This window comes from Nocardia sp. NPDC023852, assembly GCF_040639505.1.
GTDB lineage: Bacteria > Actinomycetota > Actinomycetes > Mycobacteriales > Mycobacteriaceae > Nocardia.
The window spans coordinates 803,707-857,262 of sequence record NZ_JBFAAB010000002.1; the positions used below are offsets into that span (position 1 = coordinate 803,707).

The following is a 53,556-nucleotide window of genomic DNA, read 5'->3' on the forward strand; positions in this document are numbered from 1 at the left end:
CTGATAGCCGACCAGGATGCCGTCGCGCACCAGATCCCAGCGTTGCCCGGCGACACCCTCGTCGTCGTAGCCGACGCTGGCCAGCCCGTGCGCTTCGGTGCGGTCGCCGGTGACGTGCATGATCGGGGTACCGTAGCGCAGCGTGCCCAGCTGGTCGGGCGTCGCGAACGAGGTGCCGGCGTAGGCGGATTCGTAGCCGATTGCGCGGTCGTATTCGGTGGCGTGGCCGATGGATTCGTGAATGGTCAGCCACAGGTTGGTCGGATCGATGACAAGATCGGTCGGACCAGGCCGCACGCTGGGTGCCTTCACCTTCTCGGCCAGCCATTCCGGGATGTGGGCGAGTTCGCCGTCCCAGTCCCAGGTTCCGTCCGCGCCGGTGACGTACTCCCAGCCGCGGCCCACCGGCGCGGCCAGCGTGCGCATCGTCTCGAACACTCCCGCCGCCGTGTCCACCGTGATCGCCTCGAGACTCGGATGCAGCCGCACCCGTTGCTGGGTGATCGAGGATCCCGCGGTATCGGCGTAGAAGGTCTGCTCCTTGACCTGCAGCACGCTCGCGGTGACGTGATCGACTCCGTCGGCATGCGACAGACGTTCGGAATAGTCCTGGAGCAGAGCGACCTTCTCTCCGGTCGGCACGCCGAATGGGTCGAGGTCGTAAGCAGATACCCAGCGCACGTCGTTATAACGCGGCTCGGCGGCGAGTTCGACGCGTTCGCGGTTGAGCGCGCGCATCGTGGTCGCGACGGTAACCGCGGTGCGGGCCACCTCGGCGGCGGTGCCCGGGTCGAGCGCGGCGTGGGAGGCGAAACCCCAAGTGCCGTCGACGATCACGCGTACGGCGAACCCGAGCTCGGTGCTGTCGGTGACGGCCTCGACACGACCGTCGCGCAACCGGATCGACTGCGTGACCAACCGGTGCACACGCAGGTCGGCGTGCTCGGCGCCGGCCGCTGTCGCCGCGGTGAGGGCGGCGTCGGCGAGCGTGGTCAGTGGCAGGCCGAGGAACTCGGCGTCCACATCCTTGGAAGTCGCGATGCTCACCCACACCAACCTAGTCGTTGCCGCTCCGAGCGCGGGTGTCGGTGGCGGGAAGACATGCGTGCGATCTTGCCTCGCGTGCCGGGCACATGGATCAGCCAGTGGCGCACTACGAACGGCACGCGCGACACCGTGGCTACCGCGTGTTGCTTACCGGATGCCGTACTGTGCCCGCGTGCCGCCATCCGCCCTCCGTGACCGCAAACGCGACCGTACCCGCCGAGCTCTCCTCGAGGCCGCAGCCGAGCTGTTCGAGACGAGAGGCTACGAGGAGACCACGGTGGCGGACATCGCCGCCGCGGCGGACGTCGGCACGCGCAACCGTGGCTCGCTTCCCACCGCGTCGAGCCGGTCGGCTGATCAACCGAACTGCTGCCACCCCAAACGGATCACCATCCCCACGACCACCACCAGCAACACGATGCGCACGAACTCGGCACCCTTGCGCAGCGCCATGTGCGAGCCGACGACGGCACCGAGCACGTTGCCTACTGCCATCGTCGCGCCGAGCACCCAGAGGATGTGGCCGGTCACACCGAAGAAGATCAGTGCGCCGATGTTCGAGCCGCAGTTGATCACCTTCGCCATGGCGGCGGCTCGCACGAACTCGGTGCCGAGCAGGGTGGCGAATGTGATGATCAGAAACGTTCCCGTGCCGGGGCCGAGCAGGCCGTCGTAGAACCCGATCAACCCGGCCGCCAGCGCCACTGTGAGGACGACCTTGCGGCGCGTCGGCGGATGCGTGGCCAACGTCATACCGATCGACGGACGCATCGTGACGAACACGGCGACACCGACGAGCACCACCATCACGATCGGAATGAACAGATCGCGGTCGATCAGCGAGACCGCGGCGGCGCCGATCCCGGCTGTTACCGCGGCGATCACCGCGGCGGGAAGCAGGACCCGCCAGCGCATCGGCACCTTGCGCGCGAAGGTCGCGACCGAGGCGCTCGTTCCCGCGACCGCAGCGAGCTTGTTGGTGCCCAGCGCGGTCTGCGGGGCAATGCCGGGCGCCACCAGGAACAGCATCGGCAGGATGATCAACCCGCCGCCGCCCACCACCGCGTCCACCCATCCAGCCGCCGTCGCCGCCGTCAACAGAACTGCCCAGTCACCGATCTCCACCGCGCCAGACAACCAGACCGCCGGTCCGTGCGCTTCGCCCGCGTCGGCGGGACGGCAGACGATGCCACCCGGGAGTCGCGGCCCTGCGCGCTCTCGCCGCACCTGATAAGCCGCGACGATGTTCCCGCGCGGTAGAGGTTCCAGGCCCTGAGCCGGGCGCACCTAGGCTGAGCTCGTGCGTCGGTTCAGTCTGTGGCTTCGCGGCAAACCCATCATCGCCGATTCGGTGCTGGCCGCGATGCTCCTGCTGCTCGAGATCCTCGGTGTGGGCAACGCGCACAACAAGATCGCCTATCTCGCCATCGGCGTGCTGCTTCCGCTGCCGGTGGCGTTGCGCCGGGTGTACCCGAGATCCATGGCGGTCTGCACGCTCGCGCTGTCGATGACCACATCACTGGTCGGCTTCCTTTCCGCCGACCATCCCGACCACATCGCGCTGTTGTCGCAGGGCATCATGCTCTACACGCTGGTCGCCTACGTCGGGCGGCGCGAGGGGCTGTGGTACGGGCTCGGACTGGTGGTGAACATCACGCTGTCGATCACGGCGATCGCCGAATCCGCCGGGTCCGACATCATCTTCACGGTCATGTTCTTCGCGCTGTGCTGGACGCTCGCGGAATTCATCGGTGCGCGGCACGCCTACGACACCGAGGTCGCCGCCCGGCTGGCGGTCGCCGACTACGACAAGGAGCGCCGCGCGCACGACGCCGTCTCGGCTGAACGCACCCGCATCGCTCGCGAACTGCACGACGTGATCGCGCACGCGGTGAGTGTGATCATCGTGCAGGCCGACGGCGCGAAATACGCGCTGCGCTCAGACCCGGACGCCGCGGAACAGGCGCTGACCGCCATCGCGAGCACCGGCCGCGAGGCGCTGCGGGAGCTACGCAGGACGGTGGCGCTGCTGCGCACGGAGCACGCGCCCGACCAGCTGCCTCAGCACGGCACCGCGGGGATCGCCAAGGTCGTGGAGATGATGCGCGGCACCGGCTTGGCCGTGGAGCTCGAGCTCACCGGCGAACTCGACGACATCGCGCCCGAGGTGAGCCTCGGCGTGCATCGCATTGTGCAGGAATCGCTGACCAACACGCTGCGGCACGCGGGCCCGCACCCCAAGGCGTGGGTTCGCGTCCGCCGCACCGACTCCGACGTTCTGATCGACGTCACCGACACCGGCGGGCTGCCACTGCGGGAACCGGCTGACCGGATCAAGGGCAGTGGGCTCGGGCTGGTCGGTATGCGCGAACGCGTCGCCGTGCTCGGCGGCGACCTGGACGCGGGCCGCCATTCCGATGGCGCCTGGCGGGTGCGCGCGAGTATCCCGCTGCAGGCCGGCCCGACGGAATGATTCGCGGCGCGTCCTCGGGGGATACGGTGGCTTGCAGAACCATTGCCCCCATGCGGAGTCGGCTATGGCAACACATCGGTTCGGGCATGTGGGCCGGTTCGAAGCGCCGCAGGGCGAGGGGGACGCGGACGCGGCCCGTTAGATTGGGGTCGTGCCGATCACCGTTCTCGTTGTCGATGACCAGGAACTGATGCGTATGGGGCTGAAAATGGTGCTCGGCGCACACCCGGACATCGAGGTGATCGGCGAGGCGGCCAACGGTGCCGCTGCCGTCATCAAGGCGGCGGAACTGCGGCCGGATGTCGTGCTGATGGATGTGCGGATGCCCGTCGTCGACGGGGTCGCCGCCACCATGCGCATCATGGAGGCCGGGCACGGTAGCCGGGTGCTCGTGATGACGACCTTCGACCTGGATGAGCACGCGCTCGGTGCGCTGCGGGCGGGGGCGAGCGGATTTCTCCTGAAAGACACGCCGCCGGAGGACCTGATCTCGGCTATCCGCAGCGTCGCCGCCGGTGACGCGGTGGTCTCGCCCAAGGTCACCAAGCGTCTGCTGGGACGGCTCATCGCCGAGGATCCGGCGCGGATGCGTGACCCCGGCGTGCTGGAGGTCCTCACCGCCCGTGAGCGCGAAGTGCTCGAGCAGATCGCGGCCGGGCGTTCCAACGCCGAGATCGCCGAGCAGCTGTATTTGTCGGAGGCCACGGTCAAGACGCACGTGGGCCGTGTGCTCACCAAACTCGGTCTACGCGACCGGGTTCAGGCGGTCGTCCTGGCTTATGAGACCGGGTTGGTGCGTCCCGGCGGCTGATGTGCGGCCGGATCTCAGCCTCCTATCAGGCTGATTCGGGAGAAAAACGCGGCCGTTGGGCGTTGACAGGGGTAGATCGTCCGAAAGGATCGCCATGGCTGCCTTGCTGTTCGTGCTGTATGTCATCGTCGAGATCGCCGCGCTGGTCGCGGTCGGTCAGTTGCTCGGTGTCGTACCGACTATCCTGTTGCTGATCGCTGGGTCCGCCGCGGGCATGCTGCTGGTCGGCTCGCAGGGGCGGCGCGTGTTCGAGCAGTTCCGGCGGGCCGGTCGCGGCGAGATCGCGCCGGGCACCGCTGTCGCCGATGGCGCGCTTGTCGCGGCCGGCGGTTTCATGATGTTCCTTCCCGGCTTGGTCACCTCGCTGTTCGGCCTGCTCCTGCTATTGCCTCCGACGCGTTTCCTGGTGCGTCCGCTGGTCACGGCGTTCGCCGCGCGACGCTTCGGCAGCCTCGCCGCCGCAGCGCCCTACCGCGGTGTCGTCATCGACGGCGACGAGGTGATCGACGGCGCCGTGGTGCAACAGTGGTACGACGACGGGCAGGGCAACGCCCGGCGCGCGCTCACCCGACCGTGAGCTGTGAAGTCCGCGACCACCGGTTCCGCGTTGCCGCCCGAAGGGCTATCGTGTCGCGATGGCCACCGAGCAACTCACCGTCACGGTGAGCGAGGAGCTGGCCGCCGCGGTACGACAAGCGGCGGCCGCTGCGGGACAGTCGATTTCCGGTTTCACGGCCGCAGCGTTGCGGCTGGAGCTGATCGCCGTGGATGCGGGCTGCGCCTCCGCGGTGCCGAGCGGAGCAGGCGAGGCGCCGCCGAAGTACGCGGAGGTGATGGCGGTGCTGGCCCAGCCGGAGGATCTGTCGCCGCCGCTGCACTGAACGGCTGACCGGAACCTCGGAGTCGGACATACGGCAGACTGGTGCCTCGTGAGTACCCAGTTGCTGATCGGCGGTCGTTTCTACAGTGCGAGTTCACCTGACGCGACCGCGATGGCGGTGACCGACGGGACCGTGGTGTGGCTGGGCGCCGAACAACCGGGACGTGCGCTGCATCCGGACGCGGAGATCATCGACCTCGACGGTGCCTTCGTCACTCCCGCGTTCGTCGATCCGCACGTGCACGTCACCGCGCTGGGCTTGAAGCTGACCGGCCTCGACCTTGCGGGTGCCCGTTCGCTGGAGCACTGTCTACGACTGCTGCGCGAGTTCGCCACCGCCCGGCCCGAGGGAGCCGTCCTGGGGGACGGCTGGGACGAGACCATGTGGCCGGAGGGCCGGCCGCCCACGACCGACGAGATCGACGAGGCGGTGGGTGCCGGTCGGCACGTTTACCTCTCGCGCGTGGACGCGCACTCCGCCGTGGCGTCCTCGGCGTTGCTGGATACCCACCCTGAGCTGGCCTCGACCGACGGGTTCACCCGCGGCGAGCCCTTGCGCGCCGCGGCCCACCATCTGGTGCGCACCGCCGCACTCGCGAGTCTGTCGGCGGCGCAACGGGATCGGGCGCGTGCGGCGGCGCTGGACCACGCGGCGGCGCATGGCGTGGTCGCGGTGCACGAGTGTGCGGGCCCGGAGATCTCGGGTCGGAACGACGTTCGTGGACTGCTCGAGTTCGACCACGGCGTCGAGGTCCGGGCGTACTGGGGCGAGGCGGTGCGCAGTGCCGAGCAGGCGCGCGCCCTGGTCGATGATCTCGGCGTGCAGGCGCTGGGCGGCGATCTCTTCGTAGACGGCTCCTTCGGCTCGCACACTGCGTGGCTGCGGGAACCGTACGCCGACGAGTCCGGTTCCGGCCGGAGCTATCTCGATGCCGGGGCCATCGCAGACCATGTCCGCGCCTGCACGACGGCGGGCATCCAGGCAGGCTTCCACGCGATAGGCGACGCCGCCATGGATGCGATCGTCACCGGTTTCGGCCGGGTAGCCGCTGAACTCGGCGGTCCCGCTGTCGCCGCCCTCGGACACCGGGTCGAACATGCCGAGCTGATCGACGCCGAGCACATCGCGAAACTCGCTGCCTGGGGCGTGATCGCCAGCGTGCAACCGGGATTCGACGCGGCATGGGGAGGTCGGGACGGCATGTACGCCGCGCGTCTGGGCGCCGACCGCGCCGCGACGCTGAACCCCTTCGCCGCCATGGCTTCCGCCGGTGTCGCCCTGGCGATCGGCTCCGATGCCCCGGTCACCGCGCTCGACCCGTGGTCGGCGGTGCGCGCCGCGGCCACCCACCGCACATCGGGGCACAGCCTCTCCCCGCGTGCCGCCTTCGCTGCGGCTACCCGCGGTGCCTGGCGTGCGGGCGGTGTCCGGGACGGTGTGGCAGGCACCCTCGTCCCCGGCGCTCCCGCGTCCTACGCAGTCTGGGATGCCACCGAGTTGGTCGTCGCCGCAGCCGCGGATTCGGTCCAGCGCTGGTCCACCGATCCGCGGTCGCGCGTCCCGGGATTGCCGCCGCTGAATTCGGATTCACCGCTGCCGACCTGTCTGCGCACCGTGCACCGAGGAGCGACGATTTATGCCGGGTGAACGATGGCGCGCGGGGCCGCGTGAGCGAGCGGCAGGGCTATGGCGGTCGGTGTCCATCGCGGTGTGCCGGTATCCGGTGCTGTCGCGGTCGGCTGCGGCGATCCTCGCTGGGCTGCTGCTGTTCGGGAGCTTCCCGCCTCGGCCGTGGTGGTTCCTCGCACCCTTGGGCATCGCGGTGCTCACCCTTACCGTGCGCGGGAACGGACGTCTACGCGCGGGCTTCGGTTACGGGTTTCTCACTGGGCTGGGCTTTTTCGTTCCGCTACTGCCATGGACCGGAATCTATGTCGGGCCGCTGCCGTGGCTGGCGCTGTCCGCCGTCTGCGCGGTGTACCTGGGCGTATTCGGCCTGGTAGCCCGGCTCGTCGGCGCACTGCCGGGCTGGCCGCTGTGGGTCGCGCTGGCCTGGACGACGGCGGAGTGGGCGAGGTCCAGCTTTCCCTTCGGTGGTTTTCCCTGGGGCCGTGTGGCATTCGGCCAAGCCGACGGATGGTTTCTGCCGCTCGCAGCGGTCGGCGGCGCGCCGCTGGTGGGATTCGCTGTAGCGCTCACCGGAACCGGGGCCGCCGCGTTGGCGCGACAAGTGTGGTCGGGCCGGACGTCCGGTGGTGTGCGCCGAACGAACGCCGCCGTCGACGCCACGACAAGGGTGTCGGGCGGGGTCGCCCACCATGCACCGGCTGTGGTCACACGGCTCGGTTCGGCCGCCGCGGCAATTGCTTTGGTCATCATGCCCGCCGCCGGACTGCTGCTTCGTTCTGCGCTGCCTGGTCCGGAAGAAGGCGAACGGACGATCACGGTCGCCGCGATCCAGGGCAGTGTGCCGCGGCTGGGGCTGGACTTCAACGAGCAGCGGCGCGCCGTGTTGGACAACCATGTCCGGCGCACCGAGGAGCTGGCAAGGGACGTCACGGCGGGCCGTGTGCCGAAACCCGACGTGGTCATCTGGCCGGAGAACTCCTCGGACATCGATCCGCTCCGCAACGCTGATGCCGCCGCCCTGATCACTTCGGCCTCCGAGCAGATCGGAGCACCGATCTTGGTCGGTGCGGTGCTGGTGAACTCCGACCGGACCACGACCAATTCCGTGATCGTGTGGAGCGGCGCGGCGGGCCCGGGTGAGCGGCACGACAAGAAGATCATCCAGCCGTTCGGTGAGTACCTCCCGATGCGCGGCTTCTTCCGGCTGTTCTCGGAGTACGCCGACCGAGCAGGATACTTCGTGCCGGGCGACGGTGACGGCGTGGTGCATGCGGCCGGCGTCGACATCGGCGTCGCCACCTGCTATGAGGTCGCCTTCGACCGCTCGTTCGAGGACGCGATGCGCGCGGGCGCCCAACTGCTCACGGTGCCGACGAACAACGCGACATTCGGTGCCAGCGAGATGACCTACCAGCAGCTGGCCATGTCGCGCATCCGTGCCGTCGAGCACGGCAGGGCGCTGGTCGTGGCCGCCACCTCGGGGGTCAGCGCCATTATCGCCGCCGACGGCAGCGTGCGGCAGGAAACCCCGTTGTTCGTGCCTGCCGCCTTGGTCTCGGAGCTCCCACTGCGTACTAGCAACACGCTGGCGACACGGATTGGTCCCGCGCCGGAGCGAGTGTTCGCTATTCTTACCGCTGCCGCCGTGCTGGTTGCTGTCATCCGGCGGAGATCTATGCGCGACGCTGATCCGACCGACGAGATCGTCATCGGTCGATCGGCTGCCGGACCCACACAACGCTAACCGAACATCGGGTATGTTCTAGCCCCTGCCGGCCCGAAAAAGGGCGCGGCACGGTGTTGCGCGTCGTTCGCCAGAAGGCTGGGTGCGCTGGCTGATCTGACGAAACGCTACGGTCAGACCTGGTTTTTCTTCCGCTCCATGCGCGGAAATCGCGAAGTTTGCAGAAATGTAACCAACCAAAGTGGCCTTCTGCCAAGGGCGTTGGATGTGAAACAAATCCAAAACGCTGGCAATCCAGCCGATGTGAGGCTCCGAATCATAGGGCGTGGATACGTCCCTGCGGTGGCGCGAGCGCGCTTGCTGTGGTGGTGCTCGGGGATTGCGTCAATAGCGGCAGAACGGAGTGATTGATGAGTTCATTGGCCACTGATCGCGTCGACCAATGTTCATCTGGCGAATTTTCGGCACAACCATTTGCTCTGTCACCCGCACAGACGGCCCTCTGGTACGCGCAGCGCATCCGCCCCGACGTACCGCTGACCATCGCCCAGTACGTCGAGATCCACGGTGATCTCGATGTCGGGCGTCTGCTGTACGCGATCGAGCGGTTCGGCGCCGAGACCCAGGTGGGCCAGGTTCGGGTGGTAGAGATCGACGGCATTCCGTATCAGCTGGTCGATCCGGTCCACCGGCCGGGATGGGGCCGCATCGACCTCCGCTCCGAGGCCGACCCGCACGCGGCGGCGCTGCGCTGGATGAACGAGCACGCGAGTTCGCCGATCGATCTGGACCGCGACCCGCTCACCACGAACATAGTGCTGCGGATCGGCGATGCCGACTACATCTGGTATGCCCGCGGCCACCACATCGTCATCGACGGCTACGGCGCGATGAACGCGCTGACCCGAACGGCCGAGATCTACAGCGCACTGGAGAACCAGACCGAGCCGGTCGCCTCGCGCGCGACTCCGCTGGCGGAGATCTATGCCGATGAGGTGCGCTACCGCGACTCCAGCCGGTTCAGCAGTGATCGCGAGTACTGGCTCGCGCAGCTGGAAGGTGTCGGCGAGCCGATGAGCCTGGGCGGCATCACGGTCACCGCGGCCACCCACGACGCGGGCCGCAGGCTGGCGACCGCCGTGCTCGACGACACGTGCGCGGCCGCGGTGGACGGGGCGACCAGCGCATACGGTACGTCCGATTCGGCGCTGTTCGTCGCGGCGCTGGGCGCCTACGTCCGGTCGGTGACGGGAAACCCGGACGTGGTCCTGAGCCTGCCGGTCTCGGCGCGCACCACGGTGTCGCTGCGCCGCTCGGCGGGTGTGGTGTCCAACGTTGTGCCGATTCGGCTGAAGTTCGACGACGAGACCACGGTCGGCGACTTGGTGAAGGCGGTAGAGCTGCAGATCACCGGCGCACTGCGGCATCAGCGCTACCGGCACGACGATATTCGCCGCGACTGCGGCTACTCCCGCGACGCACGCGGATTCTTCGGGCCGATGGTCAACATCATGCTGTTCCACGACGAGTTGCGGTTCGGCAGTCTGGTCGGCTCGCTCAACGTGTTGTCCACCGGTCCGGTCGAGGATCTGTCGATCAACCTCTACAACGGGGCGGGCGGTCGCATCCACGTCGACTTCGAGGCCAACCCGCAGCTGTACGGCGAGAACGAGGTCAGCGTGCACCACGCGCGTTACCTCGACTTCCTGGGCCGCTTCTTGGGCGTGGATCCGGAAACGCCCGCGGAGTCGATGGTCGCGATCACCGACGCCGAGCGCGAACGCGTGCTTCGCGAGTGGAACGCCACCGCGGCACCGAAGCAGGAGGGCACGCTCGCGAGCCTGTTCGCCGAGCGCGCCGCCGCCGATCCTGACGCGGTCGCGCTCGAGTTCGGCGACGAGGTACTCACCTATGCCGAGTTCGACGAGCGCGCCAACCGCCTGGCTCGACTGCTCATCGCGCGCGGCGCCGGGCCGGAGACGACGGTGGGCCTGTGCCTGCGCCGCAGCGTCGACCTCGTCGTCGGCATGTACGCGATCGTCAAGGCGGGTGCGGCCTACCTGCCGCTCGACCCCGAGCACCCCGCCGATCGGATCGGGCGGATCGTGCGCCACGCCGAGCCGCTGTGTGTGCTCACCGCGGACCGGGACGAGCTCGAGCTGCCCGCGGTCGCCACCCAGCTGACCATCGACACGCTGGATCTGTCCCGATTCGACGGCGCGCCGATCACCGACGCCGACCGGATCAGCGCGCTGCGTCCCGACCACCTCGCATACGTGATCTTCACCTCCGGATCGACCGGCAAACCCAAGGGCGTCGGCGTGGCGCACGCCGCGATCGTCAACCGCTTGCGCTGGATGCAGCACGAGTATCCGATCGACCGGACCGATGCGGTGCTGCAGAAGACGCCGGCCACCTTCGACGTCTCGGTGTGGGAGTTCTTCTGGCCGCTGCAGCTCGGCGCGCGGTTGGTGATCGCCGCGCCGGACGGGCACCGCGACCCGGCGTATCTCGCCCGGATAATTGCCGAAAAGGGCATCACCACAGCTCATTTCGTGCCATCCATGCTCTCGGTGTTCGTCACCGACACCGATGTGCGCGACTGCACCGGCCTGCGCCGGGTGTTCTGCAGCGGTGAGGCGCTGCCCGCCGCGACCGTCCGGGACTTCCACGCGGTGCTCGGCGGAACGGAGCTACACAACCTGTACGGCCCGACCGAGGCTGCTGTCGACGTCACCTACTGGCCGTGCCCGGACGACCCGAGCAGTGTCCCGATCGGCTCGCCGGTGTGGAACACCCAGACTTACGTGCTGGATTCGCGGCTGAGGCCGGTCCCCCCCGGCGCTGTCGGCGAGCTGTGTCTCGCGGGCGTCCAACTGGCCCGCGGCTATGTGGGCCAGCCGCGGCTGACGGCGGACCGGTTCGTGGCAAACCCGTTCACGCCGGGCACGCGGATGTACCGCACCGGCGACCTGGCGCGCTGGCAGCTCGGCCGCTCCGGCGCCGAGCCTGGCGTGCTGGAATATTTGGGCCGCAGCGACTTCCAGGTCAAGATCCGCGGTCTGCGCATCGAGCTCGGTGAAGTCGAGGCCGCGCTTCTCGACGACGAGCGGGTCGCGCGCGCGGTCTGCGTCGCGCACACCGGGCGGACCGGCGACGAGCTGATCGCCTACGTGGTCGCGGCCAAGCACGGTGCGGGCGAGACGTGCCTGGACACGGCCGCGCTGCTGACCGCCCTGCGCCGCAGGCTGCCCGGGTACATGATCCCGTCCGCGCTGATGGAGCTCGACGAGCTACCGCTGAGCGCCAACGGCAAGATCGATCGCAAGGCGCTGCCGTCGCCGGTCGGCGGCTCGCGTCCGCTCCGGCCGATCGTCGAGCCGCGCACCGAGGTGGAGCGGGTCCTCGTGGGAATCTTCGCGGAGGTCCTCGACGCCGACGAAGTCGGCGTCGAGGACAGCTTCTTCGACTTCGGCGGCAACTCGCTGGTCGCCGCACGCGCGGTGGCCAGGATCAACACCGCTCTGGGTACCGGGCTGACCATCCGCGACCTGTTCGAGGCCTCGACGATCGCGGCCCTCACCCACCGCTTCGCCATGCATACCCTCGATGCGTCCTCGCCGCGGTTGGTGCCCGCCGGGCGGCCGGAACGGATTCCGCTGTCGCAGGCCCAGCAGCGGCTGTGGATCCTCAATCGGTTCGCCGAGCACGACGCCGCGTACAACATGCCGCTGGCCGTTCGGGTCGACGGTCCGTTGGACGTGTCGGCACTGCGCGCCGGCCTGTTCGACGTGATCGAACGGCACGAGAGCCTGCGCACCACCTTCCCGGAGTCGCCGGAGGGGCCTTACCAACTGATCCATCCGGTCGATGAGATTCCGCTGACCCTCGACCCCATCGAGGTCACCGGTGCCGACGTGGCCGCGCTGGCAACCGACTACGCCGGACACGGTTTCGACCTACGCAGCCAGGCCCCGATCCGGGTCGCGCTGTACCGCACCGGGCCGGAAGAGCACGTGTTCCTCGTCGTGCTACACCACATCTGCAGTGACGGTTGGTCCATCGCGCCGCTGGCCAGGGACCTGATGACGGCGGTGGCCGCCCGCGCGAACGGCACGGCGCCGCGGTGGACGCCGCTGCCGGTGCAGTATGCCGACTTCGCGCTCTGGCAGCGCGAGCTGCTCGGTGAGGAGTCCGATCCGGGAAGCGCGCTCAGCCGGCAGCTGGCCTACTGGCGTTCGGCACTGTCCGGCCTGCCCGACCAGCTCGACCTTCCGCTCGACCGCCCGCGTCCGCTGCGCAGGTCCACCGTCGGCGGTCGGGTCGAGTTCACCATCGCCCCTGAGATCCGCCGTGCTGCAAGTGAACTCGCGGCCACACGCGGCGTGAGCATGTTCATGGTGCTGCACGCGGCGCTGGCCACCTTGCTGTCTCGACTGTGCGCAGGCACCGACATCGCGATCGGCACCCCGATCGCGGGCCGCTCCGACCCGGCGTTGGACGACCTGGTCGGCATGTTCGTCAACACGCTCGTGTTGCGCACCGAGGTCGACCCGGCCGCCGGCTTCGATCGCATGCTCGACATGGTTCGCGAGACCGATCTCAATGCGTTCGCCAATGCCGACGTGCCGTTCGAGCGCCTGGTCGAGGTGGTCAACCCGGAGCGCACCGCGGCCCGCCACCCCTTGTTCCAGGTGATGCTGTCCTACGATCGCGCGCCGGACCTGCGCATCGACCTGCCCGGTGTGCGCGCCGAGGTGCTGCCGATCTCCTCGGACATCGCCAAGTTCGACCTGCAGCTGGTCGTGCACGATGATGCCACCGATGGCCCATTGTCAGCTGAATTCGGCTATGCCACAGACGTTTTCGATCAGCGCACGGTTGAGTCGTTCGCGCGCAGGTTCGTCGCGGTGCTGAACGGCGGCGTGGCCGCACCGGGTATGCCGGTCGGTGACCTTGCCATCCTGGACCGCAGGGAAACCGCGAACCTGGTGCCGATCGCCGGCGGGCCCGCCGAGGCGCCGATCACCTTGGCCAAGCTGCTCACCGACACGGCCGTCCGGCTGCCGGACGCGGTGGCGGTGCGCTACCGCGGCACCGACACCACGTATCGTGAGCTCGACGAGCGGTCGAGCAAGCTGGCGCGTGCCCTCATCGAGCACGGTGCCGGCCCCGAAATGGTCGTCGCGATCGCGTTGCCGCGCGGACTCGACGCCATCACCGCCGTGTGGGCGGTAGCGAAAACCGGCGCGGCCTATGTGCCCATCGATCCGAGCTACCCCGGTGCGCGGATCGAACATATGATCGATGATTCCGGCGCAATGCTCGGCCTGACCGACGCCGACGGCCTGGCCGCCATGCCCGCCTGGCCGGCGCCGCAGGGCAAGCACCGCAAGACCTGCGTCGACTGGCTGGTGCTCGGCTCAGACGAACTGGCCGACGAACTCACGAACTACTCGACGGATGCGATCACCGACACCGAGCGGCACCACCCGATGCGGGTGAATCACCCGGCCTACTACATCTACACCTCAGGCTCGACCGGTACGCCGAAAGCAGTCGTCGTCACACACGCGGGCATTGCTTCGCTGGCCAGCGAGCAGACCCACCTGTTCGGCGTCTCCGATTCGGCGCGGACGCTGCACTTCTCCTCACCCAGCTTCGACGCGTCGGTGCTGGAGATGCTGCTCGGCTTCGCGACGGGCGCCACGATGGTGATCGCACCGGCGGGGATGTACGGCGGCACCGAGCTGGCCACTTTCCTGCGTGAGGAGCGCGTGACCCATGCCTTCGTCACGCCCGCCGCCCTGGCCACTGTGCCGAACGCGGGACTCGACGACCTCCAGTCGGTCATCGTCGGTGGTGACGCCTGCTCCGAGAAGCTGGTCGAGACCTGGACCGACGGGCACCGTATGCACAACATGTACGGACCATCCGAGGCCACCGTCGCGGCGACCGCGACCGGCCCGATGGCACCGGGCCGTCCGGTGCCGCTCGGCATGCCGGTGCGCGGCATGCGGCTGTTCGTGCTGGACAACCGTTTGCATCCGGTGCCGCCTGGCACGCCGGGCGAGCTGTACCTGTCAGGTTCCGGCTTGGCCCGCGGCTACCACGGCCGTTTCGGCCTGACCGCGCAACGGTTCCTGGCCAACCCGCATGGCAGGCGCGGCGAGCGCATGTACCGCACCGGCGACCTGGTGGTGGTCGAGCCGACGGGGCAGTTGCGTTTCCTCGGCCGCGCTGACGACCAGATCAAGATCCGTGGGTTCCGTATCGAGCTGCGCGAGGTCGACCACGTGCTGCGCGGGCACCCCGGCGTCACGTTCGCGATGACCATGGTGCACACCGACGAGCACGGCCAGCCGCGGCTCGCGTCATACGTCACGGCCGACCGGACGGTGGAGTCCACGGCGATAGTAGAGACCGCGCGTCGTCGGCTGCCTGGCTACATGGTTCCGGCGTCGGTCACTGTGCTGGACGAGGTCCCGATTACGCCTTCGGGCAAGCTGGATCGAAAGGCATTGCCCGAGCCGGTGTTCGCCGTTGTCGGGAAGTCTCGCGCGCCGAGGACCGAGGCGGAGTTGCGCGTCGCCGGTGTGTTCGGCGGCGTCCTCGGCCGTCCGGTCACCGGTGCGAAGGACAGCTTCTTCGACCTGGGCGGCAACTCGCTGCTGGCCACCCGGCTCGCCGCCGCGCTGTACGCGGAATTCGGCGTCGAGCTGCCAGTGCGATCGATCTTCGAGACGCCGACCGTCGCCGGGGTCGCCGAGCAGCTGGTGCAGGCGCCCTGGACGCAGCGGCCGGCGCTGGTTGTGCAGACGCCACGTCCGGGACGTATTCCATTGTCTCTGCCACAGCAGCGACTGTGGTTTCTCAATCGATATGCGCCCGAATCCAGTGCGTACAACATCGCTTTCGTGATCCGTATCTCCGGCGACTTGGACGTGCCCGCGCTGCGGGCCGCGCTTGCCGACGTGGTTGAGCGGCACGAAGTTCTGCGCACCGTGTTCCCGGAGGACGTCGATGGCGCACAGCAGGTGGTGCTGCCGGTGAAGCGGGCGATGCCGGACGTTGCTCCGGCCGACATCGACGACTCCGAGGCGAAGGCCGCTCTGCAGACGTTGGCGCACACCGGCTTCGACCTCACGAGGCAGACGCCACTGCGCATGTCGTTGCTACGCACTTCGTCCGAGCGCTACCTGCTCGGTATCGTGGTGCACCACATCGCCGCGGACGGGTGGTCGCTCGGGCCGCTGACCCGGGACCTGGCTGCCGCATATGTGGCACGGCACGAGGGAAATCCACCGTCGTGGACGCCACTTCCGGTGCAGTACGCGGACTTCGGACTGTGGCAGCGCTCTTGTCTGGGAGACGAGAGCGATCCGGACAGCGTCGCGGGCACCCAGCTGGAGTTCTGGCGGACCGCGCTGGCGGAGCTGCCCGAGGAACTGCCGCTGCCCTACGACCGGCCGCGGCCCTCCGATCCGACACAGCAGGCTGGAACTGTGCGCTTCATGGTGCCCGAACCGGTGCAGCGCGCCCTCGCCGGGTTGGCCAGGGAACAGGGCGTCAGCATGTTCATGGTGCTGCGTTCGGCGCTCGCGGTGCTGCTGCGCAGCGTCACCGGCGGTCGCGACATCGTGATCGGTACCCCGGTCGCGGGTCGCACCGACACCAAGCTCGACGAGCTGGTCGGCATGTTCGTGAACACGTTGGTGCTGCGCTCCGACGTGGACCCGGACCAGACGTTCGCCGCTCTGCTGCGCGCCGACCGGGACACCGAGCTGGCCGCGATGGCGCACTCCGACGTGCCGTTCGAACGGATCGTGGAGGAACTCGGCGGCGACGCCCGATCCTCCGGCCGTCACCCGCTGTTCCAGGTGGCGCTGAGTGTGCAGGACGTCCCGGTGCCTACGCTGGAGCTACCCGGACTCGCGCTGCGCGCCGAGGCCGTGGATATCGCGCTGGCGAAGTTCGACCTGGAGCTGCGCGTCGCGAACACCGGCTTCGACGCGGGAACCGGCGAACCGGACAATGCCTTCGAATTCGTCTATGCCACAGAGCTTTTCGATGAGATGACCATCGAGACACTGGCCGATCGGTTCCTGCGCGTGCTCGCCGCGGTTACCACCGATCCACGCATATTGGTGCGTGACATCGACGCCCGCACCGAGCACGAGCGTCGCATGTTCACCCCGGCGGTGGGTGGCCAGGCCCGCCCGCCCGTTACGCTGGCCGCCTACTTCACCGCCACCGCGCGTCGGTATCCGCAGCACACCGCTTTGTGCTCGGGCGCGACGTCACTGACCTACGCCGAGGTCGATCGGCGCTCGAACCGGGTGGCGCGTGCGCTGATCGCGCGCGGGCTCGGTCCGGGAAAGCGGGTGGCGCTGGGGCTCACTCGCTCGAATGACTCGGTCGTCACGATGATCGGCGCGGCCAAGTCGGGCGCCGCCTTCGTGCCGGTCGACCCGAAGTACCCGGTCGAGCGCATCCAGCACATGCTCACCGACTCGGGCTGCTCAGTCGGCATCACGGTCGCCGCCCACGCCGAGCGGTTGCGCGCGGCCTCGGCGTCGGGCCGGGACACCGAATGGCTGCTGTTGGACGATCCCGACGTCGTCGCCGAACTGGACGGGCACCAGGACATGCCGATCGCCGACCTCGAGCGGCCGCGCAGCATTCAACCGGCCGACCTGGCCTACCTCATCTACACCTCGGGGTCGACCGGCACGCCGAAGGGGGTCGCGGTGACCCACTGTGGTCTGTCGAACCTCGCCGACGAGATCAGGGACCGACTGGGGGTCGACGAGCATTCCCGGACACTGCACTTCGCCACGCCGAGCTTCGACGCGGCGGTTTTGGATCTGCTGATCGCATTGGGGGCCGGTGCGGCGATGGTGATCTGCCCGCCGGACTTGTATGGGGGCGATGAGCTGGCCGCCTTGATGGAACGCGAGAGGGTCAGCCACGGCTTCATGACCACGGCCGCGTTGGCGACCATCGACCACGAACGCTGGTCGCTGCCGCACGTGCGTGCGTTGATGGTCGGCGGCGAGGCACTCTCCCCAGGTCTGGTGGTGCGCTGGGCGCCGGGCCGGATGATGCTCAACGTCTACGGTCCGACCGAGACCACGGTCGTCGTCACGATGTCGGGGCCGATGCGGGTCGGCGAGCCGATCACCATCGGCAGCCTCGTGCGTGGCACCAGGGCGCTGGTGCTGGACGAGCGGTTGCGCCCGGTCCCGGTCGGCGTGCCCGGCGAGCTGTACCTCGGCGGCCAGGCAGTGGCGCGCGGCTATTTCGACCGGTTCGGCCTCACCGCGGCGCGTTTCGTGGCCGACCCGTACGGCCCGGCAGGGGCCAGGATCTACCGGACCGGCGACGTGGTGCGCTGGAACGCGGCGGGCGACATCGTCTATCTCGGCCGCGTGGACAACCAGGTGAAGATGCGCGGCTTCCGCATCGAGCTCGGCGAGATCACCGCCGTGCTCGGCGACCACCCGGACGTGCGATTCGCGCACACCGAGTTCCGCCACATCGCGGGCGCGGACCGGATCGTCGCCTACATCCAGGCCGCCGACCAGCTGACCGGAGTGGACGTCGAGGCGGTGCGCACCGCGGTTACCCGCCGCCTGCCCGCGCACATGGTGCCCGCGAGCATCACCGTGCTGGACTCCATCCCGCTCACCCCGGTCGGCAAGCTGGACACGAAGGCGCTGCCGGAACCGCGGTTCACCGCCGATGCCGAAGGTCGCGAGCCGAGTACCGCTTCCGAGCGGCTGGTTGCCGACGTGATGGGCGAGCTGGTCGGTGTGGACCGCCTGCGCGCCGAGGACAGCTTCTTCGACGTCGGTGGAAACTCGCTGCTGGCGACGCAACTCGTCGCCCGGCTCGCCGCGGCGACAAGCGTCCGACTCGAGGTACGCACGGTCTTCGCGGCGCCGACGGTTGCCGCGCTCGCCGAGCTGCTGGACGGGGGCGCCACCGGCGCCGAGGATCGCCCTGCGCTGGTGCGCCGGGCCCGTCCGGAGCGGATTCCGCTGTCTGCCGCGCAGCGACGGTTGTGGTTCCTGAATCGGTTCAACGTCGGCGCGACGGATCAGTCGGCGGGCGCGTACAACATCCCGGTCGTGCTGCGGATCACGGGCGAGCTCGACGTCGACGCACTGGTCTCCGCGCTGCACGCGGTGCAGACCAGGCACGAGACATTGCGGACGGTGTTCCCCGAGGCCGACGGTTCACCCGCCCAGGTCGTCCTCGGGCCGGCCGAGGCCGCGATCACCCTGTTCGTCGCGACGATGACGCCGGCTCAGGTCGACGACGCGATACGGAGTTTCGCCGCACCGGGATTCGACTTGGCGACAACCGTCCCGATCCGCGCCGGGTTGATCTCGGTATCGCCCGCCCGCGACGGCGGGGTGACAGAGCCTGCCGACGTATCCGACGAGCACGTCCTCGTGTTGGTGGTACACCACATCGCGATGGACGGCTGGTCGCTGGAGCCGCTGGCCGCCGACGTGGCTGTCGCCTACCGCGCGGCCCGCGCCGGCACGGCGCCCGACTGGGCCGAGCCCGAGATCCAGTACGCCGACTACACGCTGTGGCAGCAGGACCTGCTCGGCACCGAGGACGACCAGGACTCGGCGGTGAGCGGTCAACTCGACTACTGGCGGCGCACCTTGGACGGCATCCCCGAGCTGCTCACCGTGCCCGCCGACCGGCCGCGCCCCCCCACGCCGTCCTACCGGGGCGGCACTGTGGAGTGCACGATCGACGCGGTGACCCACCGGGAACTGGAGACGGTTGCCACCAGCAACAACGTCAGCATGTTCATGGTGCTGCACGCCGCACTCGCGGTGCTGCTGCACCGGCTCACCGCGACCGACGACATCGCCGTCGGCACCGCGATCGCGGGCCGCGGCCACCCGGCGCTGGACCGGATGGTCGGCATGTTCGTCAACACGCTCGTCCTGCGTACCCGGATCGATCCGGCTGCCCGGTTCGCCGACCTGCTGCATACCGTGCGCGACACCGATCTGGACGCGTTCGCCAACTCGGACGTGCCGTTCGAGCGCCTCGTCGAGGTGTTCAACCCGACCCGGTCCCAGGCGCACCACCCGATGTTCCAGGTGATGCTCTCGGTGCGCAACGAACCGGTCGGCGTGCTCGACCTGCCCGGGTTGCGGATCGAGGCGGCCGACGTGGAGATCGGCATCGCCAAGTTCGATCTCCAGTTCACGCTGACCGAATCGCGGACACCGGAACGGGATCCGGCGGGCATCTGCCTCGCGGTGAACTACGCGGCAGATCTGTTCGACGAGCCGACCGCCGAGCTGCTCGGCAAGCGGCTGTCCAGGCTACTGGCCGCGGTCGCCACGAACCCGACCACCGCGGTCGGCGACCTGGAACTGCTCGATCCCGCCGAATGGTCGGGGCTCGCCCCGGTGCGGGGTGCGGAGCCGGATCGTCCGGTCAGCTTCCCCCAGGTATTCGAGCGGGCGGTGAACGCCGACCGCACCGCCGTCGCGCTGGTCTCCGACGGTACGCAGGTGACCTACGACGCGTTGGACCGGTGGACCAACCGGCTGGCCAGGGTGCTCATCGGGCGCGGTGTCGGTCCGGAAACGCTGGTGGCGCTGGGTATTCCGCGATCGATCGAGGCGGTGGCGACGGTGCTCGGGGTGGCCAAGGCCGGTGCCGCGTTCGTGCCGGTGGACCCGCTGTACCCCGCGCAGCGCATCGCACACATGCTGTCGGATTCCGGTGCGACGCTGGGCATCACGCTGGACGAGTACCGAGACGAGCTGCCCGAGGGCGCTGAGTGGATCGTCCTGGACGATCCCGCGTTCCGCGGACTCGTGCTCGACTCGTCGGACGCGCCGATCGCCGAGTCGGAGCGGATCGCGCCGCTGCGCATCCACAATCCGGCGTACGTGATCTACACCTCCGGTTCGACCGGCACGCCGAAGGGCGTCGTGGTCACCCACGGCGGATTGTCCAACTTCGCGGCCGAGACCGCGCACCGGTTCGACATCCGGCCCGGGTGCCGTGTGCTGCACTTCGCGACGCCGAGCTTCGACGGTGCGATGCTGGATCTGCTGCTGGCCCTCGGCGGCGCGGCGACCCTGGTGATCACGCCCGCCGGCGTGGTCGGCGGCGACGAGCTCCGCCGGGTATTCATGGCGGAGCGGATCACGCACGCGTTCATCACCACCTCGGCCCTCGGCACGGTCGATCCGACCGGAGTCACCGAGTTGCGGCATGTGCTGGTCGGCGGCGAGGCGCTGCCGCCGGACCTGGTGACCAGGTGGGCGCCGAACCGCAACCTGTACAACGTGTACGGCCCTACCGAGACCACCATCGTCACGGTGATCTCGCAGCCGATGGCGCCGGGCGGGCCGATCACCATCGGAGGCCCCATCCGCGGTGTCAACGCGACCATCCTGGACGCGCGCCTGCATCCCGCCCCGGTCGGCGTGACCGGCGAGCTCCACTTGGCCGGCGGCGCGCTGGCCCGCGGCTACTTGAACCGGCCGGGGCTGACCGCACAGCGGTTCGTCGCGAATCCGTTCGGGAAGCCGGGGGACCGGATGTACCGTACCGGCGACCTGGTGCGGTGGTGGTCCGGATCGCGGAACAACGGACAGTCCGAGGGCCGCTGGGCGGATTCGGCACGGGAGATCGAGTATGTCGGCCGTACCGACCATCAGGTCAAGATCCGCGGTTTCCGTATCGAACTCGGCGAGGTCGACGCCGCGCTCGCGCGCCATGGTGGGGTGGCGTTCTCCACCACCATCGGGCACCGCACCCCGGCGGGGACGACCACGCTGGTGTCGTATGTGAAGGCGCGGGCCGATGTCACCCTCACCGTGGCCGAGCTGACCGGTCACCTCACCGGACTGGTGCCGAACTACATGGTCCCCCAGTCGATCATGTTGCTCGACGAGGTGCCGCTGACTCCGGTGGGCAAGCTGGACCGCCAGGCGCTGCCTGAGCCGGTGTTCACCGCCACCGAGGGCTATCGCGCGCCGGCCACCCCGACCGAGGCGGCGCTGTGCGCGGCCTTCGCCGCGGTGCTCGGCGTGGATTCGGTGGGTGCGGACGACGGGTTCTTCGAGCTCGGCGGCAACTCGCTGCTTGCCACGAAAGTCGTGGCGCACGTTCGGGAATCAGGTATCGAACTGCCGGTGCAGCTGATGTTCGGCGAGGCGACCCCTGCGGCCGTCGCGGCGCAGCTGGATGGCGGGGGCGCCTCCGCAGGCGCGGCGATGGCCGCCGCGCTGGAGCCGGTGCTTCCGATTCGGCCGAGCACGGCGGCAAGCCAGGCGCCGTTGTTCTGCATCCACCCGGCGATCGGTCTGGCCTGGTGTTACTCGGGGCTGCTCGCGCACCTCGCGCCGGACCAGCCGTTGTACGGGCTGCAGGCCCCGCACGTCGCGGGCGACGACGACTACGACTCGATCGCCGAGGCCGCGGGCCATTACATGGCCGATATCAAGGCGATCCAGCCGCGGGGGCCCTACCATCTGCTGGGCTGGTCGCTCGGCGGCTTGATCGCGCACGAGGTGGCGGTGCAGCTGCAGGAGGCGGGTGACGAGGTCGCGCTGCTGTCGATGATGGACAGCTACCAGCTCTCCGACGAATGGCTCGAGCATGCGATCCCGAGCGTCGCCGAGATCATCGGCGAGTTCGGCAGCGACGAGCTCGGCGGCGCGGAGATCGATCCTACGATGACCCTGCGCGACGCGGCCGAACTGCTGAGCTCGCGGTCCGGACCGTTCGCGGCACTCACCGTTGAGCATCTCGAGCGGCTCTACGCCGGATACGCCAATGGCGCCGTGCTCGCGCACGGCTTCCGGCCGCGCGTCTTCGACGGCGATCTGCTGTTCTTCACCGCAGGCGACGACGAGATCAACCGGGCCGACCCGGACCGGCGCGCAGGCTCCTGGCAACCGTTCGTCACCGGTGACATCCACGATCACGAGTTGCGCTGCAGGCACTCCGCGATGACGACGCCGGATGCGCTGGCGGTCATCGGGCCGGTGCTGCGGGCGTGGCTGGAAACGAAGGAGACGCACAGGTGAGCTTGGCGGTGGAGTTGAGGGGTCTGGTCAAGAACTACGGCCGGGTACGCGTACTGGACGAGATCGACCTGCAGATCCCCACCGGAACGGTGATGGGTCTGCTCGGCCCCAACGGCGCGGGGAAGACGACGACGGTCCGAATCGTGACGACGCTGTTGAAGCCGTGCGCCGGATCGGTGCGGGTGGCGGGCATCGATGTGCTGCGCGATCCCGCGGCGGCGCGGCGGCGGATCGGCCTGTCCGGCCAGTACGCCGCCGTCGACGCCAACCTGTCCGGATACGAGAACCTGCGTATGGTGGCCCGGTTGTACGGGATGTCGTCCCGGCAGGCAGCGGCCAGGGCGGCCGAACTGCTCGGCGTGCTCGGGCTCGACCATGCCGCGCACCGCAGGGCGGGTACGTATTCCGGCGGTATGGCGCGGCGGCTCGACCTCGCCGGTGCGCTGGTCGCCAGGCCGGCCGTGGTGGTGCTGGACGAGCCGACCACCGGTCTGGACCCGCGCGGCCGGCTCGACATGTGGCGCGTCATCGGTGAGCTGGTCGACGACGGCACCACGGTGCTGCTCACCACCCAGTACCTGGAAGAGGCCGATCTGCTCGCCGACCGGATCACGGTCATCGACCACGGCCGGGTCATCGCCCGCGGCTCGGCCGACGAGCTGAAGACCTCCATCGGTGGTGATCGGCTCACCGTCGTGCTGGCAGCAGGCCAGGACGCCGAGTCCGCGCTCGCGGTGCTGGCGCAGGTCGGTGTCGGCGAGCCTACGCAAGAGGCGGGCGCCGACGAGGTGTCGGTGGTGGTCGGCGACGGCTCACGCACCATGGTCGAGGCGCTGCGCAGGCTCGACGACGCAGGTGTCTGCGTGGTGGACGCGAGCGTGCACCGGCCCAGTCTCGACGACGTATTCCTCTCACTCACCGGCAAACCGGTCAGCGAGCCTGCCGCGGAGCCGGAAACCGACGACGTCCAAGAGGAGATCATGTCGTGAGTACGGCGGTGGTCGAGGAAGAAGCCCCGCGGGTGGGGGCGGGGTCCACAACGGACTCGGCGTTACCGGGCTCGGGTCCGCGACTGCGGATGTTCCGAGACAGCGCGATCGTCGCCCATCGCAACCTGCTGACGATCCTGCGTGTTCCTACCTTGCTGGTGACCGCGACGATCCAGCCGCTGATGTTCGTGTTCCTGTTCGCCTACATCTTCGGCGCCTCGTTGGGCGGCAGCCAGTACCGTGAGTTTCTGCTTGCCGGCATCTTCACACAGACGGTGGCGTTCAACGCGGCGTTCACCACGGTCGGCCTGGCGGGGGATCTGCAGAAGGGCATCATCGATCGGATGCGGGCGCTGCCGATGTCGCGGCTGGCTGTGCTGATGGGTCGCACGCTGTCGGATCTGGTGGTAAACATCCTCAGCCTGGCCGTCATGGTCGGGTGCGGGTACATCGTCGGCTGGCGGATCAACGGCGGTGTCGCCGACGCCGTGCTGGCGTTCGCGGTGATCCTGCTGTTCGCGTTCGCGATGTCGTGGGTCGGCGCGGTAACCGGCCTGCTGTCGCCGACCGTCGAGGTGGCGCAGAGCGCCGGACTGATCTGGCTGTTCCCGCTGACATTCATCTCGTCGGCCTTCATCTCGGCCGAGACGCTGCCGGGCCCGCTGCGCACGATCGCCGAATGGAATCCGATCACCGCGGTCTCGGCCGCGGGCCGCAAGCTGTTCGACAACGGCGCGCCGCCCACCTTCGTCCCGCCGACCGGCTGGGCGGCCGAGCACTGCATCGAATACGCGGTGGCCTGCTCGGTGGCGATCCTCGCGGTGGCCGTGCCGCTGGCTCTGCTGCGCTACCGCAAGGTCGCCAGTCACTGACCCGGCACAGGACGACGAAAAGCGAACGGCCGCCGCATCGAAAGATGCGGCGGCCGTTCGCTGTCGGCTGACCGAGTCAGGCGCGGCGGCGGGTCTTGAGCAGTTCCAGGCGCTCCTTGAGCAGCTCCTCGAGCTCATCCTTGCTGCGGCGCTCCAGCAGCATGTCCCAGTGGGTGCGGGGCGGCTTGACCTTCTTGGCCTCCTGGCTGGTGCCTTCGATCAGGACGCCCTCCTGACCGTTGCGGCACAACCATGTCGGCGGGATCTCGGCCTCGTCGGCGAACGGGACGTCGAATTCTTCACCGTTGTCGGTCCGGTATCGGGCGATCCGCCGCGGAGCCAGGTCGTGGTCGCGATCGGTCTCGTAGCTCACCGCTCCGAGCCGACTGCCCCGGAGTACGCGATCTGCCATGGTGTGCCTCTCCCTGTGTACTCGAGTCTTTGTGCGTTGCGACCGTGTCCGGATGGGTACAACGCGCTCGCTGGACCTTATGTCTAACGATCGGGCCTGCGCCGATAGTTCCCGACGCGGCCGCGGTCAACCGTTCCATTGTAGTAGCACCGGCGTGCTGGGCACGCCACACCCAGCCCCCGGCGGTTCCCCGGGGGTCACTGAGCGGATCACGGGTCGCGAGCCGCTAGTGTTCTGCGTCATGTCGCGCCGCTTGTCCTGCCTGTGGTGTGGGCGGGAGATCGTGGAGTCGGAGGCCGGCCGTCGTCGCCGGTACTGCCGCCAGTCCTGTCGCCAACGTGCCTACGAACACCGCAGCAGCTTGAAGGGAACCGGGATTCCCGATGATTCAGTGGTGCTCAGCGCCCAGGAGGCCGCATGCCTGGCCGATCGCTGGTTCGCCGCCCGCTGCGCGGCCGAGGATGTCGCCACTGCCATCGCGGAGGGCGCGACGCCGGAGGAGCTGGCGATGCTCGGTAAGACGCTGGTCGAACTCACCCGTGACGCGGAGCGCCTGCGCTGAGCGCGCCCGGCGTGGGATGGTGCTCGGCTTCGGCGTCGCGGTGGCGCAGATACACCGCGCCGAGCAACACCGCGACGGTTGCGACGAGTCCACCGAACGCCGCCCACGTGGCGCGGTCGGGATGGACCAGCGGTTGGGCACGCATCGCCTGCCAGAACACGATGGCGAGCAGACCGGTGTAACCCAGGGCCACCACGCCGACAACCGCCGCGCCGGCCCGCTCGGCGCTGAGCCAGCGGTAACGCGGCGCCAACCAGGCAAGCCCGATGGACGCCAGAAGCATCACCTGGATGGCGTGCAGCCCCACGAAGTGCGGAACGCGCAAGTCGCCGCCGACAGTGCTCCAGTGTGTGACCGGCATACCGGCGGCGCCGTCGCGTAGTGCGAGGTCGGAGGAGTCGGGCACGACCGTGTGGCCCGCGGCCAGCTCCACGACCCGGCCGTCGCTGTCCCGAACGAGCTGCTTGCCGGTGAAGCCCATCAGGTAGCCCAGCCCCATGCCGCCGACGGCCAGCAACAGCCCGGCGTGGATGGCCCGCGCCGTGGGCCGATCCAGCAGTCGCTGCCAGGACAAGATCAACACGATGCCCAGGTTGGCTGCGAACAGCCCGGGCACGCCGGAGGCGAACACCACCTGACCGATCGAATTCACCGGGTCGTCCTCGGTATTGAAGTGGCTGAAGGTGCCGCGCGCGGCCTGGAGGACGATGAAGCCGACGTCGACGAACCCGGTGACGGCGAAAACCGTGCCGAGCCACCATGTTGCGCGACTTCCCTTGTGCGGCAACGACAGGAGCCAGGCCAGAGTGAGGCTGTAGAGGAAGAACGCCAGGCCGAACTTCATCGGCTTGAGCCAGACCGATTCGCCGAGCAGCGTGCGGTCGTCGACCATCATCGCCGCGAGCGAGAAGAGCACCAGCGCGGCCATCGCGGTGACGGTCCCCAACAGCGGGCGATGCAGCTGTGCCGCCTTTCCGAGGAGCACGGCGGTCGTGCGCTGCCGTGGCGATGACGGCCGGTTCTGCGGCGTGGCGGCGAAATGTGTTGTGGACATGGACCGAAACTAGGAATCGGCACCCGGAGAAGGCGTCCCTCCGCAGCGCTATTCGAGTCTGGTACTCCGGTATCGGTGCGAGGGCCGGTAGCTACCCGTGTGCCGCACCGTCATCGATCCGAGTGGCGCCCGTGTTCGTACAGCGGCGCCGCCGGCCTTGGCGACCCGGCAGGCCGCGAACGCGCCCGTTGCGTTCGCGGCCTGATGATGGCGACGTGTGCGTCGCCGGTCTGTCGAGCACGTTCACGGGCTCCTCATCGCCTCGCGAACGCGCTCGGGTCAAGCCGGGTAGCGCAGGACGTCGACGCCGCGGGCAGCGAGCCAGGGCATCGGGTCGATCGGTTGGCTGCCGGGCAGATGCACCTCGTAGTGCAGATGCGGGCCGGTGGAGTAGCCGCGGTTGCCGACGGTCGCGATGGTGTCGCCCGCCCGTACCTGCTGGCCGACGGAAGCGAGGATGTCGTTGACGTGACCGTAGATGCCCACGGTGCCGTCGTCCTGCTGCACCCGCACCCACAGTCCGAAGCCGGAGGCGGGCCCCGCCTCGATCACGACTCCGTCGGTGACCGAGGCGATGGGTGCGCCGAGCGGGTCACCGAAGTCCAGGCCCGCGTGCATCGCGCCCCAGCGCGTGCCGAAGTTCGAAGTGAGAATGCCGCCGACAGGCCGGACGGTCCTCGGGCGGGCGGCTTCCTGTGCGATGCGGTGCTGCTTCCAGAGCGCCGGGTCCGACACGGCCGGCGGCATCTGCGCTTCGCGCTGGGTCAACGCGGTGGGCCGGAACTGGCCCGCGGCGGTGTCGAGCTCGCCCGCGGTGAGCTTGCCCGCGGCGAGGCGAGCGGAAGGGTCGGTGTTCTTGGGCTCTTCGGTTGCGGCGATGATGCCGACCGAGGCGCTGACGACCGCGGACACAGCAACCACGCGGGTGACGGCACAGTGGCGGCGGAGGCGGGGCACGCTGCGCCGGAAAGGTAACGGAACGGTCACGGGCATGAGAATGAACGTACGGGAGCCCTATGCGCATCCCGCAATCTTGTGGCAACCGTCACGTGCAGCGGAAGCCGCACTCATGTGTCGCGCGCAGATAACGACAGGGCTCGACTCGTGCGGCCGCCTGGGAAAACTCCGTGCTGGGCCGAGTTGCCCGACGGAACGCTGGGTGATCACACTATATGAGTGGCGACTAATGGAGTTCGCGCCTTTTCGGCGCTGGCGGACCCGACCCGTCGCGCGATCTTCGAAGCGCTGCCGCATGCCCCGCGCTCGGTCGGCGACCTCGCGGAGGTGGTCGGCGTGAGCAGCTCCGCGGTCTCGCAGCATCTGCGTGTGCTGCGCGAAGCCCGGCTGGTCATGATGCGGCCCGACGGCAACCGCAGGCTGTATTCCCTGGATCCGCGCGGCCTCGCTGACGCCCGTGACTATTTCGAACAATTCTGGCCGAGCGCGATCGCCGCGTATTCCGCGGCGCTGCAGACCGCCGACCAAACAGCCTGAACGTCCGATACCTGGGTCGCACAGGCAACGGGCCGCCATCCCGGATGGGATCGTGAGGACGGCGCGGTCAGCCCACGCGACGATAGGCGGCCCTGCGGCCGTCGGCGCCCGTGCTCGATAAGTTCCGCTGGTGCAGCTGCTTGTCGACCGCGTCGATCACCTCGGCAACGCCGATCCGCAGCAGACCAGGGTCGGGGGCGTCGGCGTCCGGGTCGCCGACTTGGCCGGCCCACAGCACGGCGTGCCTGCCGAGCAGATGCGGGGGTGGTCCGCTCCATCGCGGCGGGGTCGGGCCGAACAGCAGGACCGTGCGGGTGCCGAACGCGGTGGCCAGATGCGCGACGCCGGTGTCGCCGCAGATCACCAGCGCGGCCTCGGCGACGGTGGCGGCCAGCTCGATGAGGTTCTGCTCGCCGGCGAGCACCCGGCTGACGGGCAGTCCGGCGCGCGCGGCGATGCTCAGCGCCAGTTCGCGTTCGTACTCGTCTCCGGTGAGCACGACTTCGCGACCGAGCACCAGTAGATGCCGGACAACCGCGGCGAACCGGTCCGGCGGCCAGCGGCGGGCCGGGGCCCCCGCGCCGACGTGCACGACGATGCAGTCCCGGCGGCTGGTCGTCGATACCGGCGGGAGCAGACCGAGATTGCGGCGGTCGGCGACGATGCCGTCGGATTCGAGCAGATGGCACCAGCGGTCCACGTCGTGCATGTCGGTCTGCCACTCGGGGCCGGGAAGTTCGGGGAAGGCCGAGTTGTGGTAGGTGAGCACGCGTTTCGGCTGCGTTTTGGCCAGCGCGACAATGCTTTCGGCGCTCGGGCCGTGCAGGTTGACGGCGAGTTCGGGGGCGGGCTCGTGCCAGCGCAGACTGCCGAGCTCGGCGGTAGGCACCAGGGTGTCCACTGACGCGATCAAGTCCACGACCGGCTTGAGTCGCTGCGGGGCGGCCAATAGGATGCGGTCGTGCGGCTTGGCGCGGCGCAGGGCGCGTAAGGCCGGGACCGCGGTGAGTAGATCACCGAGCCCGCGTGCCTGTAGCACGAGCAGAACCGCCACCCTCTTCTCCTAGCCACCCGAGCCGCACCATCCCGACCCACCCGTTTTCACCCCCAGAGGCGCACACGACGAGAGTCACTTAGGGATGACTACCCGACCACTCGGGCGGTAAACGTGGACACGACGGCGTTGTCGATCACCTCCGCACCAATCATCTCCGCCGCGGCATCGCAAACCTTGGTTCTCGACCTCGTTGCCGGGTAGCAGCGGCAGAGCGCAACGCCTTCCCTTCGGCAAATGTCCAGTAAACTCTAGTGATGCGTCATAGCATCAGGCCATGACGACGAATAGCGTGCTAGAGGGTCCTCTGCAGTCCCTTGCCCGCAAGGCGTGGCAGTCCGTTCTGGTCACCGGCATCCTCGCGGTGATCCTTGGCATCCTGATTCTGGCGTGGCCGGGCCCGACATTGGTGGCCGCGGGCATCCTCTTCGGCATCTACCTGGTGGTTACCGGTTTTCTGCAGCTGCTGGCCGCCTTCGGTACGCCGGCCGGCACCGGGGTCAGGGTGCTTGCCTTCATCAGCGGCGTGCTGTCGATCGTGATCGGCGTGTTCTGTTTCCGTGACGAGCTGACCTCGATCCTGCTGCTCGGGCTGTGGATCGGGATCGGCTGGCTGTTCCGCGGCGTCGCGTTGCTGATGGCCACGATCTCCGAGCCCGGATTGCCGGGCCGCTGGTGGCAGGCGTTCTTCGGCGTGCTGACCGCGATCGCCGGTGTCGTACTGATCATCTGGCCGGTGCGCTCGGTGGCCACGCTGACCGCGGTCGCGGGGGTATGGCTGATCGTGCTCGGCATCGTGGAGATCATCGTCGCGTTCGGAGTGCGTAAGGACGCCACGGCGATCACTGCCGCCGCCTGACAGAGGGATGTGTGGGAGCACGGTCAGCTGCCGCCCTGTAATTCACCGCCGCGGGCGCGGACCTCCACTCGCAGCGCCTCCAGCACCGCTCGGACGGCATTGCTGCGCAGCGCTTCCTCCCGCGCCACCGTCCAGTACGAGATGCGCTGGTTGAATTCGGCCGGTAACAGCCTGCGCAACTGCGGGCGTCGGTCGGCTAGATAGACCGGCAGGATACCGACACCGGTCGCCGCGACGGTCGCCTCGACATGGGCGAAGACACTGGTCGAACGCATGCTGGTCATCGGATGCGGCAGCAATTTCGCGGCCAGATCCAGTTCGTCGATCTGCAGCGCGGATTCGATGTAGTAGACGAGGCGATGGTCGGCCAAGTCGGCAAGGCTGCCCGGATTACCGTGGCGACCGAGGTAGTCATCGCTCGCGTAGAGACCGAGGTAGTAGTCGGTGAGATGGCGGGCGATCGCTCGGTGGACGTTCGGCCGCCCGACGACGATCTCGAGGTCGACGCCGGACCTGTTCTGCTGGACGCGCCGCGTGGCGCTGATCAGCTCGATCGACAATCGGGGATAGGTTTCCTGCAGCCGCGCCAACGCGGGCACCGCGAAATGTGCGGCGAACCCGTCCGAAGCGGCGATGCGCACGAGTCCGCCGACGCCCTCGCGTCGCGTCTGCAGCGGGGTCGCCAGTTGCTGCAGCGACTTCTCGATTTCCTCGGCCACCACCAGTGCGCCGCGTCCGAGTTCGGTCAACTCCCAGCCTCCGGACCCGCGCACCAGCACCCGCCCACCGATGATCTTCTCGAGTGCGGCGATTCGCCGCGACGCGGTCGTCGAGTTCACTCCGAGTGCGTCGGCCGCGGCCGAGAATTTGCCGAGCCGGGCCACCGCCAGCAGTACCAGCAGATCGTCGGGACTGGGTTGGCCGGTGGCCGGGGCGCTGCGTGCGACGGACATGGCGCAACCTCACCACATCGCCTGCAAATTTGCAGCATGTTACTGCAAAACTGGGCGTTGAACTGCATTGATCTTCACTGAATTGGTCCATAGCGTGGCTCGTATCACGTCAGAATTCCACTTCGAATCAGGATGGAGCACCGCGGTGGCAACAGTCGCGTGGATCGGTCTCGGGCATATGGGCACCCCGATGACGGCGAATCTCATCAAGAACGGGCATACAGTCCACGGCTACGACGTGAACCCCGAAGCGCTCGACTCGGCCGCGGCACACGGAGTCAATCCCGTCGCGTCGATCGCCGAGGCCGTGCGCGGGGTGGACGTCGTGTTCACCATGCTGCCCAAGGGTGAACACGTCCTCGCCGTGTATCAGGGCGCGGACGGCGTTTTCGCGCATGCCGCGGCCTCGACCCTACTGGTCGACAGCTCGACCATCGATATGGATTCGGCCGCGCTACTGCACTCCTCCGCCCGCGAGCGTGGCTTCCGATTCGTGGATGCGCCGGTGTCCGGTGGTACCAGCGGGGCCGCGCTGGGCAATCTGACCTTCATGATCGGTGGCGAGCCGGACGCCGTGGACGCGGCCGCCGGAATCATCGACGCGATGAGCGGCAATATCATTCGCACCGGCCGGGCCACGTCCGGTCAGGCCGCGAAGATCTGCAACAACATGATGTTGCTGATCAACCTCGCGGCCTGCTCCGAGGGTGCGGTGCTCGCCGAGCGCCTCGGCCTGGATCCGAAGGTGTTCTGGAACGTGGCTTCGGTCTCCTCCGCTGATTCGTGGGCGCTGCGCACCTGGTATCCGGTTCCCGGTATCGTCGAAACCTCTGCTGCCAACAATGGATTCGCGCCCACCTTTACCGCAGACCTGGCTAATAAGGACATCGGCCTCGCGTTGCGGGCCGGGGAGTCGACCAACACCCCGTTGCCCACCGCGACCATCGTCGCCGCCCAACTCCAGGAACTCGTCGGCACCGGACTCGGCGGCCGCGACTGCTCGCTGATCATCAAGCACATCGACCCGACCGTCGGCTGAATTTAATCCGAAAGGCACCGAGCATGATTCGAATTCCGCACTACATCAACGGCAAACGCGTCGATTCCAGTGTTCGCTCCGGTCCGGTCTTCGACCCGGCCACCGGAGCGGTGACCGCCGAGGTGGGATTGGCGTCGGCCGCCGAGGTCGCCGACGCCGTCCAGATCGCCAAGAGTGCCCGATCATCCTGGCGGGCAACCAGTCTTGCCCGCCGAACGGATGTCTTCTTCCGGCTCCGGCACCTGCTGACGGAGCGGCGGGGGGAGTTGGCCCGCATCATCACTGCTGAACACGGCAAGGTGCTCGACGATGCCGCGGGGGAGATCGCGCGCGGCATGGAGAACGTCGAGTTCGTCGCTGGGTTGATACATCTGCTGAAAGGTGAGCATTCCGAGCAGATATCGCGCGGAATCGATGTTCATCAGGTCAAGCAGCCTGTGGGCGTGGTCGCGTGCATCACGCCGTTCAATTTTCCGGCTATGGTGCCGCTGTGGATGGTCTCCTCGGCGATCGCCTGTGGCAATACCGTCATCCTCAAGCCGAGCGAGAAGGACCCGTCCGCGTCGGTATTCATTGCCGAATTATTCAGTGCGGCAGGTCTTCCCGACGGTGTACTCAATGTGGTTCACGGCGACAAGGAAGCTGTCGACGCGCTGATCGACGACAAAGAGGTCGCCGCGGTGAGTTTCGTCGGTTCGACACCGATCGCCGAAGCGATCTACCAGCGTGCAAGCAGCAACGGCAAGCGGGTGCAGGCTCTGGGCGGGGCGAAGAACCACATGGTGGTCATGCCCGACGCCGACCTCGACGCCGCGGCCGATGCCGCCGTCTCCGCGGCCTATGGATCCGCCGGTGAGCGTTGCATGGCGGTGTCGGTGCTGGTGGCGGTCGGCGATATCGCCGACACCTTGATAGGTAAGGTCACCGAGCGGCTCGGCGCACTCCGCATCGGCCCGGGCACCGACCCGAACTCCGAGATGGGTCCGCTGATCAGTAAAGAGGCCAGGGACCGGGTTGCGTCCTATGTCGCCGGGGCGGCCGCCGAAGGCGCCACCGTCGTCGTGGACGGACGCGAGCAGGTCTTCGACTCCGACGGCTTCTTCATCGGGGTGAGCCTGATCGACAACGTCCGGCCCGGCATGAAGGTGTACGACGACGAGATCTTCGGTCCCGTCCTGTCGGTGGTCCGGGTCGGCACCTACGAGGAAGCCGTCGAGCTCACCAACGCCAACCTCTACGGCAACGGTGTCGCGATCTTTACCCGAGATGGCAAGTCCGCCCGCGAGTTCGAATTCGACATCGAGGTCGGCATGGTCGGCGTCAACGTGCCGATTCCGGTGCCGGTTGGCGCCTACTCCTTCGGTGGCTGGAAGAAGTCGCTGTTTGGCGACTCGCACATCTACGGTCCCGAGAGCATCCACTTCTATACGCGCAGCAAGGTCGTCACGACTCGCTGGCCGGACGCCTCTGAAAGCCAGATCGACCTGGGGTTTCCGAGTAACGCGTGAACCAGCGGCGTGCCGGCCCGCTGATTGACGCTGATCGAGCGGGAAGGCATCACGGAACCGCCCCGCTTCCGGCAAGGAACAGCGTCTCGCCGTCTCTGGATAACCGCACGCGATTACCGCTCACCGCTGGCGACGCCGACCAACTCTGGCCCAACCGACTGATCGGTGCCGTTGAGCAACCCCTATCGCTCCGTCAGGGGAGTGAGTTCGAGATATGCGAATTACCCGCGGCGCTTACATCTTGGCGTATCGGGCCATGACGAAGCTGTAGAGGCCGTAGGAGATGATGCCCAGTCCGGCCGCGACGAGCAGAGTCGCCCCGTAAGGTTGAGCCCCGAGGGTTTTCAAGGCGCCGTCGAGTCCGGTGGCCTTGTCCGGCTCGGATCGGCTCGTGGCGAGGATCACCAGCAAGCCGACCGCGGCAATGGCCAACCCCTTCGCGATATATCCGACCGTGCCAAGCCGTCGCACGAGGACACTGTTGGTGCCCTCGATGTCATCGAGAAAGTTCTGGCTGGCTCCTTTGTGTACGTGGTAGCCGCCGACCGCGATGATGATCAGCCCGCTGACGACGAGTGTGACCGTGCCTGCGGTGGTTTGCAGCATGCGTGCGGTGAGCCCGGCACTCTCGCCGCCGCTGGGCTCGCCGCTGCCGCGAGCGAATTCGAACGCGGAGAAAGCGAAAGCGAAATAGACCACCGAGAGTGAAAAGGCCTTGCCGCGACGGGTGGCTTCGGACTTCTTGCTGTCGGCGTCGGGTTCGGATGAGCTGCCGAACGCAGTTTCGGCGAGCCGCCACAGTGCCATCAGAACGAACGCGACGACGCCCACCCACAACGCGACGACGCCGCCCGGTTTGCCGGCCAATTCGGCCATAGCGCCGGACTGGTCGGCGATGCCACCTCCGCCGCCGATGGCGATGCGAATAGCTATGTAACCAATGATCCCGTGGACGATGCCACTGACGACGAAGCCTGCGCGGGCAAATCGCTCGAAAACACTGTTCTGGGCAATCCGGCCCGCGGTGGAGGACGAGGTGTCATAAGACTTCGATGACGAATCGGCGGAGGATGCTTTGAAAGGGTTGGTTTCAGCCACGATGCCTTCTTGATCGGGTGGTGCGGTGCGGGGCCGCACGCAGCGCATCGACGCCGCGATATGAAGCTCGAAGGCCCCCTCGGCCCAGGCTCCGGACTGCTCGAGTGGTTGCCCTGGCTCAATCGGGCCGAACAGCGGCTTCGAGGCTGGTTCCGGATGGATCCGCTCGATAGCCAAGTGGCGTTTCGCCGGATACCCAGCCACGGTGAATCGAAACACAGCAGGATAGGAGTTCGGATTCCGGCCGGTTCGGATTTTGCCACCGTCCCGCTGCCCGACGTCACTGCGTCCGCTGTCGAGACCGAACGAGCCCTCGACGTACTTCAAGCCGATGGCGTTGTTCTACTCGGCACCTCTCGGGACACCTACTTGGGGAAGAAGGTCAGGACGAGCTGTTTCATATCCTCGATGAGCGGTCGGCCGATGTGGTGGCGATGCGGATGATCAGCCCGCAATGTGATCGATGCGTGATGTTGCCACCTAGCGATCACCTAACTGTCGGAGGATACTAGTTGGTCCACGGGCCTATATTGGTGCCGGATAGCAGTCGATCGATATTCATGGCCCTCGCCTTGTGTGCCATTGCGCCTCTCAAAATATTGTCGTCGCGCGGGTGATCGAAGAATCGTGCCGCATGTTGGCTCACATTCACCGCGCTCATGTTCCCGATGTGGAGGCGGGTGTCCTCGTCGGCAATGGCAAAGGCTCGGACGGCATCTTCTCTGGTAATCGGGCGGCGTGCGCCGGTGCCAGGGTGCTGGCCGAGCGCGCCCACAGCGTTCACGAATTCCTCGTACGTGCCGTAGTCCCGCATCACTGCGGCGACCAGTCTCTCGTTGTGGTCCCGGGGGCTACTGGTGTTCCACGTGCGCGCGGGGTTCCCGGGGGGGCGGGTGCGGAGGGCGAACAGGGCTGCCTCTTCTGCAGCTCGAGCGCGGTAGGCAAAGGCTCTGCCGTCGGCACCACGCCCGTTGATACTGGCGAGGTCCAACGCGGCGGCGGCCCTTGCCAAGGGGTTGTACATTGCCGGGTTGTCCTCGGCAGCTGCGTCTACTTGGGTGGCTGCGCGGCCTGCACGTCGGATCTGTTCCCTGGTCCAACCCCCAGAAGCGTGGTTGGCACTGAAGGCCGCCATAGCGCTCATTCCGTCGGCACGGCTGCCTCCGAGGTCTTGCACCCTGGTCATTGCCGCGGCGGCCGAGCGCGCGTTGAAGCCTGGGAAATCTCCGATGTCTGTTGCGTCTTGGACGGCCGCATCGTACTCACGCGCCAACAGGCTTGCGCGGCCCTGAAGGCTTCCTTCAGTCCCTCCTGGCACCCTTCCATGCAGCAGTTCGTAACTCTTTTGGTTCATGTCCTGTGCTTCCTTCGACCAGTAGTTCAATGGGTTCTGGCGACGGAGCATCCAAGAGGTTATGGGGTTTGCGTTTGCCTCCGCGAGGAAACTCAGTGACTTTCCGAGCACGTGACCCGGTGACAGCCCGTAGCGAAGGGAATCGTGTCCTGTTGTGTCACCTTGGAAGGTCGGGACCGGCCTGCCCTCGAGCACCGCGCGTATCTTTTCGGCCATCCGGCTCTGGCCACCGATCAGGTTGAGATCGAGACGGCGCAACAGCACAAAACCCGCGATAAGCACTATGCCACCGACGAAGATCACCGCAATACCGTTCTCGGGCGCCGACCGGAAAATGCTGTCCAGCACAAGGATGTAGGCACCTTCGAATGCGAACAGAACAATCAGCGAAAAGGCATCGCCGACCATGCCGACGAGGTTGCGGACCAAGAACGCCTGAGTGGGACCGTATATGAATCCGCCGGCGGCGAAACCGAAAATGGCCAGGATGGCATGGAATATCGACGAGAGTGCGGCGAGGAAGATCTTGATCGAGAGGTAGGACAGGAACAGCAGAAGAATTGCCCCGAAGATCAACAACACCAGGCCGGTACCGACCTGTCCGAAAGTGGGGTTCTCGATTCGGTCTTGGGCTGCGGTGTCGCCGCACCGCCGCATACCTTCCGCAAGCTGTGATTCGCTCCCTGCCAGGACCGCCGATGACCATGCCGCACGGCAGCCGGGCGAATCGTCGACGACCCGGCCGAGATTCCATACCTGCACCGGATGCCGCCCGAAATTGTCGGCCAAGGTAGTGCTGAACCCCTCGACTATTGATTTCGGATTCGGAGTCGACTGGCCGTTCACTCCCGCGGCGACCGCTATCCCGACATCGCGCCCTTGGGCCAGCAGGCCATCCGACGACAACACATCGGCCATCGGATGCGCAAGATATGTGGCGCCGGACAAGGCAACGAAAAACATGACCGAGACCTGCACTACGGCTTTGGCGGGGTGCCCTCGCAGAATGAACACCGCTACGAAGATCCCGCCGATCGTGACCGACACGACCAACACGAGTGGGGTGGCCAACGTACCCGTGAGGCCGTCGGCGACCGCGGTAAACGGTTTGCCGAGCCACGTCAGCCAACCGAAATCCGCCACGAAAAGGGCCATCCAGATGGCACAGATCACCAAGACCATGAAGATCGCGAAGAGCAGCCCCAGCACAATCGACACCCCGTTGCCTTTGAGGTTGAAAAGGCTGGGTTGGGTAGCGAATATGTAGTTCGACAACGGAACTCCGGACGAGTCCTTGATGCCGGTCCAGGAGAGCCCGTCGATCGAGGATCTGCTCCCAGCCGAGGTGGCGGTGTCGGTGCGCCCGCTGGCCGCACCGCTGGCGACGGTCGAGGCCACCAGGAGGAACAGCAAGGTGATCAGGAGGCGGACGGTGACGCGTCGTCGCCGGGTGGCACGGGCCCAGACGCGGCATCGCTCCACTGCGGCCCGCAGGGACCAGTCCATGTCCCATGCGGTCGAGCTGCGTGGGCTGGAGTCCGGTTCAAGCCTCATGAACAGTTGCATACGTCTTCACTCCGCACCCTGGATCCCAGGTTGCATCTAGGTTACGCCTTATTGGTACACCATCAAACGTCCCGTTAGTTGTCGGCTCAATGTATTTGTGGCGTAACGGATATATAACGGTCGAACTTGCGCCGCCTCATCGGCGCCTCGGGGCGGTGGTAACGCGCGCGACCGAAATCAGCACACTCAATGGGATAGCTGTGCTGCCGGCCCGCGGTGTCGATGGGCGGCTCGGTGTTGGCTCGGGCGGCCGCAGGTCCATCGCGAAGGGGTTTCGCGGCGAAGCCAGGGCGGTTCGAAAATGGAGGGCTGGCGATCATTGTTGTAGGCACCATGATTCCGACGAGGACCGAAGAGATATCCAGTCGATCATGGGACAACTGCCTCCCTTCTGCATAAGGACAGGTTCGTCGGGCACCGTCGAGGATGTCCAGCCGGACCTGTTTTACAGGTTGCCTCGAGCGCGCCCCGGCTCTCGGCCGAATGTTCCCCCTCGTGGGAACAGTGGGGTGATCCGCCGCTGAGGCCTGCTCGCACGGTCGGCACCGAACGCGCGTCACGAGTCGAACAGCGGCTGCCCGAGGTAGCTTCCCGGCGCCGACACCCCGGGCGGCAGGACGAACACCGCGGACCCGATCGGTGTTGTCCACACGTTGAGCGCGTCGAACTCCGCGAGGCGGCGCTGGACCGGGAGGAATTGGGCGTCCACATCGCGTTGATAGGCGGCGAAGAGCAGACCCGAGTTCGAGGTCCGGCCGGGAGCCGGTGTGTCGTCGTAGTTGTAGCCCCGTCGCAGGAATCGTTCGCCGTCGTGTGCGTGATGGGCACGTGCGATGTGCGAGGACGGCGGGATGATCGGGATGCCGGTCGCGTCGGCGGCCGCGAAATCCGGCTCGTCGAACTCGTCTGTCCCTGTCAAGGGCGCACCGTTGGCGAGGGCGCGTCCAATGGTGAGTTCGCGTCCTTCTCGGTCGATTTCGTCCCAGGTGTCCAGTGCCATCGCGATCCGCCGCAGCACACACGAAGTGCCGCCCGCCAACCACGGCTGTACATCGCCGTCGTCCCACACCAGGCGGCCGAAATCAGGGGTATCGGGCGCGAGATTCACCGTGCCGTCGATCTGACCCATCAGATTGCGCGTCGTCGTTCCCGGGGCGGCGTCGCGGAACCCGCGCTGCATCCATCGCACGGTGACCAGCGAGGACACGCTCCGGCACAGCACACGCACCGCGTGGGACACCGTGGTCGCCTCGTCGGCGCAGACCTGCAGCAGCAGGTCGCCGCCGGTCCAGGCTGATTCGAGCCGATCGATGTCGAACGGCGGCAACGCGCGCAACCAGGACGGCCTGCGGTGCTCGAGGTCAGCGACGGTGAACACTGCGGGACCGAGTCCCAGCGTGACCGTCAGCCGAGCCGAGCGCCGCGCGAGCTCGGGTTCGGTATCCGCGAGCGCGGGGCGCCCCTGGGTCAGTCTGGCGGCGTCCTCGGTCCAGATCTTCAGCACGCCGATGAGGTCATCGCGGTCCGTACCTGATCTCAGATCGAACGCGACGAAGGTCGCATTCGACTGTGGGGCGGTGGCGACGCCCGCCTGGTGCCGTCCGTAGAACGGCACCGTCGTCTGTGGCGTTCCGGATTCGCGCCGTCCGGTCAGCGCGACCGCGCCCAGCCCGATGCCCGCGGCGGCACCGCCGCCGAACAGACGCCGCCGGTTGATCCGTGCGGGTCGCGGGCCGGTCTGATCAGCCACTGTGCGCGGGGGTCTGCGCTCCGGTGCCGTGCTCGCCGCTCGCGTGGTCGGGCACGTAGTTCTCCTGGTTGCCGGAGAAGTCGCGCACCTGGGCGGAGAACGTCGTGGTCGAGCCGTCATCGAAGGTGAGTGTGACCGGCGTTTCGGATCCCGTGCGCAGCGGTCCGTTCAAGCCCATGAACATGATGTGATCGCCGCCTGGCCGCAGTCGGGTCGTCCCGTGCGCGGGGATCACGAAGCCGTCCGGCTTGGGGCGCATTGCTTTTGTCCCGTTCGCGTCGGCGACCACCTCGTGCAGCTCGATGCGGCTGGACGCCGGGCTCGATGCCGACACCACCGTGCGCGGTGTATCGCTGCTATTGCTCAGATCGCCGAAGGCCGCGGACATTCCGCTGTCGGCCGCCTTGACCCACTGGTCGGTGATGGTCACGGCGTCCGCGGATTTCGCGGAATCCGGCTTGTCATTCGACGAGCAGGCGACCAGGAGGAAGGGCACCGCTGCGGCGGCTGCCGCGCAGCGCAGGACGCGAGAGGTGCGGGGCGATGGAAAAGTGCTGATACGCATGCAAGCTCCGATGGTGTGAGGTTTGTTGGTTCCGTTGCGAGGGCCGTGTCCGGATAGTGGTCCGAGTCTCTTCCGGCTCCTCGGACCCCGGACGTTCCTTCGGGTCGTTCGGCGTGCGCCGGCCTGACGGCGTGCACGCCGGGAGTCGTGCCGGTTCGCTGTTCTGCGGAGATGTCGCGAACTCCGCCGCGCACGAGATCCACGGAAGAGCGCTCGGGTGCCGACCGAATTGCTGTCCGAGGACGAATCCGCGGACCCCGAGTTTTGTGGCGTCCGGGTGTGCTGCCCGGCGCGGAGGTGAAGTGAAGCGTTCCCTACCAACGTGGTTTCCCGCGGCATGGTGGCCGTTCGACCTCCGCACCCGAACAACGCGGACGCGGTCCGAGCCGGGCATAGTCGATCCGCGGCGGAGCGATCCACGCCTAGCCTGCACTACTGAAAAGTTCTGTGCGGCAATGGCAACTGGTGTTCGCGGACGATAGAAAGAAGGTCAGCCCCGGGTTGGTGGGCCACGTAGGCCGAAGCCCGAACAGGCCAGCAGGCGCCGCGGACCGGGGCGAGGGCTGCCGATCGCGGGCGAGCGGACTCGGAGGGACGCGGCGGGACCATCGGACAGGATGCGCACCGTGCGTCGCATGTCGGACGCCGCCCGCAGCACCGTGTGCTCGGCGGCGCGGATGAGCAGCGCGCCGACCGGCACGGCCGCGAGGTGGGCACCGAGCATCACCGTCGGCGTGCTCGCGTCGTGCTGATGTCCGGCGGACAGGGTCAGTGCGATGTGCGCGACGGTCTGCCCGATCGCCAGCATCGTCATGATCTCGCCGGGCCCGTGCCGGTTCGGTCGGGCAGCAACCAGCACCCCCACCGCGATACATGCGGCGATCAGCAATGCGGTCGAGGGCGCGCCAGGGGAGATCGCTCCGCCGCCCAGGGCGTGCGCGGCGATGCCCACGGCACCGGACGCTGATCCGACGAACGCGCCGCGCAGCCGCGCCGCCACGTCGATCGGATTTCGCACCGGTCCATACTACTTGCTGTCGTAGTAGCCGGCCGCACCGGATCGAATGTGCGACTATGTTTCCCGGCTAGGGACGATCGCAGCGTGTACTGCCCGAGGCCGGATGGCCGATTCGTCACCGTTCCGACCGTGGCGGCATGCTGCTATCGCTCGAGACGGCTTCGGGCCAGACGGAACCCGAGGTCGTCGATGCGGAAGGTCGGGTGACTTTTACGACGGCACGAGGCACGGCAGCTGTGGGGTAGGTCGAACGCGCCGCCGCCGCGGAACACCCGGTACGGACCGTAGACCTCAGGATCGTAGACATCCCAGCACCATTCCCAGACATTGCCGATCATGTCGTAGAGCCCCCACGCGTTCGGCGCTTTGGTGGCCACGTGATGCACAACGCCACCGGAATTCTCTCGGTACCAGGCGATTTCGTCGAGATCTCCATATCGCACAGCGGAAGTGCCCGCACGACAGGCATATTCCCATTCGGCCTCGGAGGGGAGGCGGTAGCCCTCGGCTGCCTGGTCGCAGACCACATCTCGCGCGTCGAGGTCGGCGCCGATCGTGTAGCAGCGGGTGAGCCCGGCGGCGTCGGACAGGAGGTTGCAGAACCGGACGGCCTCGGTCCACGAGACATCGGTCGCCGGGGCGAGGGTGGCCGAGGCGTTCGTCGGCGCCGCGCCGCTCAGCGCGGCGAAGAGCTCGTGGGTCACGGGGTGGGGCGCCAGGTCGAACGCGGCCACCTCGACTCGTCGAGTCGTCTTCTTGCTTTCGTCGCGCAGCACGATGGCCCCGGCAGGGAGGCTGATCATGCCGAGGGAGACCGTGTGGGCCGGGGGCGGTTCAACGCTCATATCGCGGTCAGCCTACCGAGTGCGCCGTGTGCGCCGCTGTGGTCTGCTCGATGGCGGGCGATTCACATGGTGACGGCCGCGTGGACGAGGTTGTGGTCCGATACCCCGCCCATGTCGTCGACGGTCAGATCGGTGATGTGGGCGCCGCGGACGGCTACGTGATCGATGTGCTGAGACTTTGCCCCGGACTCCCGCGGGCGGGTCGGGAGTCCGCCGGGAACGCTCTCGGCGACGGCGAAGCCGTCGCCGAGACCGGCGGCGACGGAACCGCGGTCGGTGTTGAAGTCGCCGAGCAGAACGGTGGCGTGTTCGATTGTGGTGCTCGCTAATTCGGTCAGTCGGGCAAGTTGGGTGGCGCGTCGCCGGTCGCCGGTCACATGGGTGGCGATCACGACCAGCCCGGCGGCGTCGACGACGAGCGCGCCCTTGCCTGGGTCCTGCGCGAACGACTCGGCTGCCAGTTCCCTGCTCGGTTCTTCGGTGAGCACCACGAGGTATTCACCGCCGTCGAGCAGGGAACTCGGTACACGGCGCGGGGTCGGAAGGCGTTGATACCGCAGGGCGTGAAAGGTCCGGCCCGGCAATGCCAGGCGCAGGCCGGCCAACTGATCCCCGCTGACTTCCTGCAGCGCGATGACCTGCTCGGTCCGTTCTGCCACCCGCGCGGTGATCGCGGCGATCCGCGCGCCCTCGTCCGGCCATCGAGTCGCCACGTCCTCATACCAATTCTCGGCATGAACACGATGCAGAACGTTCCAAGTGGCGACTGTGATCACCATCGCGATGTTAGGACACCGCGTTTCGCAGCGATTCGCAACGTATCAGTGTTCACAGTCCGTCGGCCTCCGCGCGGGATCGATCCTCGACCTCGCGGACGCTGCTGTCGCCGAAATCGGCTCGGTCGTGAGGGCCGGACCTGACCTCGGAGGAGACCCTTTCGGGATGTGTTTCTACGAGTTTGTCGGACATGGCTGTGGTGATGAATGCGGGGATCGTGGGGGCAAAGATTTTGAAGTAGGTGTCGATCCATTCGTGGCGAGAATTGAGGAATGGGAAGTCTGTGGGGGCCATGTGGCGTACGGCGAGGATGGGCAGGGGCGCGTCGAGCGCCGGGAACGCCGGGTTGTGCAGTCCGGGCGTGGTGCAACCCGGATAGAATTGGCCCAGCATCAGTCCTTTGTCGACGAACCGGGTTTTCTGGTCTTGTTGAACAGTGTCTAGCTCGGCGTATTCGGTGAGGTCGGGAAAGACCGCGAGGACGGCTTTGAACACAGAATCGGGTGGGTCCCGGGGTGGCAGGGCGGGGAGCAGGTCGTACACGTCCTGGACGATCGCGGTTATGCGCCGGATGTCGATGTCGCGACCATCGAAGAATGCGGCCCACAGGTATCGGCGTGCGATGGCACGGCTGGTGTAGGGGCAGACGGGGCCGTGTCGGCCGAGGTCTGGGTGGGGTCGGCACAGGTATTCGCGAGCCCACCGCCGTAGTTCGGCAGCACGGCGGTGCTCGGCGACACCGGTTGCCGAATCGGGATCGAACAGGTTGGTCAGCTCGACACCGGATCGAGTCCCAACGATTCGGTCGATGTTCATGATTCAGCTTGTCCTTGCTGAGGTGGCTGGCTTCGGTGAGGTGGTAAGGGTGTTGCGGAAGTGCTCGGTGAGGACGAGTCCGATTGCGCGTAGCGCGTCGGGGTCGGTCATCCGTTCGTGCCGGGCGGAAACGTGGTGTTCGGTGATACGGCCGGTGATGTAGTCGTTCCACGCGAGAGCCGGAGAGGGGCCGTCGTCTGTGTGGTCGGTGGCGGCGCTGAAGTAGATCAGGTCACCGTCGAAGATCTTCAGCCGGTGGTTCCAGGTGAGGTCGACGAGTCGGGTGTAGTCGCGGTGCACGATCACGAGATGCTCGGGGGTCACGGCGGTGAAAGGTCCGCCTCGCTGGTGCAGCGACTCGGCTGCGGCCTTGATGGTGACGTCGGCGGGGCCCTGTGGAACGGCGAGGCCGCCGAACTCGGCAAGCATCTCCACGAACTCTCCGATGGTGGGTGTGGGAGCGTGGTTGCCGCGGGCGGTGGCGACGCGGGTGTCCATCATGGCCAGGGTGGCGACGGAGTCGCCGTCGCTGCGGAGTTGGACGGCGATCGCGTGTGCGATGGTGCCGCCGAGCGAGTAGCCGAGCAAGTGGTAGGGGCCGTGCGGCTGGACGGACCGGATCTCCCGCACATAGCGGGCGGCGAGTTGGTCGAGCGTGTCGAACCGCACGGTGGGGTCGGTCAACGCTGGGGATTGCAGCCCGTGGACGGGACGGTCGGGATCGAGGTGCTGCACGAGTCCGCTGAAGCCCCAAGCCAATCCGACGGCTGGGTGGATGCAGAAAAGTGGCGGTTCGGTGCCTGCGGCGCGCAGAGGCAGCATGACGGCGAGCGCGTCGCCAGAGTCCTGTTCTTCGAGGCCGCGGAGGCGAGTCTCGATGCGGCGGGCCAGAGATTGCGGTGTCGGATCGGTGAAGACCCAGTGAACGGGCACAGTGACACCGGTCGACTCCTCCAACCGCACCACCAATTGGGTGGCGGCCAACGAGTTGCCGCCGAGGGTGAAGAAGCCGTCGTCGACGCCGATTCGTTCGATGCCGAGCGTCTGGGTGAAGGCGTCGCAGACGGTGGCCTCCAATGGGGTGGACGGCGACCGGAACGGGGAGGGGCGCTCGTCGGGGCTGGGCAGGGCTTTGTAGTCGAGTTTGCCGGTGGCGGTGCGGGGGATTCGGTCCAGCACCATGATCGAGGACGGGATCATGTGGGTGGGTAGTCGGGTCGCGAGGTGGGTGATCAGTGCGGTGGTATCGGGTGTGGTGTGCGGGGTGGGCACGACGTAGCCGGTGAGTTGGTCGGTGCCGTTGGGTCGGGTGTGGACTGTGACTGCTGCGTGGGTGACGTCCGGGTAGCTGCGTAGCGCGGTTTCGATCTCGCCGGGTTCGACGCGATTGCCCTGGATCTTGATTTGTCGGTCGCTGCGGCCTTCGTATCGCAGTGTTCGGTCGGCGATCCAGGCGACCAAGTCGCCGGTGCGATACATTCGTGTCCCGGCGGGGCCGTAGGGGTCGGGGATGAATCGGGCTGCAGTCGCTATAGGTTGCTCGTGATAGCTGCGGGCGAGGCCAGGTCCGGAGAGATATAGTTCGCCGACTACTCCGGGTGGGACAGGGCGCAGTCTGCGGTCGAGTACGAAGGCGGTGAATCCGCGGACCGGGCCGCCGATAGCCATCGGGCTGTCTGTGATCGTGGTCAGGGGAGTGTCGGCGCAGCTCATGATCGTGGTTTCGGTAGCCCCATAGGAGTTGATCACTGTGCGGCCTGGTGTCCATTGTCGTGCCAGGTCTGGTGGGCATGTCTCGCCGCCGAGGATCAGTGTGTCGAGGGCGTGGACGAGTTCGTCGGGGTGCATGGATGCGAGCACCGTCGGGGTCATCGCGGCATGGGTGACATGTTCAGCGTTGATCAACTCGGCCAGCTCGGCGCCGGCGGCTACTGGTGCGGGGGCGACGATCAGTGTGGCTCCAGCGGCGGCGGCGCTGAGCCATTCGAGGATCGAGACGTCGAAGCTCGGTGCGGCGGCGGCCAGCATTCGGGAGGTCGGAGTGAGGCCGAACCGTTCCCGTATGTCGGCGGCCAGGTTCGCTATCCCGGTGTGGGTGACCACGACCCCTTTGGGGGTCCCGGTAGAGCCCGACGTGTAGATCAGGTAGGCCGGGTGCTGTGGTCGTAGCGTGGTTGTTCGGTCCGAATCGGTGACCGCAGTGGGGGACGCCGACGCTGTGGCCGCGGCGAAGGAGGGGTCGTCGAGGACTAACCATCGGGTGGTGTCCAGGAGCCGGCCTCGGTGGGTCCCGAGGGTCAGCCCGACAGCGGCGCCCGAATCGGTCAGAATGCTCGTGATCCGGTCGTGTGGATGGGTGGGGTCGATCTGAACGAACGCACCGCCGGCCTTGGCGACCGCCCATACGGCGATCACGGCCTCGATGGAGCGCGGCAACGCCACGGCAACGAACGATTCCGGTCCTATCCCAGTGTTGATCAGTACCCGTGCCCACCGGTTCGAGGTTTCCTCGAGTTCGCGGTAGGACAGTCGCACGCCGTGACAGACCACCGCTTCTGTGTCCGGCGTCATCGCGGCCGTCAACACCTGCGGCAACACCGACATCACCGCACTCGGCCGCCCGCGAACGGGTACCAGCACGGCTCGCTCGACCGGCGATAGCAGCTGTAGTCGGGTAAGGGGCAGGTCGATGTGTTCGGCGATGGTGTCGAGCACTCGCAGCACTCGGTCGGCAATGGCGTCGATCTGGTGCTGTGTGAACAGGTCTGGCAGGTATTTGAAGATCAGGTGCAGTTGGGTGTCCTGGTGGATGATCAGGCCGAGCGGATAGTGCGCGGCGTCGCGTCCGTGCACGCCGAGGACATGCATTCCTGCGATGTCGGTGTCTTCGGACAGGCCAGTCGAGTCGATCGGGTAGGACTCGAACACCGTGACGGTGTCGAACATCGCGCCCGGACCAGCCATCTGTTGTATCTGCGCGAGACCCAGGTAGTGGTAGTCGAGCAGCGTGGCTTGCTCTGTTTGGATTCGCTGCAGCAGTTGGGCGAGGGTTTCGCGGTGGTCGAGTCGGACCCGCACGGGCACGGTGTTGACGAACAGCCCGATCATCGATTCGATGCCGGAGATCTGTGGGGGGCGCCCGGAGACGGTGGTGCCGAAAACCACGTCCTCACGGGCCGTCACGGTGGCGAGCACGATCGCCCAGGCGGCTTCGATGAGGGTGTTGAGAGTTGTCTCTTGCCGGTGGGCCACCGTGACAAGGGCCGCAGTGCGGTATTCGCTGAGCCGCACCCGGACTTCACGCGCGGCGGTGGTGTACTGGCGGCCGCGGTCCGCAGGCGCCAGCAGAGTCGGCTCCGTTATGCCCTCGAGTGCCCGCGCCCATGCGGCCTCCGCCGCATCCTGGTCTTGCCGGTTCAGCCACGCCAGGTAATCGCGGTAGGGACGCACTGGGGCCAGCGCCGTGGGGTCGCTGTCGCTGGCGTAGAGGGTCAGCAGTTCCCGGATCAGCAGTGGGGTGGACCAGCCGTCGATCAGGATGTGATGCATGCTCAACAGCAGTCGATGCTGGTGAGGGGCGGTCCTGATCAGTGTCAGTCGTAGCAGCGGCGCCGCGGTCACGTCGAACCCGGTGCGGTGGTCGGTGTCCATGAGCTGTTCGAGCGCGGCCGCGGTGTCGTCACGCTCGGCCAGATCTATCCGGATGAACGGCACCTCGACGCGCTGATGCACCACCTGCACCGCTTCGCCGGCGCCGTCGCGCACGAACGCGGTCCGCAGGTTCGGGTGCCGTCCGACCAGAGCCTGCGCGGCGCGGCGCAGCCGGTCCGCGTCGACGCGACCGCCGAGCTCCATACAGAGTTGCACTATGTAGGCATCGAGGGTGCCGTCGGCGAGCTGCGCGTGGAAGAGCAACCCTGTCTGCAACGGCGTGAGCGGCCAAATATCGTCCACTGTCGGGTTTCGGGACTCGAGCCGGTCGATCGTGTCCTGGTCGAGATCGACGAGGTCGACGTCGGAGGGTGTCAGCCCACCGATTCCGGGCCGGGACGCATGGGCAGCCAGAGCAGTCACCGCCTCGCGCCACAATTCCGCGAGTTCGGTGACCTCGGCAGAGGTGAGCAGACCGGTCGGATAGTCCCAGACACCCGTAAGAGTAGGGCCGTCCGATGTGTCCATGGTGACCGCATTGATGCCCAGCACGGCTGCCACGGGTGTGTCTGGGTTCTGGACGCCGCCGCCCGTGTGGTCGCCGGCGGGCATCCACCCACTGTCGCGCAACATCGCGGGGATGGTGTCGAACCGACCGAGATAGTTGAAGCTCACTTGCGGGTCGGGCAGCGCTCGCAGGATACGGGCCGTATCGGCGTTGAGGTAGCGCAGTAACCCATAGCCGATTCCATTGTCGGGGACCTGTCGGAGTTGTTCCTTGATCGATTTGATGACCTTCCCCGCGGCCGTCCCAGCGGCGAAAGCGTCGTCGATGTCTATATCGGACAGGTCGAGCCGCACGGGATAGGTGGTGGTGAACCATCCGACGGTGCGGGTGAGGTCGGCACCGGGGAGCACCACGTCGTGGCGGCCATGGCTTTCGAGGGTGAGCAGTGTCTCCTCGATGGTGTGACCATGGCGGCGCCGCCACGGAGTCAGCGCCAAGGCGAGCCCAGCGATGAGGGCGTCGCCCACGTTGCCGTGGAACGCCCGGGGCAGGGTGGTCAGTACGGCCTGGGTCACGGTGGTAGGTAGCGTCACCTCGACAGAGGCGACGGTGGTGTTGAGATCCACGGCCGGGTCGATGGAGCGGGCACCGATCGGTGGATCGGCGGCGTCGAGCGTGGAGCGCCACCAATCGAGTTCGTCGAGGCTCGCGGCGGCGGTGTTCAGAGCATGCGCCCACCGTCGCATCGAGGTCCCGATCGGCGCGAGCCGCGGCCGTTGCCCCGCACTCACCTGAGCCCATGCCACAGCGAGGTCGGGAACAAGGATCCGCCACGACACGCCGTCGGTTACCAGGTGATGCGCGACGACGAGCAGCCGTCCCGGCTGTCCTGGCCAGTCGAACCAGACCAGTTGCAGCATGATTCCCGCGGCGGGCTCGAGGCGCTCGGCTGCCGCGTTCGCCTCGGCGTCGGCGATCGCGGCGAAGGCGCTGCTGTCCGGTTCCACATCCACCGACACGCGCCGGATCAGTCCGGCGGCGGATTGTCCGGTCGGCTGCACCTGTAGCGCCCAGCCCGATGGATGCGTGGGATCGGGGTGTAGTCGGGCCCGCAGCATGTCGTGGTGATCGATCACCGCTTGGACGGTGGCATCGATTCCGGTGGCATCGATGCCGGTCGGCAGAGTAAGCAGCACCCACTGGCAGAAATGGTCGAATCCGCCGCGCTCGAACATCCAACACATGATCGGCGTCAGCGATATCGGCCCCACACCGCCGCCAGGCAGTTCCGTCGGAAGAGAGATCGCGGTGCTGTCGCGGACGGCGATCCGGGCCAGCCCGGCAACCGTTTTCCGCTCGAACACTTCGCGCGCGGAGAACACCACACCCGCCGCCCTGGCCCGCGTCACCAACTGGATCGACATGATGCTGTCACCGCCCAAGGCGAAGAACGAATCCTCCACTCCCACTTCGTCGAGTCCGAGTACCTCCGCGAACAGTCCAGCCAGCACACGCTCCACCTCGGTGACCGGCGCCCGGAATTCGGCTCGGCCCGCGGTGAAGTCCGGCTCGGGTAGCGCGGCGCGGTCGAGCTTTCCGTTCGCCGTCACCGGCAGCGCATCGAGCACCATCACGGTCGCGGGCACCATGTGCGGGGCAAACCGCTCCCCGGCGAACGCGAGGACCGCAGCCGTCTCGAGGTCTGCGCCGGGCTCGGGCACCACATACCCGATCAACCGGTTGCCGGCGGAGCCTTGGTGCACGGTCGCCGCCGCACGGGCCACACCCGGGTAGGCCAGCAGACCCGATTCGACCTCGCCGAGTTCGATGCGGAAACCACGAACCTTGACCTGGAAATCCGCCCTGCCCACATAGTCGAGCGTCAGACTCCCCTCCGGTAGCCGCCGCCACCGCACCAGGTCACCCGTTCGATACATGCGTTGCCCCGGGTCGGCGAACGGGGCGGCGACGAACCGCGACGCTGTCAGACCCATCCGGTTGCGGTAACCGCGAGCCAGACCTGGACCCGTCAGATACAACTCCCCTACGACCCCAACCGGCACCGTCCGCATCCGCGTGTCGAGCACGACTTGCCCGACCCCGCGGATCGGTCCGCCGATCGTCACCGCCTCACCTGCGGCCATCGGCGCACTGGCATCGGTCTCGATCGTGGCCTCCGCCGGACCGTAGGAGTTGAACAATCGCCTGCCGGGCGCCCACCGCGACACCAGTTCGGGCGGAGGCACCTCGCCACCCATCGCGACGGTCCCGAGGTTCTCCAGCCCGGCCGGATCGACCGTCCCTAAGGCCGTGGGCGTCAGCGCGGCGTGGGTCACCTTCTCCCGCAACAGAATCTGCGCCAGCTCGGGCCCACCGTAGACGGTCGGCGGCACTATCACCAGCCGGCCACCCGATGCGAACGCGCACAGGCATTCCAGGACCGCCGCATCGAAACTCGGCGACGCGAAGTGCAGCACCCGCGCGCCCGGTCCGACGCCGAACCGTGAACGGTTTTCGGCCACCAGATTCGCCAATCCCCGGTGCGACACCACGACGCCTTTCGGCACACCGGTCGAGCCGGACGTGTAGATCACGTACGCCGCATGGTCGAGCCGCACCGGCCGTATTCGCTCCGCATCGGTCACCGGCATCGTCGGCAACCCCGCAACCGCCGCTTCGACGGCGGTCTCGTCGAGGACCAACCACGGCACCGACCCAGGCAGCCGATCCCGCCACTCCGACAGTGTGATTCCCACCGCCACACCCGAATCCGTGAGCATGTGCTCGACGCGGTCGGCCGAATACTGTGGGTCCAACGGTACGAACGCTGCCCCCGACTTCGCCACCGCCCACACCGCCAGCACCGACTCGACCGACCGCGGCAACCCCACCGCGACACTCGCCTCCGGACCCACGCCCCGGCCGATCAGCAATCGTGCCAACCGATTCGACTCCGCATCCAGCTCGCCGTACGTCCACCGCCGATCCCCGCAGACCACCGCGATCGCCCCCGGATTCCGCTCCGCCGTCGCCGTCAACAACTCCGCCAATACCTGCCCCGGCACAGCCGGATCGCCCCACACCGGCGTCAACTCCCGGTATTCGGCCGGGGAGAGGAGATTCAGCCGAGCCAGCGGCAGATCCGGGTCGGCGGCAACGACACCGATCACGCGCAGGACCCTGTGCAGGGTCGCCTCTATCGTGTCGTGGTCGAAGAGTTCGGGCAGGTACTTGATTTTGAGGTGCAGCCGCGTGTCGACACGGGCAACCACTCCCAGCGGGTAGTGCGCGGCGTCGGCGCCGGTCACATCGACCACCCGCATGCCAGCGATGTCGGTGTCCGCGGTCAGTCCACCACGATCGACCGGATAGGACTCGAACACTGTCATCGTGTCGAACATCGCCCCAGGCCCGGCCACCCGCTCGATGTCGGTCAGCCCCACGTAGTGGTGATCGAGTAGCGCGGCTTGCTCCGCCTGGATCCGGTCGAGCAGCTGCCCCAGGCTCTCGGTCGTGTCGAGACGGACACGCACCGGCAGCGTGTTGACGAACAGCCCGATCATCGATTCGATGCCCGCGATCTGTGGGGGCCGCCCGGAGACCATTGCGCCGAACGTGACATCTTCCCGGGACGTCAACGTGCCCAGCACGATCGCCCATGCCATCTGGATCACCGTGTTGAGGGTGATTCCACGCGCCCGTGCGAGGTCTGCCAGGGTCGCGGTCTGTTCCTCGGTCAGTTCGCCGATTACTTCACGTGATTCGGTGTATCGGCGGCCGTGATCGGCCGGAGCTACCAGAGTCGGTTCGTCGGCACCGTCGAACGCGCGGGCCCAGGTGTCGAGCGACGCAGCCGGGTCCTGCCCGGTGATCCACGCCAAGAAGTCCCGATAGGGACGGATTCGGGGCAGCAGCGCGGCGTCGCTGTCGGTGGCATAGAGCACCAGCAACTCTTTTACCAGCAGCGGCGTCGACCAGCCGTCCAGCAGCAGGTGATGATTGGTCAGCACCAGCCGGTAGTGCTGCGGCCCCATGGTGACCAGCATCCAGCGCAGCAGCGGGGCACGAGCCGGGTCGAACCGGGTCGTGCGGTCCGCGGCCATCAGGCGATCCCACTCGCGATTCCGCGCATCCTCATCCAGCCCGGACAGGTCGGGCGCCGACCAGGGAGCTGCGATGTCTTCGCAGACCACTTGCACCAGTCCGGCGCCGGCGTCGGTGACGAATGCGGTGCGCAGATTCGCATGCCGGTCCAGAAGCACCTGCCCGGCTCGGCGCAGCCGGTCCGAGTCGACCTGCCCATGGAGCTCGAGGACCAGCTGAACCGAGTAGGCGTCCACCGATTCCTCGGACACCAGCGCATGGAATAGCAAACCTTTCTGCAACGGAGTCAACGGCCAGACGTCGCTCAGCGCCGGATACCTGTCCTCGAGTCGCTCGATCTCGCGCTGGCCGAGCCTCACCAGATCCAGATCCGACGGCGTCCGTCCTCCCGCTCCGGGGCGGCGGGTATGTGCCGCCAACGCGGTCAACACCCGGCACCACGACTCCGCCGCCTCGCGCACCTCATCATCCGTGAGCACCCCCGCGGGATACGACCAGATTGCCCGCAACCGCGGCCGGCCCCCTTCCTCGCGGGTGAGGGCAGAGATGTCGAGCACCGCCGACACCGGCATATCGGGATTCTGCGCACCGGCGAGCTTGTCACCAGCGAAGTCGCCGTCGTCGTCCGCCGGCATCCACCCGACCGCCGGCATCCCTTCGGGAATCCCTGCGGAAACGCGACCGAGGTAGTTGAATCCGATCTGCGGCTTCGGCAGCTTCGCGAGTATCGGTCGGGTTTCCTCGTTGAGATACCGCAACAAGCCGTAGCCGATCCCATGGTCCGGGACAGCGAGGAGCTGTTCCTTGACGGACTTGACCGCTGCCCCGATAGCCGGCCCACCCGCGCACGCGTCCTCGAGATCGATCCCCGAAAGATCCAGGCGCATCGGAAAACCCGTGGAGAACCAGCCGACTGTCCGGGTCAAATCCGAGCCGGGGACGGCGTCTTCCTCACGGCCGTGCCCTTCGAGGCCGATCACCACGTGCTCGCGGGGGCCGCCGGAAGCCTCCATCGCATGCTCGCCCTGCCACTTCGTCACCGCCACCGCTAGCGCGGCCAGCAGCCCGTCACCCACACTGCCGTGGAAAAGCTCGGGAACTGTTCTCAGCAGTGCCTCGGTTACCTCGGGGGAAACTTCGACCTCGACCGTGCGGGCGGTGGCAGTCACGTCGATCGCGGGGTCCAGCGGCCGCGACCCGATCACCGGATCGTCTCCGACGGCCATCGTTTGCCACAATTCGAGCTCGGCGGTCCGCTCCGGGCGTTGGGCTGCCTCGACCAGCCCGTGCGCCCACCGGCGCATCGACGTCCCGACCGGGGCCAGATCAGGTGTCTGGCCGGACTGTATCCGCGCCCAGGCGACCGCGAGATCCGGCACCAGCACCCGCCAGGACACCCCGTCGATCGACGAATGATGCACCAGCACCAGCACCCGGCCCGGCTCCGCCGTGTCCACCGGATCGAACCAGACCACCTGCACCACGATCCCGGCGCCCGGATCGAGCCGGTCCGCGGCGGCATCCAGCTCTGCCGCCGCCGACGCATGGAACTCGACGCTTCCCGGCCTGTCATCCATCGCCACCCGGTGGATGACGTCGTCGGCTCGAATCATCCCGACCGGCGGGGCCTCCCACATCCAGGTCCCATCGGCGGCCGGGCGCAGCCGCGCGCGCAGCATGTCGTGCCGATCGAGCACTGCCTGGACCGTGGCCGCCAGCCTCTGCCGGTCGATCCCCGCCGGCAGCCCCAGCATCACTGCCTGCGAGAAGCGGCCGAACTCCGACTCCGCACGCTCGAGCAGCCATCGCATGATCGGCGTCAGCGGTATCGGCCCCACACCTCCGCCAGGCAGTTCCGGGAGAAGTGGGGTCGCCGCGGCGCTGTCGTCGCGGACGGCGATCTGGGCCAGCCCGGCAACCGTTTTCCGCTCGAACACCTCGCGCGCGGAGAACACCACACCCGCTGCCCTGGCCCGAGTCACCAATTGGATCGACATGATGCTGTCGCCGCCGAGGGTGAAGAAGGAGTCGTCGAGGCCGATGGTGTTGGTTCCGAGTACGTCGGCGAATGAGGTGGCGATGGTGTGTTCGAGGGG

30 protein-coding genes and 1 pseudogene (1 of these 31 only partly in view) are annotated in these 53,556 nt (G+C 67.6%); 15 read left to right on the forward strand and 16 right to left on the reverse strand.

The window, feature by feature from the left end; translation table 11 throughout:
- Positions 1-1,041, reverse strand: partial view of a TldD/PmbA family protein gene (locus AB0H00_RS07395; RefSeq protein WP_357262452.1) — the 5' portion only. The gene continues 483 nt to the left of window position 1, outside the view; only the first 1,041 of its 1,524 coding nucleotides appear in the window; the start codon lies at positions 1,039-1,041; the stop codon falls past the left edge of the window.
- Positions 1,042-1,201: 160 nt separating this feature from the next.
- Here AB0H00_RS07395 and AB0H00_RS07400 point away from each other — a divergent pair.
- Positions 1,202-1,348, forward strand: a pseudogene (locus tag AB0H00_RS07400) (TetR family transcriptional regulator); the annotation flags it as partial.
- A 56-nt stretch (positions 1,349-1,404) separates the two neighbouring features.
- Here AB0H00_RS07400 and AB0H00_RS07405 read toward each other — a convergent pair.
- On the reverse strand, positions 1,405-2,172 hold the full coding sequence (locus AB0H00_RS07405; RefSeq protein WP_357262455.1) for a TSUP family transporter: 768 nt from the start codon (positions 2,170-2,172) through the stop codon (positions 1,405-1,407).
- A gap of 175 nt (positions 2,173-2,347) precedes the next feature.
- Between AB0H00_RS07405 and AB0H00_RS07410 the strand changes: the two genes are divergently transcribed.
- From AB0H00_RS07410 to AB0H00_RS07450, 9 genes are all read left to right on the forward strand, one after another.
- Positions 2,348-3,520 (forward strand): histidine kinase, encoded by a 1,173-nt coding sequence (locus AB0H00_RS07410; RefSeq protein ID WP_357262232.1) that lies wholly within the window; start codon positions 2,348-2,350, stop codon positions 3,518-3,520.
- 151 nt (positions 3,521-3,671) lie between these two features.
- Positions 3,672-4,331: a response regulator transcription factor gene (locus tag AB0H00_RS07415; RefSeq protein WP_357262235.1), complete on the forward strand. Its 660-nt coding sequence runs from the start codon at positions 3,672-3,674 to the stop codon at positions 4,329-4,331.
- 94 nt (positions 4,332-4,425) lie between these two features.
- On the forward strand, positions 4,426-4,908 hold the full coding sequence (locus tag AB0H00_RS07420) for an FxsA family protein (protein ID WP_357262237.1): 483 nt from the start codon (positions 4,426-4,428) through the stop codon (positions 4,906-4,908).
- Between the two features lie 58 nt (positions 4,909-4,966).
- The gene (locus AB0H00_RS07425; RefSeq protein WP_357262240.1) at positions 4,967-5,212 is read left to right on the forward strand and encodes a hypothetical protein; all 246 of its coding nucleotides are present in this window, start codon (positions 4,967-4,969) and stop codon (positions 5,210-5,212) included.
- 48 nt (positions 5,213-5,260) lie between these two features.
- A complete protein-coding gene (locus AB0H00_RS07430) occupies positions 5,261-6,859 on the forward strand; it encodes an amidohydrolase family protein (protein ID WP_357262243.1) in 1,599 nt (532 codons plus the stop codon).
- Positions 6,849-8,585: an apolipoprotein N-acyltransferase gene (gene lnt, locus AB0H00_RS07435; RefSeq protein ID WP_357262246.1), complete on the forward strand. Its 1,737-nt coding sequence runs from the start codon at positions 6,849-6,851 to the stop codon at positions 8,583-8,585. The genes AB0H00_RS07430 and lnt overlap by 11 nt, the downstream gene beginning before the upstream one ends.
- A gap of 350 nt (positions 8,586-8,935) precedes the next feature.
- On the forward strand, positions 8,936-22,612 hold the full coding sequence (locus AB0H00_RS07440; protein WP_357262249.1) for an amino acid adenylation domain-containing protein: 13,677 nt from the start codon (positions 8,936-8,938) through the stop codon (positions 22,610-22,612).
- On the forward strand, positions 22,609-23,601 hold the full coding sequence (locus tag AB0H00_RS07445; protein WP_357262252.1) for an ATP-binding cassette domain-containing protein: 993 nt from the start codon (positions 22,609-22,611) through the stop codon (positions 23,599-23,601). The genes AB0H00_RS07440 and AB0H00_RS07445 overlap by 4 nt, the downstream gene beginning before the upstream one ends.
- 89 nt (positions 23,602-23,690) lie before the next feature.
- Positions 23,691-24,473, forward strand: a complete 783-nt coding sequence (locus AB0H00_RS07450) for an ABC transporter permease (RefSeq protein ID WP_357262458.1) — start codon at positions 23,691-23,693, stop codon at positions 24,471-24,473.
- A gap of 76 nt (positions 24,474-24,549) precedes the next feature.
- Here the strand turns inward: AB0H00_RS07450 and AB0H00_RS07455 are convergent, their stop codons facing one another.
- Entirely contained in the window at positions 24,550-24,885 is a 336-nt protein-coding gene (locus AB0H00_RS07455) for an RNA polymerase-binding protein RbpA (protein WP_357262255.1), read from the reverse strand.
- Between the two features lie 241 nt (positions 24,886-25,126).
- Here AB0H00_RS07455 and AB0H00_RS07460 point away from each other — a divergent pair, with 241 nt between their 5' ends.
- Positions 25,127-25,447: a hypothetical protein gene (locus AB0H00_RS07460; protein ID WP_357262258.1), complete on the forward strand. Its 321-nt coding sequence runs from the start codon at positions 25,127-25,129 to the stop codon at positions 25,445-25,447.
- Here the strand turns inward: AB0H00_RS07460 and AB0H00_RS07465 are convergent.
- Both AB0H00_RS07465 and AB0H00_RS07470 read right to left on the reverse strand, forming a co-directional pair.
- On the reverse strand, positions 25,419-26,501 hold the full coding sequence (locus AB0H00_RS07465; protein WP_357262261.1) for a hypothetical protein: 1,083 nt from the start codon (positions 26,499-26,501) through the stop codon (positions 25,419-25,421). The two genes, AB0H00_RS07460 and AB0H00_RS07465, sit on opposite strands and share 29 nt — an antisense overlap.
- A gap of 279 nt (positions 26,502-26,780) precedes the next feature.
- Entirely contained in the window at positions 26,781-27,413 is a 633-nt protein-coding gene (locus AB0H00_RS07470; protein ID WP_357262462.1) for a M23 family metallopeptidase, read from the reverse strand.
- Between the two features lie 264 nt (positions 27,414-27,677).
- Here AB0H00_RS07470 and AB0H00_RS07475 point away from each other — a divergent pair, with 264 nt between their 5' ends.
- Positions 27,678-27,995 (forward strand): metalloregulator ArsR/SmtB family transcription factor, encoded by a 318-nt coding sequence (locus AB0H00_RS07475; RefSeq protein WP_357262264.1) that lies wholly within the window; start codon positions 27,678-27,680, stop codon positions 27,993-27,995.
- A gap of 67 nt (positions 27,996-28,062) precedes the next feature.
- On the opposite strand, the gene AB0H00_RS07480 is transcribed toward AB0H00_RS07475, so the two are convergent.
- Entirely contained in the window at positions 28,063-29,049 is a 987-nt protein-coding gene (locus AB0H00_RS07480) for a glycosyltransferase family 9 protein (protein WP_357262267.1), read from the reverse strand.
- A gap of 277 nt (positions 29,050-29,326) precedes the next feature.
- On the opposite strand from AB0H00_RS07480, the gene AB0H00_RS07485 reads away from it, so the two are divergent.
- Positions 29,327-29,908 (forward strand): HdeD family acid-resistance protein, encoded by a 582-nt coding sequence (locus tag AB0H00_RS07485; RefSeq protein WP_357262270.1) that lies wholly within the window; start codon positions 29,327-29,329, stop codon positions 29,906-29,908.
- Between the two features lie 23 nt (positions 29,909-29,931).
- On the opposite strand, the gene AB0H00_RS07490 is transcribed toward AB0H00_RS07485, so the two are convergent.
- Complete coding sequence (locus tag AB0H00_RS07490) at positions 29,932-30,861, reverse strand: LysR family transcriptional regulator (protein WP_357262273.1); 930 nt, start codon at positions 30,859-30,861, stop codon at positions 29,932-29,934.
- Positions 30,862-31,006: 145 nt separating this feature from the next.
- Here AB0H00_RS07490 and mmsB point away from each other — a divergent pair, with 145 nt between their 5' ends.
- Both mmsB and AB0H00_RS07500 read left to right on the forward strand, forming a co-directional pair.
- On the forward strand, positions 31,007-31,900 hold the full coding sequence (mmsB, locus tag AB0H00_RS07495; RefSeq protein WP_357262277.1) for a 3-hydroxyisobutyrate dehydrogenase: 894 nt from the start codon (positions 31,007-31,009) through the stop codon (positions 31,898-31,900).
- A gap of 23 nt (positions 31,901-31,923) precedes the next feature.
- Positions 31,924-33,408, forward strand: coding sequence for a CoA-acylating methylmalonate-semialdehyde dehydrogenase (locus AB0H00_RS07500; RefSeq protein ID WP_357262280.1), 1,485 nt, complete (start codon positions 31,924-31,926; stop codon positions 33,406-33,408).
- Positions 33,409-33,642: 234 nt separating this feature from the next.
- Here the strand turns inward: AB0H00_RS07500 and AB0H00_RS07505 are convergent, their stop codons facing one another.
- From AB0H00_RS07505 to AB0H00_RS07545, 9 genes are all read right to left on the reverse strand, one after another.
- Entirely contained in the window at positions 33,643-34,506 is an 864-nt protein-coding gene (locus AB0H00_RS07505) for a DUF1206 domain-containing protein (RefSeq protein ID WP_357262283.1), read from the reverse strand.
- A gap of 508 nt (positions 34,507-35,014) precedes the next feature.
- Complete coding sequence (locus AB0H00_RS07510) at positions 35,015-37,414, reverse strand: hypothetical protein (RefSeq protein ID WP_357262286.1); 2,400 nt, start codon at positions 37,412-37,414, stop codon at positions 35,015-35,017.
- Between the two features lie 568 nt (positions 37,415-37,982).
- Positions 37,983-39,176 carry a Dyp-type peroxidase gene (locus AB0H00_RS07515; protein ID WP_357262289.1) on the reverse strand — a complete coding sequence of 398 codons (1,194 nt, stop codon included), beginning with the start codon at positions 39,174-39,176 and terminating at the stop codon, positions 37,983-37,985.
- Positions 39,169-39,741, reverse strand: a complete 573-nt coding sequence (locus AB0H00_RS07520) for a copper chaperone PCu(A)C (RefSeq protein ID WP_357262292.1) — start codon at positions 39,739-39,741, stop codon at positions 39,169-39,171. Before AB0H00_RS07520 ends, AB0H00_RS07515 begins: the two co-directional genes overlap by 8 nt.
- Before the next feature lie 490 nt (positions 39,742-40,231).
- The gene (locus AB0H00_RS07525; protein ID WP_357262295.1) at positions 40,232-40,759 is read right to left on the reverse strand and encodes a hypothetical protein; all 528 of its coding nucleotides are present in this window, start codon (positions 40,757-40,759) and stop codon (positions 40,232-40,234) included.
- 143 nt (positions 40,760-40,902) lie between these two features.
- Positions 40,903-41,562, reverse strand: a complete 660-nt coding sequence (locus AB0H00_RS07530) for an SUMF1/EgtB/PvdO family nonheme iron enzyme (protein WP_357262465.1) — start codon at positions 41,560-41,562, stop codon at positions 40,903-40,905.
- Positions 41,563-41,666: 104 nt separating this feature from the next.
- Positions 41,667-42,383, reverse strand: coding sequence for an endonuclease/exonuclease/phosphatase family protein (locus AB0H00_RS07535; protein WP_357262298.1), 717 nt, complete (start codon positions 42,381-42,383; stop codon positions 41,667-41,669).
- A gap of 49 nt (positions 42,384-42,432) precedes the next feature.
- A complete protein-coding gene (locus AB0H00_RS07540; protein ID WP_357262301.1) occupies positions 42,433-43,197 on the reverse strand; it encodes a DUF6875 domain-containing protein in 765 nt (254 codons plus the stop codon).
- Between the two features lie 3 nt (positions 43,198-43,200).
- Positions 43,201-53,541 (reverse strand): amino acid adenylation domain-containing protein, encoded by a 10,341-nt coding sequence (locus AB0H00_RS07545; protein ID WP_357262468.1) that lies wholly within the window; start codon positions 53,539-53,541, stop codon positions 43,201-43,203.
- Positions 53,542-53,556 lie beyond the last annotated feature (15 nt).

Excerpts from the sequence above, each read along its gene's own strand:
- AB0H00_RS07420 (WP_357262237.1), top strand. The coding sequence starts at position 4,426 with ATGGCTGCCTTGCTGTTCGTGCTGTATGTCATCGTCGAGATCGCCGCG.
- AB0H00_RS07425 (WP_357262240.1), top strand. The coding sequence starts at position 4,967 with ATGGCCACCGAGCAACTCACCGTCACGGTGAGCGAGGAGCTGGCCGCC.
- lnt (WP_357262246.1), top strand. The coding sequence starts at position 6,849 with ATGCCGGGTGAACGATGGCGCGCGGGGCCGCGTGAGCGAGCGGCAGGG.
- AB0H00_RS07440 (WP_357262249.1), top strand. The coding sequence starts at position 8,936 with ATGAGTTCATTGGCCACTGATCGCGTCGACCAATGTTCATCTGGCGAA.
- AB0H00_RS07450 (WP_357262458.1), top strand. The coding sequence starts at position 23,691 with ATGTTCCGAGACAGCGCGATCGTCGCCCATCGCAACCTGCTGACGATC.
- AB0H00_RS07455 (WP_357262255.1), bottom strand. The coding sequence starts at position 24,885 with ATGGCAGATCGCGTACTCCGGGGCAGTCGGCTCGGAGCGGTGAGCTAC.
- AB0H00_RS07460 (WP_357262258.1), top strand. The coding sequence starts at position 25,127 with ATGTCGCGCCGCTTGTCCTGCCTGTGGTGTGGGCGGGAGATCGTGGAG.
- AB0H00_RS07465 (WP_357262261.1), bottom strand. The coding sequence starts at position 26,501 with ATGTCCACAACACATTTCGCCGCCACGCCGCAGAACCGGCCGTCATCG.
- AB0H00_RS07485 (WP_357262270.1), top strand. The coding sequence starts at position 29,327 with ATGACGACGAATAGCGTGCTAGAGGGTCCTCTGCAGTCCCTTGCCCGC.
- AB0H00_RS07490 (WP_357262273.1), bottom strand. The coding sequence starts at position 30,861 with ATGTCCGTCGCACGCAGCGCCCCGGCCACCGGCCAACCCAGTCCCGAC.
- AB0H00_RS07500 (WP_357262280.1), top strand. The coding sequence starts at position 31,924 with ATGATTCGAATTCCGCACTACATCAACGGCAAACGCGTCGATTCCAGT.
- AB0H00_RS07510 (WP_357262286.1), bottom strand. The coding sequence starts at position 37,414 with ATGAGGCTTGAACCGGACTCCAGCCCACGCAGCTCGACCGCATGGGAC.
- AB0H00_RS07520 (WP_357262292.1), bottom strand. The coding sequence starts at position 39,741 with ATGCGTATCAGCACTTTTCCATCGCCCCGCACCTCTCGCGTCCTGCGC.
- AB0H00_RS07530 (WP_357262465.1), bottom strand. The coding sequence starts at position 41,562 with ATGATCAGCCTCCCTGCCGGGGCCATCGTGCTGCGCGACGAAAGCAAG.
- AB0H00_RS07535 (WP_357262298.1), bottom strand. The coding sequence starts at position 42,383 with ATGGTGATCACAGTCGCCACTTGGAACGTTCTGCATCGTGTTCATGCC.
- AB0H00_RS07540 (WP_357262301.1), bottom strand. The coding sequence starts at position 43,197 with ATGAACATCGACCGAATCGTTGGGACTCGATCCGGTGTCGAGCTGACC.